General features: G+C 57.8%; 55 protein-coding genes (2 of these 55 running past the window's edge). 24 read left to right on the top strand and 31 right to left on the bottom strand.

Annotated elements, in window-relative coordinates; all coding sequences use genetic code 11:
• Together A6F49_RS10045 and A6F49_RS10040 are read left to right on the top strand one after the other, a co-directional pair.
• Window positions 1–991, top strand: the 3' portion of a protein-coding gene (locus A6F49_RS10045) for a threonine synthase (protein WP_043056779.1). 158 nt of this gene lie to the left of the window's left edge; only the last 991 of its 1,149 coding nucleotides appear in the window; its start codon lies beyond the left edge, outside the window; its stop codon occupies window positions 989–991.
• 100 nt (window positions 992–1,091) lie between these two features.
• A complete protein-coding gene (locus tag A6F49_RS10040; RefSeq protein WP_043056778.1) occupies window positions 1,092–1,496 on the top strand; it encodes a nuclear transport factor 2 family protein in 405 nt (134 codons plus the stop codon).
• A 24-nt stretch (window positions 1,497–1,520) separates the two neighbouring features.
• Here A6F49_RS10040 and A6F49_RS10035 read toward each other — a convergent pair whose 3' ends face one another.
• Window positions 1,521–2,108 carry a TetR/AcrR family transcriptional regulator gene (locus tag A6F49_RS10035; protein WP_043056777.1) on the bottom strand — a complete coding sequence of 196 codons (588 nt, stop codon included), beginning with the start codon at window positions 2,106–2,108 and terminating at the stop codon, window positions 1,521–1,523.
• Window positions 2,109–2,403: 295 nt separating this feature from the next.
• On the opposite strand from A6F49_RS10035, the gene A6F49_RS10030 reads away from it, so the two are divergent.
• Entirely contained in the window at window positions 2,404–2,766 is a 363-nt protein-coding gene (locus A6F49_RS10030; protein WP_043056776.1) for a hypothetical protein, read from the top strand.
• Between the two features lie 29 nt (window positions 2,767–2,795).
• On the opposite strand, the gene A6F49_RS10025 is transcribed toward A6F49_RS10030, so the two are convergent.
• The 7 genes from A6F49_RS10025 to A6F49_RS09995 all read right to left on the bottom strand — a co-directional run bounded on the left by A6F49_RS10025 (window position 2,796) and on the right by A6F49_RS09995 (window position 10,931).
• Entirely contained in the window at window positions 2,796–3,362 is a 567-nt protein-coding gene (locus A6F49_RS10025; protein ID WP_161485802.1) for a cupin domain-containing protein, read from the bottom strand.
• A gap of 97 nt (window positions 3,363–3,459) precedes the next feature.
• A complete protein-coding gene (locus tag A6F49_RS10020; protein ID WP_043056774.1) occupies window positions 3,460–5,259 on the bottom strand; it encodes an ABC-F family ATP-binding cassette domain-containing protein in 1,800 nt (599 codons plus the stop codon).
• Window positions 5,260–5,326: 67 nt separating this feature from the next.
• Window positions 5,327–6,295 (bottom strand): GHMP family kinase ATP-binding protein, encoded by a 969-nt coding sequence (locus A6F49_RS10015; protein ID WP_043056773.1) that lies wholly within the window; start codon window positions 6,293–6,295, stop codon window positions 5,327–5,329.
• Entirely contained in the window at window positions 6,292–7,197 is a 906-nt protein-coding gene (rsmA, locus tag A6F49_RS10010; RefSeq protein WP_043056772.1) for a 16S rRNA (adenine(1518)-N(6)/adenine(1519)-N(6))-dimethyltransferase RsmA, read from the bottom strand. The genes A6F49_RS10015 and rsmA overlap by 4 nt, the downstream gene beginning before the upstream one ends.
• A 105-nt stretch (window positions 7,198–7,302) precedes the next feature.
• Window positions 7,303–8,250, bottom strand: a complete 948-nt coding sequence (locus A6F49_RS18705) for a resuscitation-promoting factor (protein WP_052504663.1) — start codon at window positions 8,248–8,250, stop codon at window positions 7,303–7,305.
• Window positions 8,251–8,414: 164 nt separating this feature from the next.
• A complete protein-coding gene (locus A6F49_RS10000) occupies window positions 8,415–9,374 on the bottom strand; it encodes a TatD family hydrolase (RefSeq protein ID WP_082911721.1) in 960 nt (319 codons plus the stop codon).
• 75 nt (window positions 9,375–9,449) lie between these two features.
• Window positions 9,450–10,931 (bottom strand): NAD-dependent succinate-semialdehyde dehydrogenase, encoded by a 1,482-nt coding sequence (locus A6F49_RS09995; protein WP_043056771.1) that lies wholly within the window; start codon window positions 10,929–10,931, stop codon window positions 9,450–9,452.
• 621 nt (window positions 10,932–11,552) lie between these two features.
• Here A6F49_RS09995 and A6F49_RS09990 point away from each other — a divergent pair.
• Window positions 11,553–12,788 (top strand): ferrochelatase, encoded by a 1,236-nt coding sequence (locus A6F49_RS09990; RefSeq protein ID WP_235604961.1) that lies wholly within the window; start codon window positions 11,553–11,555, stop codon window positions 12,786–12,788.
• Between the two features lie 96 nt (window positions 12,789–12,884).
• Here the strand turns inward: A6F49_RS09990 and rsmI are convergent, their stop codons facing one another.
• Window positions 12,885–13,748: a 16S rRNA (cytidine(1402)-2'-O)-methyltransferase gene (rsmI, locus tag A6F49_RS09985; protein WP_043056769.1), complete on the bottom strand. Its 864-nt coding sequence runs from the start codon at window positions 13,746–13,748 to the stop codon at window positions 12,885–12,887.
• On the opposite strand from rsmI, the gene A6F49_RS09980 reads away from it, so the two are divergent.
• Both A6F49_RS09980 and A6F49_RS09975 read left to right on the top strand, forming a co-directional pair.
• Entirely contained in the window at window positions 13,747–15,417 is a 1,671-nt protein-coding gene (locus A6F49_RS09980) for a dolichyl-phosphate-mannose--protein mannosyltransferase (protein ID WP_235604960.1), read from the top strand. The genes rsmI and A6F49_RS09980 overlap by 2 nt on opposite strands.
• 123 nt (window positions 15,418–15,540) lie before the next feature.
• Entirely contained in the window at window positions 15,541–17,355 is a 1,815-nt protein-coding gene (locus A6F49_RS09975) for an AMP-dependent synthetase/ligase (protein ID WP_043056768.1), read from the top strand.
• Here A6F49_RS09975 and A6F49_RS18600 read toward each other — a convergent pair.
• Together A6F49_RS18600 and A6F49_RS09965 are read right to left on the bottom strand one after the other, a co-directional pair.
• Complete coding sequence (locus A6F49_RS18600; protein ID WP_052504662.1) at window positions 17,352–18,551, bottom strand: TIGR01906 family membrane protein; 1,200 nt, start codon at window positions 18,549–18,551, stop codon at window positions 17,352–17,354. The two genes, A6F49_RS09975 and A6F49_RS18600, sit on opposite strands and share 4 nt — an antisense overlap.
• Before the next feature lie 86 nt (window positions 18,552–18,637).
• Window positions 18,638–19,630, bottom strand: coding sequence for a stage II sporulation protein M (locus A6F49_RS09965; protein WP_043056767.1), 993 nt, complete (start codon window positions 19,628–19,630; stop codon window positions 18,638–18,640).
• A 77-nt stretch (window positions 19,631–19,707) separates the two neighbouring features.
• On the opposite strand from A6F49_RS09965, the gene A6F49_RS09960 reads away from it, so the two are divergent.
• Both A6F49_RS09960 and A6F49_RS09950 read left to right on the top strand, forming a co-directional pair.
• A complete protein-coding gene (locus A6F49_RS09960) occupies window positions 19,708–20,520 on the top strand; it encodes an RDD family protein (protein WP_043056766.1) in 813 nt (270 codons plus the stop codon).
• Between the two features lie 357 nt (window positions 20,521–20,877).
• Window positions 20,878–23,001 (top strand): HNH endonuclease signature motif containing protein, encoded by a 2,124-nt coding sequence (locus tag A6F49_RS09950; RefSeq protein WP_043056764.1) that lies wholly within the window; start codon window positions 20,878–20,880, stop codon window positions 22,999–23,001.
• Between the two features lie 61 nt (window positions 23,002–23,062).
• On the opposite strand, the gene ahcY is transcribed toward A6F49_RS09950, so the two are convergent.
• Both ahcY and A6F49_RS09940 read right to left on the bottom strand, forming a co-directional pair.
• Window positions 23,063–24,604: an adenosylhomocysteinase gene (ahcY, locus tag A6F49_RS09945; protein WP_082911720.1), complete on the bottom strand. Its 1,542-nt coding sequence runs from the start codon at window positions 24,602–24,604 to the stop codon at window positions 23,063–23,065.
• A gap of 74 nt (window positions 24,605–24,678) precedes the next feature.
• Window positions 24,679–25,059 (bottom strand): DUF3499 family protein, encoded by a 381-nt coding sequence (locus tag A6F49_RS09940; protein ID WP_043056763.1) that lies wholly within the window; start codon window positions 25,057–25,059, stop codon window positions 24,679–24,681.
• Between the two features lie 51 nt (window positions 25,060–25,110).
• Here A6F49_RS09940 and A6F49_RS09935 point away from each other — a divergent pair, with 51 nt between their 5' ends.
• Window positions 25,111–25,467 (top strand): hypothetical protein, encoded by a 357-nt coding sequence (locus A6F49_RS09935; protein WP_150119453.1) that lies wholly within the window; start codon window positions 25,111–25,113, stop codon window positions 25,465–25,467.
• Between the two features lie 35 nt (window positions 25,468–25,502).
• Here A6F49_RS09935 and A6F49_RS09930 read toward each other — a convergent pair whose 3' ends face one another.
• From A6F49_RS09930 to A6F49_RS09920, 3 genes are read right to left on the bottom strand one after another with little or no spacing between them, the layout of a single operon-like run.
• Window positions 25,503–27,236 carry a DUF5719 family protein gene (locus tag A6F49_RS09930; RefSeq protein ID WP_067605747.1) on the bottom strand — a complete coding sequence of 578 codons (1,734 nt, stop codon included), beginning with the start codon at window positions 27,234–27,236 and terminating at the stop codon, window positions 25,503–25,505.
• Window positions 27,233–30,664: a glycosyltransferase gene (locus A6F49_RS09925; RefSeq protein ID WP_043057423.1), complete on the bottom strand. Its 3,432-nt coding sequence runs from the start codon at window positions 30,662–30,664 to the stop codon at window positions 27,233–27,235. Before A6F49_RS09925 ends, A6F49_RS09930 begins: the two co-directional genes overlap by 4 nt.
• A gap of 3 nt (window positions 30,665–30,667) precedes the next feature.
• The gene (locus A6F49_RS09920) at window positions 30,668–31,195 is read right to left on the bottom strand and encodes a WhiB family transcriptional regulator (protein ID WP_067605744.1); all 528 of its coding nucleotides are present in this window, start codon (window positions 31,193–31,195) and stop codon (window positions 30,668–30,670) included.
• Between the two features lie 284 nt (window positions 31,196–31,479).
• Here A6F49_RS09920 and A6F49_RS09915 point away from each other — a divergent pair, with 284 nt between their 5' ends.
• The gene (locus A6F49_RS09915) at window positions 31,480–32,157 is read left to right on the top strand and encodes a hypothetical protein (RefSeq protein ID WP_052504776.1); all 678 of its coding nucleotides are present in this window, start codon (window positions 31,480–31,482) and stop codon (window positions 32,155–32,157) included.
• Window positions 32,158–32,169: 12 nt separating this feature from the next.
• Here the strand turns inward: A6F49_RS09915 and A6F49_RS09910 are convergent, their stop codons facing one another.
• Entirely contained in the window at window positions 32,170–32,730 is a 561-nt protein-coding gene (locus A6F49_RS09910; RefSeq protein ID WP_043057424.1) for a GtrA family protein, read from the bottom strand.
• A 179-nt stretch (window positions 32,731–32,909) separates the two neighbouring features.
• On the opposite strand from A6F49_RS09910, the gene A6F49_RS09905 reads away from it, so the two are divergent.
• From A6F49_RS09905 to manA, 4 genes are read left to right on the top strand one after another with little or no spacing between them, the layout of a single operon-like run.
• Window positions 32,910–34,070: a 5-(carboxyamino)imidazole ribonucleotide synthase gene (locus tag A6F49_RS09905; RefSeq protein WP_082911719.1), complete on the top strand. Its 1,161-nt coding sequence runs from the start codon at window positions 32,910–32,912 to the stop codon at window positions 34,068–34,070.
• 10 nt (window positions 34,071–34,080) lie between these two features.
• A complete protein-coding gene (gene purE / locus A6F49_RS09900; protein WP_043057426.1) occupies window positions 34,081–34,617 on the top strand; it encodes a 5-(carboxyamino)imidazole ribonucleotide mutase in 537 nt (178 codons plus the stop codon).
• A gap of 52 nt (window positions 34,618–34,669) precedes the next feature.
• The gene (locus A6F49_RS09895) at window positions 34,670–36,304 is read left to right on the top strand and encodes an LCP family protein (protein ID WP_235604959.1); all 1,635 of its coding nucleotides are present in this window, start codon (window positions 34,670–34,672) and stop codon (window positions 36,302–36,304) included.
• 29 nt (window positions 36,305–36,333) lie between these two features.
• Entirely contained in the window at window positions 36,334–37,524 is a 1,191-nt protein-coding gene (gene manA / locus A6F49_RS09890; RefSeq protein ID WP_043057427.1) for a mannose-6-phosphate isomerase, class I, read from the top strand.
• 36 nt (window positions 37,525–37,560) lie between these two features.
• On the opposite strand, the gene A6F49_RS09885 is transcribed toward manA, so the two are convergent.
• Both A6F49_RS09885 and A6F49_RS09880 read right to left on the bottom strand, forming a co-directional pair.
• Window positions 37,561–38,343, bottom strand: coding sequence for an ABC transporter permease (locus A6F49_RS09885; RefSeq protein ID WP_052504777.1), 783 nt, complete (start codon window positions 38,341–38,343; stop codon window positions 37,561–37,563).
• On the bottom strand, window positions 38,340–39,299 hold the full coding sequence (locus A6F49_RS09880; protein ID WP_043057429.1) for a daunorubicin resistance protein DrrA family ABC transporter ATP-binding protein: 960 nt from the start codon (window positions 39,297–39,299) through the stop codon (window positions 38,340–38,342). The genes A6F49_RS09885 and A6F49_RS09880 overlap by 4 nt, the downstream gene beginning before the upstream one ends.
• A 119-nt stretch (window positions 39,300–39,418) precedes the next feature.
• Here A6F49_RS09880 and A6F49_RS09875 point away from each other — a divergent pair, with 119 nt between their 5' ends.
• Together A6F49_RS09875 and A6F49_RS09870 are read left to right on the top strand one after the other, a co-directional pair.
• On the top strand, window positions 39,419–40,210 hold the full coding sequence (locus tag A6F49_RS09875; RefSeq protein WP_043057430.1) for a TetR/AcrR family transcriptional regulator: 792 nt from the start codon (window positions 39,419–39,421) through the stop codon (window positions 40,208–40,210).
• A gap of 124 nt (window positions 40,211–40,334) precedes the next feature.
• The gene (locus A6F49_RS09870; RefSeq protein ID WP_043057431.1) at window positions 40,335–40,796 is read left to right on the top strand and encodes a hypothetical protein; all 462 of its coding nucleotides are present in this window, start codon (window positions 40,335–40,337) and stop codon (window positions 40,794–40,796) included.
• A gap of 6 nt (window positions 40,797–40,802) precedes the next feature.
• Here A6F49_RS09870 and glpX read toward each other — a convergent pair whose 3' ends face one another.
• Window positions 40,803–41,807 carry a class II fructose-bisphosphatase gene (gene glpX, locus A6F49_RS09865; RefSeq protein ID WP_043057432.1) on the bottom strand — a complete coding sequence of 335 codons (1,005 nt, stop codon included), beginning with the start codon at window positions 41,805–41,807 and terminating at the stop codon, window positions 40,803–40,805.
• A 235-nt stretch (window positions 41,808–42,042) separates the two neighbouring features.
• Between glpX and A6F49_RS09860 the strand changes: the two genes are divergently transcribed.
• The 3 genes from A6F49_RS09860 (at window position 42,043) to A6F49_RS09850 (ending at window position 44,774) form a co-directional block, all read left to right on the top strand.
• Window positions 42,043–42,609 (top strand): DUF4245 family protein, encoded by a 567-nt coding sequence (locus A6F49_RS09860; RefSeq protein WP_150119452.1) that lies wholly within the window; start codon window positions 42,043–42,045, stop codon window positions 42,607–42,609.
• Window positions 42,610–42,663: 54 nt separating this feature from the next.
• A complete protein-coding gene (locus tag A6F49_RS09855; RefSeq protein ID WP_043057433.1) occupies window positions 42,664–43,284 on the top strand; it encodes a carbonic anhydrase in 621 nt (206 codons plus the stop codon).
• 68 nt (window positions 43,285–43,352) lie between these two features.
• The gene (locus tag A6F49_RS09850) at window positions 43,353–44,774 is read left to right on the top strand and encodes a class II fumarate hydratase (protein ID WP_043057434.1); all 1,422 of its coding nucleotides are present in this window, start codon (window positions 43,353–43,355) and stop codon (window positions 44,772–44,774) included.
• A gap of 61 nt (window positions 44,775–44,835) precedes the next feature.
• Here the strand turns inward: A6F49_RS09850 and A6F49_RS09845 are convergent, their stop codons facing one another.
• The 5 genes from A6F49_RS09845 to mca form a co-directional block, all read right to left on the bottom strand.
• The gene (locus A6F49_RS09845) at window positions 44,836–45,969 is read right to left on the bottom strand and encodes an FAD-dependent oxidoreductase (RefSeq protein ID WP_043057435.1); all 1,134 of its coding nucleotides are present in this window, start codon (window positions 45,967–45,969) and stop codon (window positions 44,836–44,838) included.
• Between the two features lie 52 nt (window positions 45,970–46,021).
• The gene (locus A6F49_RS09840) at window positions 46,022–46,543 is read right to left on the bottom strand and encodes a prepilin peptidase (RefSeq protein WP_235604958.1); all 522 of its coding nucleotides are present in this window, start codon (window positions 46,541–46,543) and stop codon (window positions 46,022–46,024) included.
• A gap of 66 nt (window positions 46,544–46,609) precedes the next feature.
• A complete protein-coding gene (locus A6F49_RS09835) occupies window positions 46,610–47,383 on the bottom strand; it encodes an isoprenyl transferase (RefSeq protein ID WP_043057529.1) in 774 nt (257 codons plus the stop codon).
• A 37-nt stretch (window positions 47,384–47,420) separates the two neighbouring features.
• On the bottom strand, window positions 47,421–47,792 hold the full coding sequence (locus A6F49_RS09830) for a hypothetical protein (RefSeq protein ID WP_043057436.1): 372 nt from the start codon (window positions 47,790–47,792) through the stop codon (window positions 47,421–47,423).
• Between the two features lie 7 nt (window positions 47,793–47,799).
• Window positions 47,800–48,762 carry a mycothiol conjugate amidase Mca gene (mca, locus tag A6F49_RS09825; RefSeq protein ID WP_043057437.1) on the bottom strand — a complete coding sequence of 321 codons (963 nt, stop codon included), beginning with the start codon at window positions 48,760–48,762 and terminating at the stop codon, window positions 47,800–47,802.
• Window positions 48,763–48,851: 89 nt separating this feature from the next.
• On the opposite strand from mca, the gene A6F49_RS09820 reads away from it, so the two are divergent.
• From A6F49_RS09820 to A6F49_RS09810, 3 genes are all read left to right on the top strand, one after another.
• Entirely contained in the window at window positions 48,852–49,340 is a 489-nt protein-coding gene (locus A6F49_RS09820; RefSeq protein ID WP_043057438.1) for a DUF4307 domain-containing protein, read from the top strand.
• A gap of 160 nt (window positions 49,341–49,500) precedes the next feature.
• On the top strand, window positions 49,501–49,986 hold the full coding sequence (gene greA / locus A6F49_RS09815; RefSeq protein ID WP_043057439.1) for a transcription elongation factor GreA: 486 nt from the start codon (window positions 49,501–49,503) through the stop codon (window positions 49,984–49,986).
• 120 nt (window positions 49,987–50,106) lie between these two features.
• Window positions 50,107–50,772, top strand: coding sequence for a hypothetical protein (locus tag A6F49_RS09810; protein ID WP_043057440.1), 666 nt, complete (start codon window positions 50,107–50,109; stop codon window positions 50,770–50,772).
• On the opposite strand, the gene ilvA is transcribed toward A6F49_RS09810, so the two are convergent.
• The 3 genes from ilvA to A6F49_RS09795 form a co-directional block, all read right to left on the bottom strand.
• Window positions 50,769–52,025: a threonine ammonia-lyase gene (ilvA, locus tag A6F49_RS09805; RefSeq protein WP_043057441.1), complete on the bottom strand. Its 1,257-nt coding sequence runs from the start codon at window positions 52,023–52,025 to the stop codon at window positions 50,769–50,771. The two genes, A6F49_RS09810 and ilvA, sit on opposite strands and share 4 nt — an antisense overlap.
• A 60-nt stretch (window positions 52,026–52,085) precedes the next feature.
• Entirely contained in the window at window positions 52,086–53,279 is a 1,194-nt protein-coding gene (locus A6F49_RS09800) for an AI-2E family transporter (protein WP_052504779.1), read from the bottom strand.
• Between the two features lie 134 nt (window positions 53,280–53,413).
• Complete coding sequence (locus tag A6F49_RS09795) at window positions 53,414–54,301, bottom strand: Bax inhibitor-1/YccA family protein (protein ID WP_327019962.1); 888 nt, start codon at window positions 54,299–54,301, stop codon at window positions 53,414–53,416.
• A 172-nt stretch (window positions 54,302–54,473) separates the two neighbouring features.
• On the opposite strand from A6F49_RS09795, the gene A6F49_RS09790 reads away from it, so the two are divergent.
• Together A6F49_RS09790 and A6F49_RS09785 are read left to right on the top strand one after the other, a co-directional pair.
• Window positions 54,474–54,815, top strand: coding sequence for a GroES family chaperonin (locus A6F49_RS09790; protein ID WP_456072990.1), 342 nt, complete (start codon window positions 54,474–54,476; stop codon window positions 54,813–54,815).
• A 17-nt stretch (window positions 54,816–54,832) separates the two neighbouring features.
• Window positions 54,833–55,375, top strand: coding sequence for a hypothetical protein (locus A6F49_RS09785; protein WP_043057443.1), 543 nt, complete (start codon window positions 54,833–54,835; stop codon window positions 55,373–55,375).
• A 63-nt stretch (window positions 55,376–55,438) separates the two neighbouring features.
• Here A6F49_RS09785 and A6F49_RS09780 read toward each other — a convergent pair whose 3' ends face one another.
• From A6F49_RS09780 to A6F49_RS09770, 3 genes are all read right to left on the bottom strand, one after another.
• Entirely contained in the window at window positions 55,439–56,302 is an 864-nt protein-coding gene (locus A6F49_RS09780) for a 3-hydroxyacyl-CoA dehydrogenase family protein (RefSeq protein WP_043057444.1), read from the bottom strand.
• A gap of 212 nt (window positions 56,303–56,514) precedes the next feature.
• Entirely contained in the window at window positions 56,515–56,904 is a 390-nt protein-coding gene (locus tag A6F49_RS09775) for an acyl-CoA thioesterase (RefSeq protein WP_043057445.1), read from the bottom strand.
• 116 nt (window positions 56,905–57,020) lie between these two features.
• Window positions 57,021–57,671: the 3' portion of an HTTM domain-containing protein gene (locus tag A6F49_RS09770; protein WP_052504780.1), read on the bottom strand. It continues 357 nt past the right edge of the window; 651 of the gene's 1,008 nt are visible here — the last part of the coding sequence; its start codon lies beyond the right edge, outside the window; its stop codon occupies window positions 57,021–57,023.

Here is a 57,671-nt window from a genome sequence, read left to right as displayed (position 1 = left end):
CGCACTGCCACTAGCCATCAGCAAGCCCATCTCCATCGGTGAAGGCAAAACACCGCTTGTAGCGCATGAATGGCATACTGCTCAGCATCCCTTCTTCAAACTGGACTACCTGAACCCGACCGGTAGCTTCAAGGATCGCGGCACCAGTGTCATGCTGTCGTATTTACGTGACCGAGGGATCACATCCGTGGTGGAAGATAGTTCCGGCAATGGAGGTGCCTCGGTGGCAGGATACGGCGCGGCCGGGGGTTTGAGCGTGAAGATCCTTGCGCCTGCGTCGACCTCTCCGGGCAAGATTGCCCAGGTTCATGCCTTTGGCGCTGAAGTGCAACTGGTCGAGGGCCCTCGGGAAGCATCTCAGGATGAGGCCATTCGTCAAGCCAACAACGACGTGTTTTATGCTAGCCACAATTGGCAAGCTTTCTTTCTTCAGGGAACAAAGACTTTGGCTTACGAGCTTTGGGAGGACCTGGGGTTTCAGGCACCGGATCAAGTCATTGTTCCAGTCGGGGCTGGCAGCAGCTTGTTGGGATGTTGGCTTGGTTTCAGTGAATTACTCGCAGCCCAACAGATCGAGCAGATGCCGCAACTTTTCGCCGCGCAACCTCTGAATTGTTCACCAGTTGACGCGAGCTTCACCGCAAATACGACCCAGCCGGTGCAACGCGAAATACGAGCAACTATTGCTGAAGGCACGTCTATCGCACGTCCGCTGCGCCTAGCCCAGATGGTTGAAGCACTTCGCGACACCAGCGGCGGATCGGTGGCGATCACCGAATCAGAGATCGTCGAAGCACTACAGCAGTTGTGCCGTCGCGGTCTGTTCGTAGAGCCCACCAGTGCTCTTGCCGCGGCTGCCTACACGAAACTGGTTGACCAGGGCACCATCCGCGGCTCGGACCAAACGGTCATACTTTTAAGCGGATCAGGCTTGAAATCAGCGTCCACGATTGCCAGCTTGCTGGCTTCTAGTGGTCATCGAGACATCTGAGACCTTGCCCGAGGTTCCACCAGCAGTGTTACGCTGACATCATCATTGGTGAAGCCCCGTCCATGCCGAGTGATTTACCCCAGCATCGAAAGGACTCGCAATGGAAATCTCAACTCAACCGCCACCACCGTCTGGCCCAGCAGATTTTCAAAAACTCCTGGACGACTGGTCACAGGCAATCGTGGAAAATGATGCTGATAAAATTCGCCACTTCACCACATCTGATTGGCAGCTAGTAGATACCAATGGCATCATTCCACTTGATCGCTTTTTAGAGGTCGTCAAAAGCGGTGACCTGGAACATGATGAAATGACCCACGAGGTGACATCAGTTCAGCACATACATGACGTGGCCATTGTGGTGACGCATGGACGAAATCATGGTCGCTGGCAAGGCAAAGCCTTCTCGGCCGACGAATGGACAACCGAAATTTTTGTATGGCAGGACAATCGCTGGCTGTGCCACCATACGTCGCTGACCCCAAGACAATCGTCGGGTGACTAGTCCAGCATGCAGCATACGCTGGGGTCAGTGGGACTCTTGAAAACAACTGTCAAGTGCGCGAATAACGTGCGGCGCAAACTCGAGATCAGGATCGATTGTTAAACGGTGTAATAACAAGCCATCCATAGTGGCCATGAAGAACGTAGTGGCTTCAACGGGCTGCTTTGCGCCCAGTGCCGCCAAGATTGCGTTGGTCCACTGCTCAAATCCGGAACGGTTTTGCATCAAGGGGGCCAATAATTCTTCATCATGACCGGCCCCGACAAAGAGGATGTATCTAGCTATGGTGCGAAAGCGATACTGGCCGGCCTGCGCCTCGAGCATACCGATAAAAGCCTCGATCGCCTGATCACGTTGTACCACTGGTGCGGCGCTGGCAAAATCAGCCTGCTCCTGCTGCGCGAGATACTGCGTCACTCCCTCAAGCAACGCCCTGCGGGTCCGAAAATAATTTGAGCTAGACCCTCGAGGCAGTCCTGCGGCCTGATCGATTCGAGCGTGGGTCAGGGCACGCAGTCCTTGTTCACCAAGAATCCGTAGGGCAGCATCAAGAACCCGATCTCGAATCGGCTTCTTCGGCGCATCTGCTTGAGAACCGTTGGCCGAACTCATGAATCCTCACAAACTTCTACTACATTTATAGTGTCAGAATACTACATTCGTAGTAAAATTATAGGCACAAATTCACCCTATGTTTGCAGCCCGGAGGCGCGCTGGGAGCCACGAGAAGTTTTTTAATAAAGTCCTCTGACACACAAAACATGTGTCCCTAGCGGAAACGCCAGCGGGTGTAGCCAGAGCCTCGAAGCACGTTACTCAGTTCGAGACACCCGGGAGCAGATCACCTGATACATCCCGCCGAATAATAAGAACCACTCCACACCAGTGGAGAATCCTAGGAGAAGTCATGAATCTTGTGACGATGCCCATCGTGGCAATCCTCGTTGGCCTGTTCGTCCGTTCACGGCTGCTTGGGGCCGTGTTGTATCTGAGCATTCAAGCAATAGTTTTCACGTTTCAAACGCTAGCTGTATTGCTGGCGTGGCGGGCCGGCCAAGGCGTATTCGGTGATGCCACTGAGGCTGGCGTATTCGGTCCAGCACCCACCGGAATTCCGATCGTGTTTTCTGAGACTGAGCTCTGGCTCTATGGTCTCATCAACGTGGTTATCCTGTCCGTGGGCGTGGCACTGACGGTCGGCATTATCAGCCTGCGCGCCAGACGACGCACCCGCACCGAGTCAACGATCACGGCGCAGCCTGCAGTGTAGCTGTCACGTGGTTGCCGGTGGCCCTGTGGTCACCGGCGCCAGGGTCGCTGCAAAGTCGGAGGCCAGTACTGTGCGACTTGTCGACGCTTACCGGCAATGACCGCGACCCACCCAAGGACTGTCATAAGGAATACCCACAGCCACCGCGGCGGTCCCGCGATTTGGTAAGCACCCCGCTCACTGATGAGTGCTAAGGCCAGCAGATCGCGGGGACGTCCGCTGCGGGTCACGCCTTGATCTGCAGCCAGGCCGAAGGTCGCGCGGATGCCTCGTTCAGCAAAATCTGCCGGCGCAGCAGTAATAACCACCACGGTCTCTTCGTGACCGGTGTTGGCAGGGAAATGAAATTCCTTAGTCACCGTGAACTGCTGCCCCGGCCCCAATTGCCGTAGATGCCGATCCACGGTCAGATCCAGTGTGCCTGCCATGACTTCGAATTTTTCCCATCCGGGATGTCTGTGCTCAACGACGGCTCGGCCACCAACGGGAAAGGTCACTTCCACGCTGACCGAATTTGTTGCTGCATCACGATGAAGAAATCGCAGGCGCTCACCGGTGACGGGGTTATGAATTTCTTCCCACTCAGTAACACGCATTGGTCCTCGATTCAGGAGCAACATGTAGCAGTGACGGGCTCCTATGGTCACTGCAATGTCAGTCTACGCCTCGCAGAACCGCGCTGAGCTGCTTGAATCAGTCGAGCTGTTCGGAGAGTTCCAGCCAGCGCTCTTCTAGTTCTTCGACCTCGTCTTCGGCCTCACGTAGCTCGTCACCATAGCGTTGCAATCCCGTGTAATCACTTTGATCATGTTCAACAAGACTGTGTTGCAGCCCTTCGATAACACCGGAGAGTTTTCCCAACCGACGCTCAATGGAACCGACCTCTTTTTGAACAGCTTTACGCTCTGCACCCGTCAACTTCGAGGTCGATGATGTGCCGTTGGCCTGCTCAGTGTTCCTGACGTTAGCGTTACGCTCCGCTTGTCGTTCCTGGGCCTGGCGCAGCTGCAGGTACTCGTCTACTCCCCCGGGCACATGTCGCAGGGTGCCATGAAGAATCGCGTATTGCTGATCGGTCACCCGCTCCAATAAGTAGCGGTCGTGGGAAACCACGATGAGCGTGCCAGGCCAGGAATCTAACAGGTCCTCCATCGCCGTGAGCATGTCCGAATCGACGTCGTTGGTCGGCTCGTCTAGGACAATCACGTTCGGTTCACGAAGCAATAGCATCAGTAATTGCAGACGACGTTTCTGGCCACCGGAAAGGTCGTCCACCCGGGCAGACAGATGCTCCCTGCGGAATCCCAGCCGTTCCAGCAGCTGAGCCGGCGTGTGCTCTTTGCCATCAATGGTGAAACTTGCTTTCGTTTGAGCCAGAACCTCTCGAACCCGGTCAGACCCGATCTTTTCCAGCTGCGAGAACTGCTGGTCCAGCATCCCGACCTGCACAGTCTTGCCGTGCTTAACGCGCCCAGCTGTGGGTTCTAGATCCCCGGTCACTAAGCTCAACAAAGTGGATTTGCCGGCTCCGTTGGCCCCCAGAATTCCAGTTCGCTCCCCCGGAGCAATCCGCCAGGTGACATTGCGCAGAACCTCGCGTTCGCCAAAGCTGACGCCAGCATTTTCAATATCGACAACATCTTTGCCTAAGCGAGCCACGGCTAGGCGTTTCAGCTCAATCGAGTTTCGCACCGGTGGCACGTCTTCGATGAGTTGGTTGGCGGCATCAATTCTAAACTTGGGTTTGGCCGTTCGGGCTGGTGCCCCGCGACGCAACCAGGCGAGTTCTTTGCGCAGCAGGTTTTGCCGTTTCGCTTCAGCAGCCGCGGCCATCCGGTCACGCTCAACGCGCTGCAACACATAGGCCGCGTAACCACCCTCGAACTGGTCGACAATACCGTCGTGAACTTCCCACGTTTCGGTACATACTTCGTCCAAGAACCAACGGTCGTGCGTGATGACGAGCAGTCCGCCAGCATTTTTCTGCCAGCGCCGGTTCAGGTGCTCGGCCAGCCAGGCGATACCTTCCACGTCTAAATGGTTCGTGGGTTCGTCCAGTGCCAGAATGTCCCAGTCCCCGATCAGCAATCGGGCAAGGGCCACTCGACGACGCTGTCCCCCAGACAGGGATCCAACCTGCGCCGTCCAATCTAAATCGGCAACGAGTCCGGTGATGATGTCTCGGGTCTTGGGATCCCCGGCCCATTCATGTTCGGCCAGATCACCCACGATGGCTTGCCCCACGGTCAATGATGTATCAACGGCGTCGGACTGGTCCAACATGCCGATGGTGGTATCGCTGCGCACGGTCACTTGACCGGCGTCGGGTTCAAGTTTGCCCACAAGGAGTTTCATGAGCGTGGACTTACCATCACCGTTGCGGCCAACAATGCCAACGCGGTCGCCTGCGGAGACCCCAAGGGTCACGGAATCTAGGACTTGTTGGGTCGGGTATTCAAAGTGGAGGGCTTCTGCCCCTAAAAGATGCACCATATCGTTATCAATAATAGTTGACTCGCGCTAGTGCTTAGACGTGCTTCGTTCTGGGCACGAAGAATCGCTACAGCAGGTGGGCACCTGCGACCGGGCCGTATTCGGCAACCGCGGAGATCTCCATGTGTTCTTCGAAGCGTTCGGCAAGCTCTATGGCTTGTGCCATATCTTGGGCCATGAACACCAACGAGGCGCCAGCCCCGATGGTCTGAGCTGCCAGGGCACCTTCGTTCATACCGGCGGTCAACCAGTCGTTATGCTCCGGCAGGATGCTGACTAAGGCACTTTGAAAATCATTGTGCATCATCAGCGCTACTTGTTCGGCTTCGCCGTGAGTGACAGCGTGCAGCAGTTTCGAATCAAATTCCAGGTTGCTTCGATCATGAGCATCGGACTGGGCCTGTCGGATCATGGTGACTTTTTGGAACATCTCTTGGGGTTCGATATCCACGGCGGCTGGCACAATCACCATGGCAAGTTCCCGCTGTACCAGCAGTGGGGTCTGTAATTGCTCATCGGCACTGTGGTGCGTGATCAACGCTCCACCGGTGAGCGCTTCGGCCACGCCGGCACCGATCCGGTTGCCCAGCCGTATCAGGTCCTCGCGAGCCATGGAGGCATGCCACAATCGCGCAAGCGCGACTAACACGGCTGCGGTACTTGCAGCACGGCCGCCGAGGTGTGTTGCAAAGGGAATGTTCTTCTGGATGGTAATATCCAGTCCCGAGATTTCTCGGGGTCGCTGCAGGCGGGTACGTAGCTCGTCGATAGCGCGAAAGATCTGGGCCATATCCTGTTGGGGAATATCACCGTAGTCGATGAGATTTTCGAACCCGTCTTCAAAGCTGATAAAGATTTCTTTATCTTTGCGGGCCTCAACGACGGCGACGTCGTACCGTGAGATCGCCAGTTGCAGGTGTGCAACAGCCACTTCATCGAAAGAATTTGGAGTACCGACTGTTGTGGCGATCGCTACCATGGCTGGCGCTTGGGCGGAGACCACAAAGCGGGATTCGAAGGCAGCGTGCGCACTCATCGTGTATCCCTGAGCTGTTTTTGTTCGGCAATGCGAGAGAACTGTTCAATATCCAGCACCTCGCCGCGTGCCTTGGGGTCCACGTCTGCTGCCACCAAGAGTTCTTCGGCTGCGGTACCCGAACCAGCCCAGGTGCTCAGTGCAGCACGCAGTGTCTTGCGTCGTTGGGCAAAGGCCCTATCGATGACTTCAAAGACCTGGGCTCGAGTCGCCGCGGTGGCAGGTGGTTTTCGAGCGGTGAACTGCACCAGCCCCGAGGTGATGCGTGGCGCGGGCCAGAAGACTTTGGTGCCAACCGTGCCGGCATAGGTTGCCTGCGCGTACCAGGCCATTTTCACCGAAGGGACACCGTAGATTTTGCTGCCTGGTTGGGCGGTGAGTCGCTCGGCGACCTCTTGTTGAACCATGACAAGACCGTGTTGGATGCTGGGCAGCTCTGCCAAGAGATGCAGCATGACCGGTACGGCCACATTATAGGGAAGGTTCGCCACAATCGCGGTGGGAGGTCCGTCGGCTGCTTGGGGTGCGGCATCCACAATGTCGGCAGCACTGATGCGCATAGCATCGCCCTCGATCACAGTCAGCCTGTCCGCGGAGCCGGGCCGGTATTCTTCAACGGTGGTGGCAAGTCGTGCTGCAACCGGTGGATCAATTTCGACGGCGGTAACCGCCTGAGCCGCATCTATCAGCCCCAGGGTGAGCGACCCAAGCCCGGGGCCGACTTCTAAGACGTGCTCGGTGGACTTCACATGGGCGGCATCCACGATTCTGCGGATCGTATTTGGGTCGATCACATAGTTTTGACCCAGCGTTTTGGTGGGTCGAAGATCGAGGATATCGGCAAGTTTGCGGATATCAGCGCCGGACAATAATGGTTGATCTGTTGAAGTCACAGAGTCCATCTTAGTCTGCTCTGCCGGATACGGGCCGGGTTAATCACTTCGGGGCGGAACCCACCTGGTGGATTCCGCCCCGACGTTCTATGCGGTTATATGATGCTGTGCGGTTTAGCGCAGTCCCAGCGATGCTGAGCATGCGGGCCACTGGCCCCAGCCGGACTGTGCTTGCAGCTTGGAGGCAATTTCGATCTGCTGTTCACGAGTTGCTTTATCTGCGGTTGGAGCGTATTTCTGGCCGCCCATAGCGTTCCAAGTTGGACCTGAGAACTGAACACCACCGTAGTAGCCGTTGCCGGTGTTGATCGACCAGTTACCACCGGATTCACACTGGGCCAAGCGATCCCAAACAGAACCGCTTGGTACTGCTGGAGCTGAAGCGCCGGTATTACCACCTGAAGATTCGGAGGAATCCGAAGAAGCTTCTGGTTCTGGTTCCTTGGTTCCGCGCAAAACAACCTCGTTGGTTGGTTCCTTGGTGACTTCACGGCTGATCTCAGTCTTTTCGACTTCTTCACCGTTTTCGGTCACGATTTCGTAGGTAACATTCGCGGTACCGTTGACACCTTCGGTATCAGTTTTGGTTTTGCCTTTTTCGAGGCTGTCGTCGTTCTTCGTAGTGGTTTCGAATTCGACAGCTTCTTCCTCGGTAACCTCAGTCTTTTCGACAATGGTCACGGTAATGGCAGTGTCGTCGTTGATGTTCTGGTCAAGTTTTGGCGAAACCTTATCGTCTTCACCAAGTTCAACGCCGGCCTTGTTCAGAACATCCTGAACGGTACCGCCGGTGGTGAGGACTTCTTTGGTTTCATCAGCCACGGTGATCTCGACTACCTGTGGCAGCGCGATCTGATCGATGCGCAGCGGGGTGATCGAAGAGACACGCTCGATATTCAGTGGCTGGTCAGTTTGCTGTTCTACGTTCTCGGCGTTGGCAGTCGCGCCTTTATCGGCGTTGGCCTGGGTGATGACGAACGCCGCCAGGCCTCCTACTACCAGCACTAGAGCTGCAACCTGAGCAATGATCTTGGTCAGGGTGCCACGGAAAATGCTTGACATAGAGAAAATCCAAAAGTGTTGTAGTTCCGACGTCGTGGTGTTTTTACCCACGCGTCGATGACATCGTCCACGACTATAACGGAAAGATAACAAAGATTACAAATCGATAACGAAGCTTTGTTGATCATTTCATCCGACTACAACATGTGCATGATGCATTTCACCTAGTCAATTTGGAATTTTCCGTAGACGCGTTCCGTGTTTTGGAAAATAACATTGCCGAGATCTTCGACGGTTTGATTACGAGTTTCAGCCAATTGATACAGCGTGTATGGCACCAGGTATGGAGCGTTGGGTCGCCCCCGGTGCGGGTGGGGTGTCAGGAACGGCGAGTCGGTTTCCACCAGCAATAATTCGGGACGCATGACTTGTGCGGCCCGGCGAGCCGATTCGTTGTTTTTGAATGTCACAACACCAGAAAAAGAGGCGTACCAGCCATGCTCGTTCAGGATCGCGGCCATGTGTTCGTCACCAGAGTAGGAGTGAAACACAACGTGTTCGGGCAGCTGATCTACGGAGAGCAGTGTGTCGATGACGTCGTCGTGGGCTTCACGGTCGTGAATTTGTAATGCCAGTCCGAGTTCAACGGCCATTTCGATGTGTCGCTTGAAAGCATATTTTTGAATGTCCCAGTTAGCTTCGCCCTCGGTGCGGTAATAATCCAGGCCGGTCTCCCCGATGCACACGATAGCTGGGTGATCAGCTAATTCGCGGATGGTATCGATGGCTTGGTCCAGGACGCCGTCTTCGGCGAGTTTGACCGTGTCATTGGGGTGGATAGCCAGCGCGCCACGCAGCCGTGGCTCCTGTTCGATGGCTTCGATCGTGTACCGAGCGGATTCCAGATCGGTGGCAACTTGGATCGCTCCCACCACATTGACGGTTGCTGCCGCATCCATAACTTCGGTTGGAGTCGGCTGCACCAGACCATCACGAAAGTCGATGTGGGCGTGATTATCCACGACCGGGACCGGGGAAGCTGGAGGCGCTGGCGGATAGACCAGTTTGCGCTTCTTGCCGGTGTATTCATCGGTTGCTGCGCGTACCGGCCCATCGGCGTCATGCGTGATGGTTTCGTCCGGGAGATACTGCGGCGGTGTTTGGAGTCCTGCTGAAGTGGTCATGGGTTTAGCTTAACGGGGTCCGCCCCGCCGAGCAGAATCTCGACGGGGCGGACAATACCTAAATGGTAATACTTTTTAGGCTTGGGTGTGTGGGTTTGGCATACCGATGTACTGCACGGTGGTGTACTCGGCGATACCTTCGGCGCCACCTTCACGGCCCAGACCGGACTGCTTGACGCCACCAAATGGTGCCGACGCGTTGGAGATGACTCCGACGTTGTATCCGATCAGACCGAATTCGATCTGGTCAGCAACGCGGATCGCACGGTTGTGGTTTTCGGTGAACAGGTATGCGGCCAGACCGTATTGCTGGGCGTTTGCCAGGCGGATGGCATGGGCTTCGTCGCTAAATTTGACGACGGGAGCCACTGGGCCAAAGATTTCCTGGGTCAGGATTGGTGAATCTTCCAGAACCGACAGGATGGTTGGTTCGTAGAAGTACCCGTCGCCCTCGACCTTCTTACCACCGGTCACAACTTCTGCGCCGGCTTCGACAGCTTCGGTGACCAGACCGTGAACATCTTCGCGAGCTTTTTCGTCAATGATTGGGCCAATGTTGACGCCAGCTTCGGTACCGCGGCCGACTGTGCGGGCGCGCATGGCTTCGGCAAATTTCTCTTGGAAGGCATCGGCAATGTCTTCGTGAACCAGGATGCGGTTGGCTGCGGTGCAGGCTTCACCCATGTTGCGCAGTTTGGCATCCATAGCACCCTGAACGGCTTTGTCCAGGTCGGCGTCTTCGAACACGATCAGTGGTGCGTTGCCACCTAGCTCCATCGAGGTGCGCAGCACGTTCTGTGCGGCGGCTTCCATCAGGCGCACGCCCACCGGGGTCGAACCGGTAAACGAGAGTTTGCGCAAACGGGAGTCTTCCATCAGCGGACCGGAGATCGCCGATGCAGAAGAACCGGAGACGACGTTCAGCACACCTGCTGGCAGACCGGCGTCGATCATGGCCTGAGCAAAGTACTGGGAGGTCAGTGGGGTCAGCTGAGCTGGTTTCAGCACCATGGTGGAACCAGATGCAACAGCTGGTCCGACTTTACGAGTCGCCATGGCCAACGGGAAGTTCCACGGGGTGACCAGCAGGGATGGTCCGACTGGTTTGTGACGGACAATCGCGGTCAGGTTGTTTTCTGGGGTGTTGAAGTACCGGCCGTAGTGGCGCACGGTTTCTTCGGAGAACCAGCGCAGGAATTCGGCACCGTAGGTGACTTCACCGCGGGCTTCAGCCAGTGGTTTACCCATTTCCAGGGTCATCAGGAGCGCAAAGTCATCGGCGCGTTCCATGACAATGTCGAAGGCACGGCGCAAGATTTCGGCGCGTTCGCGAGGTGCAGTCAGGGCCCATTCGGCCTGGGCTTCATCAGCTGCGGTCAGTGCTTTGAGTGCGTCTTCGGAGTTACCATCCTGAATCCGCAGCAGTTCTTTACCGGTTGCTGGGTCATAGACCGGCAGGGTTTTGCCCGAAGAGGCTTCTACCCATTCGCCGTTGATGAGCAGGCCGGTGGGAACGCGCTGTAGCAGTTCTTGTTCTTGTTGTGCGGTGACAGTCACGGATTACCTTCTTTCGATCTGTCGGACGGGCGCTGACCGCAAAAGCGTCGTCAGGCACCGAGAAGTTCAACTCGCCAATTAATCTAACACGCAGATATCACTGGGACCGCTAACGCCATCACACGACGTAAGTTAGCGACTCCAGGCAGCATACAATACCCCTGTGGGTATGTGCAGGGGTCATGGAGTCCATTCGGGAAAGGTATAGCCGGTGCAGCTGAGAGCCTTAGCGCAGTAGGGACATGCGCCGAAGAAAGAAGATGGTGGCCACCGCGATCACCACACCGCTTCGATCCGCACCAGCAACAACCGTGGTGCCCAAATTTCAGGTATGCCCCATGTACTCACCTCAACCTGCCTCACTCAGCAGGGCTATCCCGAATTCTCTCCTCCGCGCCCATCTGACGTCGCCGAGGGTGAGTTTGTTCACTGTTCATCGAACAGCCGAAGGATCCCGGTGACCCAAATGGCATTGCGGCAGGCCCGATGGCTAAACTGAAAAGACAAATCGGACCGACAGGTCCATGAGATTGTCACTTGCAAACACCTTGAAGACTTCATAAAAACCCTGGCTGGCGATCTGCCGAGATCGTTTTGATGCCCAACTCTCAGGAGGCCTGCGTGACCGAATGGTCTAAACCTCAACCCTCACCCCGCGTCGTTGTGCAAGCTGGTGCATGTGTACCAGCTGCCACACCAGAAGCCGCGTCCGGCGATAAATGGGTTGAAGTTCCTACCGAATTCGATGCCATCATGCTGTCGTCATATGGTGGCCCCAATGGTCAAGACGACGTCATCCCGTTTTTGCGCAATGTCACCATGGGCCGCAATATTCCGGATGAACGACTCGAAGAAGTCGCCGTGCACTACCGCGAAGCCGGCGGCGTCAGCCCGATTAACGAACAGAACCTGGCGCTGAAGGCTGCGATCGAAGAAGAACTTAAGGCCCGCAACATCGATTTGCCGGTGTATTTTGGCAACCGCAACTGGGACCCGTACTTCACCGAAGCCGTTTCCAAGGCCCACGAAGAAAACAAGGTCGAAGGTCGCCCAACCAAAATCTTCGCGCTGGTGACCTCCGCATACTCGGCCTACTCCTCGTGCCGCCAATACCGCGAAGACTTCGCGGATGCTCTGGATGCCCTGGATCTGTGGGACGACGTCCAAATCGACTCCTCGCGCACCTTCTTTGACCACCCTGGCTTTGTGAACCCATTTATCGAAGGCACTCTGAAGGCCGTTGCCGAACTGGTCGACGAACACCCAGATCTGGATCTTGCCAATGACGTCGAAGTGCTATTCTCCGCACACTCGATTCCGATCAAAGACAATGCGCAGTCGGGTGAGCCCGATGAGCACGACTACCCAGAGCTCGGCGCCTATAAGGCCCAGCACCTGGCCGTTGGTGGCCTGGTCATGGACGCGGTCAAAGAAAAATACAGCATCGATGTTCCCTGGGAACTGGTCTATCAGTCTGAATCCGGTCCAGCCCACATTCCATGGCTAGAACCAGACATCAATGACTACTTAGAAGGTCTCAAGGGCAAACGCAAAGCAGTCATCGTCGTGCCAGCCACCTTCCTATCCGACCACATGGAAGTCTGGTGGGACCTGGATATTGAAGCCAAGGAAACCGCTGACGAACAGGGTCTGGCCTATAAGCGCGTCGCGACCCCGGGTACCCACCCAGAGTTTGTCGCCGCAATGGTGGATCTGGTTGAAGAGCGCCTCAACGGTACTCCAGCCGCTGAGCGCAAGGCGCTGACCAAATACGGTCCGGGCTATGACGTCTGCCGTGCCGGCTGCTGCCAGGGCTCCGGCCCGCTGCGCGCCGCAACCGGTGGTCTGCTGCCATAACCTGAAGAATTATTGGGCCGGTGGTGCTCGTGAGAAAATCTTCCTGATTTTTCTCACGAGGACCACCGGTCTTGTTTTCCCTATAGCTGTTGCGACCTAACGGTCTGCCAGCACGGCGTTATACAGTTCGCGCGCCGAGTGCCCGGTATCCTGACCAACCTGTCGAGTCGCAGCTTTCAATCGTTCGCCGCCCTCTACCAGCGCACGCACCTGGGCCAGTGCCTCGTCAAAAGTTGCCTGAGCTGCAGCAGGTGCCGGCCCGACGACAATGACAATCTCACCTTTCAACGTCTTGGACTCGGCCCAGTCAATCAGCTCGGTGAGCGTGCCGCGCGCAATCTCTTCGTGCAGCTTGGTCAACTCGCGCGCCACTGCAGCCTGCCGCTGAAGGCCAAATGCCTGGGCCATCGCCTTCAGTGTTTCGGCGGTGCGATGCGGGGATTCATAAAAGATCAGGGTGCGGGTCTCGGCTGCGAGCGCAGCCAGCGCCTTAGCCTTCTCCCCTGCCTTGCGCGGGATAAACCCTTCAAACGCAAACCGATCAGTCGGCAGCCCGGACAATACCAGTGCGGTCATGGCAGCCGATGCGCCGGGGGCTACGGTCACGTCCACGCTCGCGGCAATGGCTTCCTGGGTCAAACGATACCCCGGATCAGAAATCGCCGGCATCCCAGCCTCGGGCACAAACACCACATTCTTTCCCTGACGCACCGCCTCGATCAGTCCCTTGGACGACTCTGCCTCATTATGTTCATGATGCGACACGACCGTGCCAGAAAACTGCACCCCGGCAGCATGCAACAACTTGTGCAGCGACCGGGTATCTTCGGCGGCAATAATATCGGCCTGGTGCAACACAGCTTTGACCCGGTCGGTTAGATCCCCCAAATTCCCGATCGGCGTTGCCGCCAAGGTCAAGGCGGCGGTGGTGGTTTCGGTGTGTCTACGGGGTGCGTCCATGATCCCATTATCACGCCACATCACCGGTAGCATGGCCTGTGTGTCAACAACGCAACAACGCACCCCCAATGACTGGCTACAAACGGCTTCCGAGGCCTTCTCGCTGGCAGGTCTCAAGGCTCGGCTGTTGTACCCGACGTTCCATCTTGGCCGCACCGGCTGGATCATCGCCGCCATCCTCACCGTCGCCGCAGGCCTGTTGCGTTTCTGGAACCTCAGCCACCCCAACGAGCTGATCTTCGACGAAACCTACTACGTCAAAGACGCGTACTCGCTGTGGCATTTTGGCTATGAGCGCTCCTGGGATGACGACGTCGACGACGCCTTTATTGCCGGTCAAGCCCAACCCAGCCACGACGCCGCCTACGTGGTGCACCCCCCTGCTGGTAAATGGCTCATCGGCGTCGGGATGGCACTGTTTGGTTACGACAGCGCCTTTGGCTGGCGCTTCACCGCAGCCCTTGCCGGAACCCTATCGGTGTTGTTGACCTTCATGTTGGCCGCTAAACTTTTCCGCTCCCTCTTTCTTGCATCCGTCGCGGGCCTGCTACTGACCATTGAGGGCCACCACATTGTGATGTCCCGTACCGCCCTATTAGACATTTTCTTGATGCTGTTTGTACTGGCAGCATTCTGTGCCCTGGTCGCCGATAGAACATGGGGACGACGACGCCTAGTCACCGAACTGGCCGCCCGCTATCGACGCTTCACCGCCGCCGATGCCACCGATCATGACCGCACCCAGTGGCATAAGGCCGCTACCTATGGCCCCTGGCTGGGAGTGCGACCCTGGCGTATCGCCGCCGGTGTGCTGCTAGGCATTGCGGTTTCCATTAAACTTTCCGGGCTGGCTTTCGTCGCGGCCTTTGGTCTGCTCACCGTCTGGTGGGATGCCACCGCACGCCGCAGCGCCGGTGTGCGCCGCTGGCTGCCCGGCGCCGTCGTGTTGGATGGCCTGTGGGCGTTCGTCTGTATGGTCGGCGTCGGCGCGGTCACCTACGTGGCAACCTGGGCGGGCTGGCTGAGTTCATCCGGCGGCTACTACCGCAACTGGGCTGCCGGCCAGTCCATTCCACTGCCCGACTGGTTGGCCTCACTGATTCACTATCATGTCCAATCCACAACCTTCCACACCGGACTAGACAGTTCCCACAACTACGCCTCATCCGCCTGGATCTGGCCCTTTGCTGGACGCCCCGTCTCCTTTTACTACCGCACCGAGAACGTCCAATGCGCCGCCGACGAGTGCTCAGCCGCGATCCTGGATCTCCCCAATCCCCTGATCTGGTGGACCGGACTGGTAGCCATCGTCATCATCGTTGTGCGCTGGCTACTCATCCGCGACTGGCGCGCCGGTGCCATCCTGGCCGTCTATGCGGCAGGACAACTCATCTGGGTGTTATGGCCAGCCCGAACCATGTTCTTCTTCTACACCGTGGCCTATGTGCCGTTTCTCATCCTGGCGATCACGTACGTGGCCGGGTTGTGGCTGGCACGCACCACACCGTTAGGTACCGGTTTTGCCTCACGGCGCGTCGCCGTCGTCGGCATCAGTCTCTTCGTTCTGGCCGCCCTGGCCCTGAGCGCATACTTCATGCCAATCTGGACGGGCGAACCGCTGCCCGTCCACCAATGGCGGGCGCGCATGTGGTTCCAATCCTGGATCTAATCCTGACCGCCGGTTGAGCGCTGTTGTGACACCGGCGGCGACGTGGTCACTCACGTCATGACAGTACCGTGACCATGGCGGTAGACTTGGTCGCGGCAATTTCACCACCAGAAAGCAGGCCCCGTGCACGTTTCAGCCCCCTACATCACACGGCTCGATTCACAATCTAACCTGACCGACCTGGTCATTGAGCAGCTCGGGGCGCAGCCGGCCAGAGTGGTGTATGCGGTGCAAACCACCAACGACGTCGAACACCTGGCCTGGCGCGAGGTCACCGCATTCGATTTCCTAGACCAGGTGCACAAGGTCGCCAAGGGCCTGATCGCCTCGGGCATCAAACCCGGCGATATGGTGGCCGTCATGTCCGCCACCAGTTACCCCTGGGCGGTCATTGATCAGGCGTTGTGGTTTGCCGGGGCCATCTCGGTGCCCATCTACGAGACCTCCTCGCCATCACAAATCGCCCACATTCTCACCGACTCCGGGGCCGGGCAGGTTTTTGTTGCAGGGTCCACACCTGGGCGGGCGGTGGCCCGTGCCCTCCAGACCACTGAAGGCTTGGAGACCGTCCAGCAGTGTGAGCTCTCCGAAGACGGCTTAGACAAATTGGCTACGGCCGGCGTTGAGATTTCCGACGACGACCTAGAAGCCGCCCGCACGGTGGCGACCATGGATTCCACGGCAACCGTGGTCTACACGTCCGGCACCACCGGGCCACCCAAGGGTGCCAAAATTTCGCATCGCAACCTGGCCGAGGGTGCGGTCAATATTGTGCCCTGGGCCCAAGACATCGTGTTGAACCACCCGACCCCGCGGCTGTTGATGTTCCTGCCCCTGGCCCACATTCTGGCCCGCGCCGTCCAATACTTCGCACTCGTGTCGGGCATTCAGATCGCCCACACCTCAGACACCGCTAATGTCACCACGATCATGCAAGCGTATAAGCCCACCTGGTTACTCGTGGTTCCCCGGGTACTCGAAAAAGCCTATACCGCCGTTCTGGCCCGGGCCGAGGATGCCACGGGCTTGCGCAAGAGCCTGCTGACCGATGCGATCGATGTGGCCGAGCAGTGGTCGCGCGCCCGCCAAGCCGGTCAAATGCCCGTGGGGCTGCGCATCAAACACGCCCTGTACGACCGCGTGGTCTACGCCAAGATCCGCGCCGTATTTGGTGGCCAAGCCAAGGGTGCGGTGTCCGGGGCCAGCCCACTGAATGAAAAACTCGCCCACCTATTCACCGGAATGGGTCTCGAGATTTTTGAGGGTTACGGCCTGACCGAATCCACCGCACCGGCATCGGTCAACGTGCCAGGACACGTACGGCTTGGCTCGGTTGGCAAATTGGTGCCCGGTATGGAGGCCAAGCTGGCGCCGTCGGGTGAACTGCTGCTGCGCGGAGTGGTCGTCTCCCCCGGGTATCTGTCTGAGGCGGCCAATGCCGACTCGTACGACGACGAAGGCTGGTTTGCCACCGGCGACCTGGCCGAAATCGATGACGACGGGTTCATTTTTATTACCGGGCGTTCTAAGGACCTGCTGGTCACCGCGGGCGGCAAGAACGTTTCCCCGGGACCGCTAGAAGAGGTCATTACCACGTGTCCGATTGTGGGCCACGCCGTCGTCGTGGGGGAAAATAAACCGTTTGTGGGTGTACTGATTTCGCTGGATTCCGAACAGCTGGCCCAGTGGGCGGCCCGGCGCGGCAAGGTCGGGCTGACGTTGGAGCACGCGCGCAACGATGAGGATGTGCACGCCGAGATTCAAAGCTACATCGACCTGGCGAATCAGAGCGTGTCGCAGGCCGAATCCGTGCGCAAGATGGTCATTTTGCCCACCGAACTCTCACAAGAAACCGGGCACGTGACCCCGTCTGAGAAGCTGCGTCGTGCCTCGGTGATCAAGGACTTTGACGGCGCGATGACCGAACTCTACGGCTAGCGCACTTCCGGCTGGGTTGCTGTCGGCGCCCGGCCGGTGACCTGGGATTCCAGGAATCGCTGGGCGCGTTCGCGGTTGTGGCGGCGACGCGCGGTCGGGGCGGTGCACACCAGGATGACGATCATGGTGACCAGAGTTAGCCCGGCGACCCCGGCTGCGGCATCCACCCAGAATTGGCCCGGGTAGAGGCGAATCAGCGAGTCTGAGGTGGCAAAGGTCCAGGTCCCATCGGCAAAGAAGATTTGATGGAACCCGGCGAAAAATGCTTGCCAGCCGAAGGCCGCGACCACGGCCAGTACGATCATGACCGCCGTGAACCACACGGCCCCGGCAAATAGCGACCGGGCGATGCCACCCTTGCGCATGCGGTAGAGCATGATCATGGCGACGACGCACACCACCGCGGCGACGAGCCCGGCGATCATGGTGACTAGCATGACCTGTTTGACATCGGCCATGTGGCCGACCTCGGCCTGAGTGAACACCGGGTTGCCATTGGCAAAACTCAGATCGCCCAGATAGGCCGGCGGTGCGAAGTTGAAGAGGTAGTCCAGGCCGTAGGAGCCCAGTGTCAGGCGTTGATCGGTTTCCAAGCCGAACTGATCGGCGGGGAATCCGGGGCGATGGTATTCAAACCACAAAAACAACGGTGAGGCCACCAACCGGATCATCGCAATCAGGATGACCACCGGGGCCAGAATGGCCAGCACCACCTGCATGACCCGGGCCAGGGTTGGTGAGCCCACGGCCGCGCGATCACGAGCTTTCGCCCGAGCGGCCGCGGCATCTTCGAATGAGTCTTCTAAGGGTTCCGTGGGCATGGCACCACCACGGGTTGCCGCATGCGATCCAGCCGCCGCTGCGATCGGTGGCGGTGGTGGCATAATACGCGTTGCCGGTTCTTGTGCCTCGTGGGCCGGGTCGGCTTGCTGCTCGGCTGCAGGCTCGGCTGCGGGCTCGACTGCAGGTTCGGCGTCGGGTTTCTTGCGCGGTCCAATTCCCACTGCCGCGGCAGTTTGCAGCGCATCGCCATCAGGATCAACCCGGCGACGTTTTCTACGCGTGGAGGCAATGGGCTCGGCCGGGCGAATCTGTTCCTCGGGGGTTGGGTGCGCCAAACTGGGCGCTTCTGGGTCGCGAACCTCATGACCGCCGTCGTCGGAGAATTCCCGGTGGTCTTTGGATTGCTTCGACATTGCCCACACCTTTCCATCACGCTTTATCGTTAGCCTACGATGTTGGCCACGGCGAAGGGAGTTTCTGGCGGCGCGTTGCGCAGACTTTAGGCCGTGACCAGCTGGCGTCCGCCGTCGTAATCTTCTAGATCAGCATCCGCATTGGCGGCGGCCGCTCGCGAACCCAGAATCCAGGTATAGGCCCAGTAGCCGGCCAGTACGAGTGCGCCGATGGTTATTTTGGCCCAGGTGGGCAGGTTGGACGGCGTCACCACGCCTTCAACCAGCCCCGAGATCAGTAACACGCCAACCAGCCCGACCCCCACGAGAATCAGCTGGCGGCCCCAGTAGGCCAGCGACTGCAGGCGCGTGGCTCGCCCCGGAGCAACCCAGGCCCAAAACACGCGCAGCCCCGCAGCGCCGGCAATGAAAATAGCGGTCAGTTCCATGAGGCCGTGGGGTGTGATGAACGCGAAGAAAGTGCCCAGTTCGTCGTATTTGTGCATCAAGGCCGCCGAAATGCCTAACCCCTGGGCGTTAACCCACAGGACGTAGGGCACAAAGAATCCGGTAATCCCGAAGGCCACTTCCTGCAGGGCAATCCAGGCGTTATTGACCCACACCAACGTGGTGAATGACGACGCCGGATTCTCCGAGTAGTAATCCACAAAGTCTTCTTCAACGTAGGCAATTTGGGATTCCGCGGGCATCATGGCATCAAACATTTCCGGATTATTGCCGTACCAGAAACCATAGGCCAGGGCCAGTGCGATAAAGGCCGCCCCCAGGACGATGGTCAACCAGCGAATTTGGTACAGCGCATACGGGAGTTTGACGGCGAAGAAGTTCTTGATTCCTGCAACGGGTGATCCGGTTGCCGAAGTAAGCTTGGCGCGGGCTCGAGCGATCAGCAGCGACAGCCGGTTCGCATAGACGCCGTCGGGATCTTGCGCCTGGACGATGGATAAGTGCGTGGATACTCGCTCATAGAGTTCCACCAGTTCGTCAATCTCTTGGGCGTTGAGTCGCCCGACCTTGGCCAGCTGATGGAGTCGCTGCCAGTCATCACGGTGCGTTGCTGCATAGGCTTCAAGATCCACGAGCCCCACACTACTAGGCTTGGGTGTGGGACACCTACCCAAACCCACATGAAGACTAAACTCAGAACCGAAACGCTATGAAAGTTGGGCCGTACGTGCATAAATACACCATTACCGGCGAAGCCGTTGTGCTCAACCTGCGCGCCGCAAACTTTATGCCGCGCTTGGGTGCCGCATTCATTGATGCGATCATCTACACCGTGGCCTGGATTTTCATGCTCATCGGGTTAGGGCGGTACACCTCGATCTACGCCATGGATATCGCCGCAAGCCAGGCCGTGATGATTCTGGCGGCCATTACGCTGATGTTTCTCATCCCGCTGTTGGTGGAGGGCCTGTCGAGGGGACGTTCGATCGGCAAGTTGATCTTTGGCTTGCGGGTTGTGCGTGACGACGGCGGGACCATCCGGTGGCGCCACGCCTTTATTCGGTGTCTCACCGGGGTCTTTGAACTGTGGATGACGGGCGGTTCCGTGGCGATCATCGCGTCGCTATTTAATCGTCAGTCCAAACGCCTCGGAGACATGATGGCCGGCACCTTTGTCATTATGGCCCGTGTACCTCGACCAGCTACAGAACTGCCTGGCCTGCCGGCTGCGATGCAGCAATGGGCACAGGTCGCCGATGTTGGCCGCATCCCGACCGGATTGGCAGGCCAAGCCAATGCGTTGATCCGTAATGTCTCCACCATGAACCCGGCTGCCCTTGCCTCGATGGCAGCGACACTGACCGAGCAGATGCGGCACTATGTCACGCCTGGTCCCCCAGCTGGTGTCGACCCGTTGATCTTTCTCATCGGGGTCATGGCAGAACGGCGCAATCGCGATCATGCAGTCTTGCAGCAGCGTCGTGAACGCCGCGAGCGCGATCAACAATACTTACGTAACTAACACCGCACGCTCCTGCACGCAGTCCCCGGGCCACCATGATTCGGCCCGGGGATTTTTTATGTCCCAGCACTCGTGCCAACCATCAATCCGATGGATGCAACCGTGTCGCCAGCATTGTGGATAACTTTCAGAGTAAATGCTCTTGATCCACAGTAATCCAAACACGCTCATCATGAACCAATAGGATGTGATACATACACGTAAAAATCGACTTAAAATTTTCAAAAACTTCATAAAAGAACATCATTTTCCTTGTTTCTTGGAGTCCAACGCGATAAAATAGGGCTAATAACTTCTTCTCCTCGATCACACAGCAACTGCGAATCTTCGAACTTCTGGTAGTGAAAGGACACGGTTATGGATATCCCAAAGATCCTTCCCGATTTGGGTTCACCCGTGTCCACCCGTCTGTTGAATCTAGATGAGTTTGACGATGCTTCTCTTGGCGAGTTCATGCACGCAGCCACCGTGCTCATGCAGGTTGCTTCGCAGCGTATGGCTGACCCAGCGACGTACAACGAAATCCCAACCTACAGTGATGCTGCTGGCAGTGATTGGTCGGGATTCCACGGTGCATCAGTGCCTACTGCCAGCCCATCTGCTAATGGCACCACCACAGCTACGGCAGAGAAAGCTGAACCATCTGAACGCAATCTCGACGAAGAGGTTGCTGCGCCGATTGAACCAGAGAATTATTGCGATTCCCTGCCAGCCCTGGGCAATATGCTCTGCCAGCTCTCCAGGTTCCATGCCAGCGCAATGACGCAGTATTCACGCTATCTCGAAGCATCCATGTCCGATCAACGGCGCTATCTCGGCACGCCACGCAAGACGAATGACTTTCGTGATGTCGCGGATTATTTGACTAGCACGATGCGAATTTCTCGTCATGAGGCACGAAAAATTATCAAGCGGGGCAAGTACTTCGCCCACCGTCCTGGGCTGCACCCCGAAGCACCAGATGCCAAACCTGCATTCGAAAAGCTTGCCGAGTCCCTGGCATCCGGTGATCTCCCCGTAGACAATGCTGATAAACTGATCGATTTTGATGAGGAACTGATCAAGTATTCGCAGAGAACAAAGCAGCCGTTAGAGCGCAAAGACCAAGTGTTAGAAGTCTTTGAACCCGTGATGGTTGAGACCGCAGCATCAACGACGCCTGATGAATTATCGAAGGTCAAGAAACGCTGGCTAGAAGAAATGGTGCACTGGATCTGTCCTGACGGGCCGTCACCATCCAGAGCATTCGCCAAAGAAGCAGACAATGCTCTGAAATATCGAGATCAAGCGGATGGCAGTGCTATTTTCTCCATGCACGCCACTCCTGCGGTCAGTGCCAGCTTCAAGAATTGGATGCTCCAGCAATTAGATTTTGCGGGGTCTCCAGTGCTCATCTCAGACGAAGCTCTGACACTGCTGGATTTTCTCACGACGGATACGGACGACACAGCCACAGATAATGATGTGACCACGGCCTCGGACGACACCCACCCGGAGGCCGAAGAGTCGTCACACCCAAAGTCCAGCGAATCTTCGCAGCTAGGACCTGATGCGGTCCCATCAGAGAGCGACGCTGACGAAGACGATCAAAAGCTCACGATCCCGAGTGCTTGGCTTGGTTCGATGACCACCTGGGACACCTCCCCTGATCCAGCACAAGTCGTCGCTGAGTCAGCTGATGGCACACCGCTTACTGCCAGAGACATGAATCTGATTGAGAAACTGACCACTGGGCAAAAGATGGGCAGTATCCTATTGAGCCATATGCTAACCCTGTTGAGCATGGATCCAACCGAATTTGGTGGAAAGAAGGCCCATGGCATTTCCGCTCAACTCATGGTGGTCCAGGATATTGAAACGGCCTACCATACCCTTGGCTTCGGTTCGATTCCCAAAGCAGCTCGAAGACCCTCTGGTCCCGACGGCTATCTTCCGCCGGTGATCAAACGTCCCAACCCAGATGATCCAGACGAACCAGAGTGTCTGGATAATCCGTATCAGTACAGCCAACACGTTCCACCGGATCCTACTGCGGATGATGAGCCTATCCCGTGGACGCCCTATCAGTCTGAAGCGGTGAACATTGGTCCCATCCATCCGGATGATGTGGAGAGCCTGTTGTGCAACGCAACGATCACCGGACAAATCTGGAATGGACCCGACCAAGTCTTACAACAGAAGCGAGCCCAACGGCTACACACCACAGCTCAACGACGTGCCATCCTGGCCCGAGATAAAGGATGTCAGGCGCCCGGCTGCCCAGTCCCAGGAGTATATTGCGACATCCACCACATTAAGGCTTGGGCAAACGGTGGGCCAACGGACGAAGACAACGGCATCGCCTTATGTCCATTCCATCATGATGCACTGCACCAAGGCCGGTGGATTATTCGAAAGCACAATGGGCTCACCTTCTTCCAACCGGCCCGATGGATTGATCCGGCCCAACCATTACTCCGCAACGCCTACTGGAACACGTAGATTAAACACGTACTGCCACAGCTATCTCATGGATACCTGTGGCAGTACGATCAAACGAAACCTAGTAGCGGTAGTGCTCCGGCTTATATGGTCCAGCCACATCTACACCCAAGTATTCAGCCTGAGTTTTGTTCAGCTCGGTCAAGCGAACACCCAACGAATCCAAGTGCAAGCGGGCAACCTGCTCATCAAGTAGCTTGGGCAACACATGCACACCGATCTCGTAGGTCTTGCCAGTAATTGAGCCAGCGCCACCTTCAGCATTGAACAGCTCAATCTGAGCCATCACCTGGTTAGTAAACGACGCAGACATGACAAACGATGGGTGGCCCGTGGCGTTCCCAAGGTTCAACAGACGACCTTCGGACAGCACAATGATCGAGCGCTCGTTTTCAGCACCCTTATCGAAGACCCACTCATGAACCTGAGGTTTGATCTCAACCTTCTCGACACCAGGAATCTGTGCCAGACCGGCCATATCGATCTCATTGTCGAAGTGACCAACGTTGCCAACGATGGCCTTATCTTTCATGGCCAGCATGTGCTCGGCCATGATGATGTCACGACCACCGGTGGTGGTGATGAAGATATCTGCGGTCGCTACGACGTCCTCAAGACGAGCTACCTGGTAACCATCCATAGCGGCCTGCAGGGCGATGATTGGGTCAATTTCTGTGACAATAACGCGGGCACCCTGGCCACGGAATGCATCGGCAGCACCTTTACCGACGTCACCATAGCCGGCGACGACGGCGGTCTTACCGCCCAGCAGTACGTCTGTACCGCGCATGATGCCATCGGGCAGCGAGTGGCGGATACCGTATTTGTTATCGAACTTCGATTTGGTGACCGCGTCGTTGACGTTGATGGCTGGGAATAACAGTTCGCCGTTTTCAAACATCTGGTTCAGACGTAGCACGCCGGTGGTGGTTTCTTCAGTGACCCCACGCAGGTTCTTAGCAATGCGGGTCCAGCGCTGGTTGTCGGTTTCCAGTGACTTGCGCAGGGTTGCCAGAATGACCTTATATTCTTCGGCGTCGTCTTCGCTGGTCGCAGGGACCATGCCCACGCCTTCAAATTCAGCACCCTTGTGAACTAACAGGGTGGCGTCGCCGCCGTCGTCGAGAATCATATTCGCGCCAAGCGTTGGGTCCTCTTTGGCACCTGGCCACAGGAAGATCTGTTCGGCGGCCCACCAGTACTGCTCAAGGGTTTCATTCTTCCAGGCGAAGACGGGTACACCAGTTGGTTTTTCGGCGGTGCCGTCGCCCACGACGATCGCGGCGGCGGCTTCGTCCTGGGTGGAGAAAATATTGCACGAGGCCCAGCGAATCTCGGCGCCCAAGTGTGCCAGCGTTTCGATGAGCACGGCGGTTTGGACGGTCATGTGCAACGAACCGGCAATGCGTGCGCCCTTCAGGGGCTGGGAGTCCCCGTACTGTTCACGCAGTGCCATCAGGCCTGGCATTTCATGTTCGGCAAGGCGGATCTGATGGCGTCCAACTTCGTGCAAAGAAATGTCGCGAATCGCGAAGTCGAAGTCGGCGCCTGGGACGGTCGATTTATTCGAAAAAGCCGGGTCAACGGCGGGCGGAGGAGTCATGGCAGTTAACACTACTGCCTCGTTGTGTAACCACCAGTTGCGGTGCAACGGGGCGTCACATAATTCGGCTGAATTTACTCGGGGCGGATCAGGCGCAAACCGACGTGTTGTTCGGGTAGCGGACTAGGTCGTGTTGGTGCCACGGAGCGGTCGACCGGCTGGATGGTCCCGGAGCTGGCCTCGGCGGGGGCTTCTGGGCTTTCGGGTGCAGACACGGCATTGGCCACGGCGAGCAGATCGTCGTCGTCAGTCAAGTTTTCGGTCAGTTGCAGAAATTCCCAGCCCACCGGAGCGGTAAATTGGTGAGCGTGTTTGGCACACAGGTCATGGGCGTGCGGTTCGGCACGCTGTGACATGGGACCCAACACGACGGTCGAATCAGCATAGTTAAAGGTCAGCGTTGCTGCAGCTGAATTTGAGCAAGCGGTTTTGGTGCAAAGTCGTTGAGTTCCCACAGCGGTTCAGTCTATCCTACGGGTTGTCCTGGCGGTTGTTAGTCTTGGGGTGTGGCTAGATTCTTTTCGCGTGATCGGCATGGGCGGCGACCGCTGCCGACGGACCGGTTTGAGCATGCCTTAGGCATTGCGCACCGGTGGTTTTTGGACCGGGTGGGTGAGGTTGCCGTTATCCAGTATGTGACCGCCCCGGCCGATATGGACTGGTGGCGCAAGGACGACTCGGCCCCGTTGATCACCGGTGGGATTGGGGCATCTGGCCAGGTCGCGCTAACGCTGCACCGCAAATTCATTGAGCTGAAATACCCCGAGGACGGGCTGTTGCCCGAGCGACTCTATGAACTGTTGATCACAGAGTGGGCGGCACTGACGGGCAAGACGGTGTCCGAGGTGGATCCAGAATTCTAGGGCACGCGGTTGCGCGTGAGATTGCCTGTGGTGGTTTAGTATCCCAGGCGTACCGGCAGCCCGGAACCGGTGGCGGTTACGGTGTTGACGGGCATCGCGGAGATGCCGGCGTCCGAAGTGGTGACCACACCGGCATGCACGGAACTGGAACCGGTTTCTATCAGGTATGCGGTGGCGGCGTCATCGGTGACGGTTACCGCGGAGTTCGCCGCAATTTCTTGCTCACGGGTTTCGCCCACGTCTCCGTCGGCGTTGATCGGGGTGACATTCACCGTGGCATCGGCGTCCGAGGACAAGACCAGCTGCGATGCTGGGCTACCCAGTGCTGGCAGCGCGACCATGGTTTCCCCGCGGATGGGTCGGGTGGCCGACTGGTAGGCGGTGTCGACTGCGGCGGTGTTGCCGGTGGCGTCGTCATTATCTGCTGCCGGGTTGAAGGCCAGCGAGGTGGCCGAGGCCAGAATATTGGCATCCGATTCAATGGCGACCGCATAGGTGCCGGGTTCGACCCCGGTCAGATCCACGGTCGTGGTGGCGCCGGGGGCCAATTCCACGGCCGAGGCTTCGGCTGGGATATCCACCGGACCATCGGGGCCGCGCAGGCTAATGGTGGCCGAGGCGGCGGCACCGGTTGAGGCGATATGTAACTGCGGGGTTTGGCCGTCGAGTCCGGAGCCCTCGGAGATGGCAGCGGCGTCGTCGTCAATGACAATGCCGGGGACGACGACATTGGTGCCGGTCGCGGCCGGTTGCAGAGTGTCGACGCCGGCCGGGACGATGCCGTCGAGGCGGTGCTGCTGGATGCTCGCGGCGACCGGGCCGCCGGAGGTGGAGACTTCAATGGCCACGGATTCTTGGCGCGGGGCAAGACCAGCGACCAGCATAGAGGTGGTCTGGCCCGGGGCCAAGACGATGCCCGAGGCACCCGATGCCTCAATGCGTCCTGCGTCGCCGAAGACGGCCAGATCCACGGTCGAGTTGGTGGCCGAGGGGTTGGTGATGGACAATACTGCGGTGGTGCCGGTGGTGGTGATCGCCCCGGTGAGCCAGTGTTGGTGGGCTGCCGGGGTGCAGGCGCCGGTGGTCATGCCGGCCAGGTCGCCGTCGGTTGCAGCATATTGTGCGGTGGCGGCGGCGAGTCCGGGGTTGCCGCCCACGGGCTCTACGGCCAAGGCAACGGGTTGGCCATCCTGGGATGGATCGGTGATCGCATCGTAGTGGGCTAGTTGTCGCACAGTGCCATCGGTGGCTGCGGTGGCCGGTGGGCCCTGTTGCAGCTCTTCGTCCAGGGGCTCGGTGATGTCTTGGGCGGAGCCGGGGCCGTCGGTGCCGGGGGTGGCCGCGAAGTAGGAGATGCCCGGGATGTTGCCGGCCAAATCGGAGCCGGCGGTGACCGTCAGTGCGGTGGCCGCATCCGAGGACAGCGGTGAAAAGTCGAGGTCTTCATTGGAGCCGGCACCTTCGGGCAGCGCAGGGGCCCCTGGGCACACACCGACCACCGGGGTGGCGGGTAGCTCGGCGGCGCGAGCGGCGGTATCCATGGCGGGCGGGGTGGGTGACCACAGGCTGCCGGCCACGGTGATTGCCGAAACTGCGGCGGCGGTGCCCAGGCCCAGGACGGCGGCGGTGCGCTTGGATAAGCTGGTGCGTTCCAGCCGACGCAGGGCAGCTTCGCGACGACGCGCCCGGTCGGTCGAGCCGGTATCGGGTGCCGGTTCGGGGGGTTCAACGGCGGGTTTTGGGGCCGGTGTATTGTGCTCGTTGGTCATGCACCCTCCCTGGGTCGACGACGCGCTGGCGTGGGGATGCCCAGCAGCAGGGCCACAATGCCCACGATGCCCGGGATCAGCCACAGCCATTTGCCGGCGGTGGGCGCGTATTCCATGGTCAGGTTGCCACCGGAGGCGGGCAGTTCAAAGGCTTGGACCCAGTCGGGTTCCGTGGTGGTTGCGGTGAGTTCTTGACCGTCCACATAGGCCCGGAATCCGGGGTTGGCGCGCTCGGCGACCACCAGGGTGCGCCCCTCGGGTCCATCGGGCAGCTCAACGTCAATGGAGCCGTTAGGATTCGAGGCCGCAATCGCCACGGTCCGGTCATCTTCCACGATCCGAGCCCGGGCGGTGGCCGTACCGCGCGGCGCGGTAGCGCCGTCGGCGGTGAGCACATCGACACCCAGTGCCTCGTCACCTGAGACGTCGTCGGGCACAACGCGCCACAGCCAGCCGGCCTGGGAATGTCCCACTGCGGCAAGTCCGGGTGCGGCGTCAATGCCGGCGGCCAGGGTGGTTTCGGTTCCCGATGGGTCAGTCAGCACCACATAGCCGGCGCCCAGTGCATCTAGGATCGGGCGCGGGTCAGTGTCAGCACCCGAGGTCAGTTGTGCGGCCCCGGTGCGCAGCGCATTATCGGCGTCGTCGGCACCCGCGGCTTGCGGGGCGAACAGTCCCCCGGTGACCGAACGGGTGGTCCAGGTGCCGGTCATGTCATCCAGCATGGTGCCTTCACCCGAGATCAGGTGGGTGCGGATGCCCTCGGTGGTCCGGGTGATCACCAGCGTGCGGGTTTGCAGCTCCGATAGGGCCGCATCCACCGCGGTGGCGGGCAGGGAGCGTTGCACGACGCCGGTAACGGTTGGCGTTCCGGTGACGTGGTCGTGCCCGGCGGCGGTGGTGTCGACTTGCTCATCGGTTGCGGCTTCAGCGGCGGCAACACCGCGCTGGTCTTGGGCTTCGGCCCGCGCCTGGGCCAGGGTTTCGCCGGGGACCACGCGCGGGGTCAGCCACAGGCCGGCGGCGATCATGCCGGTCAGCACAAGGATCGTGGTTGCGGTGCGGGCGGGCCAGCCGGCGCGCAGGCGAATGTTCTGGGCCGTGGTGTACCGCTGGGATTTGGCAACGGTCAGGTAGTTGACGCCAATGATGGCCGCCACCAACAGGCCCATCCAGGTCAGGGAGACCGCCGGAATGGTGGACAGCGCGACGGGGACACCGGTTTGATCAATCGCGAAAATCATGCCCGCGCTCAGCGTGCCCACTGCCAGTCCGACGACGGCGGTCAGTGCCGCCGTGCGGGCAAGTCCTCCACCGCGGCCCGGCGCAGTCACCCCGATAAGCGCTATGAGCAACAGGGGCACGGCAAGAATGCCCACCGCAATACCCGTCCAGGGCAAGGTGGGGCTCAGGGCGTCGAGCCACGGCAGCTCAGCCAGCCCGGCGTCCAGCGCGGTATGGTGCGGCAGGCCCAGCAGGAGTTGCCAGGTTGGGGCCGGATCGTATCCGGCGGGTGCACCGGGGTCGGCGAAGATGGCGCGCAGATCCAACCGGTGGGTCACGATGGCCGGCAGCAGCGAGGTTAGCGCCAGCAGCGGGGTCCACCACAGGGTTTTGATGGTCGGCCGCAGCACAACAAAAATCGCGATGATGCCCAGGGTCAGCGGAATGAACATGACCGGGGCAACCGCGGTGATTACCGTCAGCAGGATCGCAACCCAGGCGGCGGCGGTTAGCGAGGTGGTTGCGGTGCCGTCGCGCAGTTTGCGGCCCAACCGGACCGGACGCGGTTTAGCGTCGTCACGCATGGCACGCAACAGTTTGATGTCATCGGGTTGATATCCAATGGCTTTGAGTAGGGCCAGCACGAACCAGGGCAGCACCAAGTGGGCGACGACGCCGCCGAGGCGGCCTTCGGACAGTGCGGTCAAAAAGGCGGGGGCGCCGGCCCAGATCAGGCCTGCGGCAAAACGAATATAGCGGCCAGAGGTGACAGCGCCGGCTAGCGTCCAGGCGCCCAGTGCTGCCAGTGGCAAAGCCAAGATCCACAGCCACACGGTGACGCTCGAGGCGTTTGTGGACAACCCAAACAACGTCAGCAGCCAACCGAAGGGGCCGTCGTAGCCGGGTGCGCCAGCACCGGTGAGGCTCCAGCCGCTGGCGGCTTTGGCTACCAGCACTCCCAGGTCGCCGGTCACCGGTAGCAAGTTCCCGCCGGCTAGCGCAGGAACGCCCAGCAGGTGGCGAAGCCCCAACAGTGCAACGGCACCCAATACGATGGTCAGGGTGACAGCCCCGGTCCCGACCCAGCTGCGATCGGGGGTGGCCAGTTCGTCAAAATCGTCGTGGCCGCCGGTCGCCTCTTGGGGTGCGGCGGAGACACCCGTACCGTCGCCGATCACACGGTCAGGTTCAGAGATTTCCAATACGGAGCGTCGGTAGTCGCGCACTCGAGCTCGTGAGGGGCGCAGTTCATCGACAGCGTCGAAGGGTCGTGTACGGGTTGCTTTGGCGTCGCTTCGGGATGCCAGCAGTGGAGCCACGCGCCCCAGGGTGCGGAAAATGCCGGAGGCTTGGGCGAATCCGGTGGCCGGGTCTTTCACCAATAGCCCGACGGCGATCCGGTAGATTGCTGCCAGAATCCCCCACAGCCAGCCGCCGATCATGGCCAGCACACCGGCGTGCTTGAGGCGCAGCCAGCGGGCCGCCGCCCACCGGTCGGCAATGCTTTGGGTCTCGGGCTGGTCCTCGTGTTGGACCTCGGCTGCGGGCACCACCGCCACGCGGTGGCCGGCCAGTCGGGCACGCCAACACAAATCAACGGCTTGCACGGAGTGTGGGGTGTGCGGGTCGAAACCATCCAGGGCCTCGAAGACGTCGGTGCGCACCAGCATCGCGGGCAGTGAGACGGCAAACGTATCTGTGCGGTGGTCGTATTGGCCCTGGTCGAGTTCACCGGGTTCGATCATCGACAACACGTCACCGTTGTGGGCAACGGTCAGTCCGACGTCGATCAACTGGCGGTCCACCAGCTGCTTCGCCCCGGCGATCGTAACCGACGGCGAGATTTCTACGGCCTGCAGTTGTTTGGCCAGGGCATCTTCGGATACCACGGTGTTTTCGGTAAGAAACCACAACCACGATTGGACGCCGGCGCGTTGGGCATCGGCTTGGGAGGTTTCCAACACCTCTGCCAGTTGCTCGGACAGGGAGGTTTCCGGGTTGTACACGATGTGGTGGTGGGCCACCCCGGCGGCGTCCATGAGCCTGTTGAGGTTCTCTAACACCGCGGGCTCCACGGTGGAGCCGGTGACCACCACCGCGGTATCTAAACCAACCGACCCGAGCAGGGCCGAGGTGAAAACTTCGGTGGTAGCGTTTGCGGGATCTTCTAAGAGGAATATCCCGGTGACGTGGTATTTAGCCAAGAGTTACGAAGACTTCTTCCTTAAACGACGGCGTTCACGTTCCGACATGCCGCCCCAGATACCGAAGCGTTCATCATTGGATAACGCATACTCCAGGCACTGCTGTTTGACCGGGCACGCACCGCACACTTTTTTCGCATCGCGGGTCGAACCGCCCTTTTCCGGGAAGAATGCTTCCGGGTCGGTCTGGGCGCACAGTGCATCGGCCTGCCAGGCCAGCTGGCCGTCGTCGGCGGTGTCACCAAAACCGGGCAGCGTCTGCCACAGGTCAACGGTTTCAACTTCAAACGGCGCGGGGGGGCCGGGATGCAATGCGGTCACCGTGGCATCGGAGGTCTCCTCCGAGACAATTTCGGTGATGGCATCATGGGCCGCAAGATATGCGGTGGCTCGTTCATCCAGTGGTGTCAGGTCTTGACCGGCGCTGGGATCGACAGGATCCACGAACCAGTCGACAGGAACATCTCGGCCATTACGAGTGACGGATGGGCTCTCAACGCGGGCACGCTCCGCCCGTTGTGCATTGTCCATTGGTTCCTTTCGCGCACTACCACCAGGGCATAGCTTAGCTGCCCTACAGCATGGGTTACGTTTTATTTGTGCTGGTCGTTGTGGTGTGAATGGTCAAATCTACTGGTCCTAATTACACCGGTGTAACTCAACTTTAGTCAAGCCCACAGCTGACGCAATCCCGGTCCTGCCAGGAATTTCACAGACATTATTTGGCCCCGGTTCACCTGCACGTCGTCATGATATGCACCCTAGCGCCCGGAGTTCGTAGCCTAGAGAGCACCATCGTCGTCATAAAGGACATCATGATTTCCCTGCGCTCGTTTTCCCCGACCGACCCCCTACAGCCCGGCGCCGATCTGATCGGACACCTGGCGGCCTCACCGCAACCCGCCATCATCCACTACACGGCCGAAGGCCGCACCGAGCTTTCCGGTCGAGTCGCTATCAACTGGGCAACCAAAACGACCCACCTGATCGACTCCTACGGTATCGCCTCACCGGATGCCATGGTGGTTGATGTCCCAGTCACCTGGCGATCGGTTGTGCTGACACTCGGGGTTGCCTGGTGTGATGTGACCTGCAGCAATGACGCCGACGACGCCGCTGGAGTGCTCACGGATCGCCCCGAAGATTACGAAACCACCCCCGGCGAGATCTTCGTCACACACCGCGAAGAGGTTGATCCCGCGTTGATCAATCTCGACGACGAGGTCCTGTCCCACGCCGATCAAGCCCTGCTGCCGGTTGCCGACGTGATCGGCAATGCGCTGGTTGACGCCCCGGCCCCGACTGAAGTTCAGACGCATGCTGCAGGGGTGATTATCCGCGCCACGGATACTCGGCTGAGCCCGGCACTGTGGTCAGTCATGGTTGATGCCTGGCGACGCAGCACGCCGGTCGTACTGGTGGACGACGCGGTGATGGATCAGCTGCAGCGCATCATAGAAACCGAGCGCCTCGGAGCGCCCGTGCAGCGTTAGCGCACCGGCAGGTTAGGTACCGGTTTGTTCGCGAGGTTCCTCGTCAGTCTCGGAATCTGTTGCGGCTTCGACACTCGGGATCGCGCCGGTGAGAATGTCGCTGTCGTGTACGGTTGCCGGATCGGCTTCAACGGCTTCGGTAAAGACCCACAGCCGGTAAGAGATGAACCGAAAAATTGTGGCGAAGGCCAGCCCGATCACGTTGCCAAACAGCACCATGCCCCCGGCCGAACTGATCCCCAGGAAGTATTTGGCGATGAACACAAAGCCCGCCTGAATGCCAGCCCCGATGCCGTTCATAACCAAAAACAACACGAGCTCACGCACCGCATTGGACTGGCGCCGATTCCGGAAAGTCCAGTACCGGTTAGCAACCCAGGAAAACGCGGTGGCCACCGCGGTGGCCACGATCTTGGCTTTAACGGCGGAATCTTCCATCGGGCCGGTAATGAGCCACAAAAAAATCCCGGTGTCGATGAAAAAGCCAATGCCACCAACGACGCCGAATTTCGCGACTTCACGCCACAGCAATTTGACGAGCGCGACGATGCGATCTGTGATGTTCCGCAACATCGGTCCTTTCATAGCGGGCGTGTTTTTATCGTAGACACTCTAGCCTGTACGACTGAAAGAATGCTTCAACCTCAACGGTCGTTGTGGAGGGCAGGCACAAGCGCCGCACGTCAGGTGGGCTTCGTGTCGTGAGCCACCCAGCAGTCACGGGCGCGAAAAATCCAAGCTACTGTAGAAGGGTGACTTTTCCAACTGTAGGTGTAGTAGGCGGCGGCCAGTTAGCCCGGATGATGGCTCCGGTCGCGATCAATCTTGGTATTAAACTCCATGTGCTGGCCGAGGCTGACGACGTATCAGCCACCACGGCCGCGACGTATACGGTCGGTGATTACACCGATTACGACACGCTGGCAGCATTTGCTGCCACCGTCGACGTCGTCACATTTGACCACGAACACGTGCCCACTCAGCACTTACACCGCCTCCAAGACGCCGGGGTGAAACTCGCTCCGGGCCCGGATGCGCTGGTCTATGCCCAGGACAAGTTGGCCATGCGCCGCAAGATGGCCGAACTTGGGCTGCCACAGCCCGACTGGCGCGCCGTCACCACCCTGGATGAACTGCTCACTGCTGGGGATGAGATTGGCTGGCCGGTCGTGTTGAAGACCCCACGCGGCGGCTATGACGGCAAGGGTGTGTGGGTGCTGGATTCAGCCGAAGACGCTCGTGCCGCCAATGTCTGGTTCAACGGCGACCACGCCGCGCTGCTAGTCGAAGCCAAGGTCGATTTCCGCTCTGAACTGTCTGCGCAGATTGCCCGGTCCACCACCGGTGAAACCAAAACCTACCCGGTGGTGGAAACCATCCAGACCGACGGTGTGGCCGACATTGTCAAAGCTCCGGCCCCGGAATTGGACGACACGACCGCCAATGCGGCACGCCAGGCAGCCGAAACCATCGCCAATGGCGTGGGTGTCACCGGCATGCTGGCCGTTGAGCTGTTCCACACCCCGGATATTGCCCCGGGATTCATGATTAATGAACTGGCCATGCGCCCGCACAACACCGGGCACTGGACCCAAGACGGCGCTGTCACCAGCCAGTTTGAACAACACCTGCGCGCCGTGCTCGGCCTGCCGCTGGGTGCCACCGATCCGATCGTAAAGTACACGGTCATGAAAAATTACTTGGGTGCCGACAACCACGACCTCTACGGCGCATTTGGCTTGGCCATGGCCAAGTATCCGGCTGCCAAAATCCACGCCTACGGCAAATCCGTGCGACCCGGTCGTAAAATTGGACACGTCAATGTCTTGGCCACCGACGGCGACCTCGACGCGGCTCTTGCGGCAGCGATCGATGCGGCAGAAATTATTCGGCACGGCACAACCGATTACTAAGGAGTTTTCCATGACAGCATCGCAAAACACTGTGCGCGTGGGCGTGGTCATGGGCTCGGACTCTGACTGGCCCGTCATGCAAGCGGCCTCCGAAGCCCTGGATGAATTTGGCATCGCTCACGAGGTGCGAGTCGTTTCGGCACACCGCATGCCCCACGAAATGATCGAATACGGCTCCACGGCTGCCGAACGCGGCCTATCGGTGATTATCGCCGGCGCCGGCGGTGCCGCACATCTTCCCGGTATGCTCGCTTCGACCACCGAACTGCCCGTGATCGGCGTGCCCGTCAAACTCAAAGCACTTGATGGTCTGGATTCCTTGCTGTCGATCGTCCAAATGCCCGCCGGTGTGCCCGTGGCCACCGTGTCGATCAACGGTGCCCGCAACGCCGGATTGCTCGCGGTGAAAATCTTGGCCGCAAATACCGACGACGACGCACAACGGCTGCGTGACCAGCTGAAATCCTTTGCCGCCGACCTCAATGCCCAAGCACAAGCTAAGGGTGCGAATCTGAAGGCTCAACTCGACTCGCCCCAGACCCGCTAGACTGGCTGATTCGGTTTCCGATTCCCTTCCCCTAAACACCAATCGAGCAGCAGTGACGAACTCTTCGACTACGCGCAGCACATCCGAGCGGCAGATTCGCTTAGAACTCAACCAGCGACTCCGCCAGCTCGAATACGGTGGTGCCGGTAAAGACCCGCTCAAAAACGCCGGGCACGGCACCTTCGGTCAGCGCACGACCCGCGGACTGCTGCTGGTTGCCCTGACCACATTGGTCCCCGGCGGTGCACAGTCCGTGACCGGGAATCACCGGTTAGGGCGCATCGGACTCGCCGTCACCGTTATCAACTGGACGCTGATTGTCCTGACCATCCTCGGGCTGGTCTTTGCCCGGGACTTCACCCTGTCGCTGGCCTTCAACCCGTTCATCCAATCCATCGGGATCTTCTACCTGGCGGCCCTTGCCGTTGGATGGTTCATCCTGTGGTTGGATACCGCACGCATCATCCAATTCGTCAAACTGAAATCCGGTGCTCGCACACTGGTGGCCGCCCTGCTGGTTGCCGCCACCCTGCTGACCTCGGGTCTCACGGCATACGGGGCCTTTTTGCTCAATGCCTCGACGTCGTCGTTGGGATCAATCTTTGGGTCCGGGCCGGCCGTGGAAGAATCTGATGGCCGCTACAACGTCTTGATCATGGGCGCCGACGCCGGCGAAGGCCGCGAGGGGCTGCGCCCCGATTCGATCTCGATGGCCTCAATTAACGCCGATACCGGCAAAATCTTCTTATTCTCGATTCCGCGAAATTTCCAGAACGCGCCATTCGCCTCGGATTCCCCCCTGTGGGGTGTCTACCCCGAAGGCTATAGCTGCGGGGATAACTGCATTATCAACGCCTTGTACACCGACGTCACGAACAACTACGCCGACTTGTACCCCAACGCGCAGGACCCCGGTGCCGAAGCAATGATGGATGCCGTATCGGGCATTCTCGATTTGGATGTCACCGGCTACGTGATGATCGACATGGCCGGGTTTAGTGAACTGATCGATGCGATGGGTGGAGTCACCGTGACCACCGGTGGTTGGACCCCCTACCGCGGGGTGCGCCCCGATGGGCAGTGGGGCAACGCCTGGTGGGAACCCGGCACCCACACATTTGGTGGCGACGACGCGCTCGGCTTTGCCCGGTCACGCAAATGGTCTTCTGACTATTCGCGTATTCGACGCCAGCAGTGCGTTCAACAAGCCATGCTGTCGCAATTCGATGTGCCAACCCTGCTGACCCGCTTTGAGTCAATTCTCAGCGCCGGGGAGCAGATGGTCGAAACCTCAATCCCACAGTCCCAGGTGGGCAGCTTCTTGAACCTCGGTGCCAAATCACAGCGCCACGATATGGAACGGCTGACCATCGGGGCACCGGACTTCGGAGATCAAGGCGAACAATTTTCGACCTACCCCGACTTCGATGAAGTCCACGCTCGCGTGCACGAGATGCTGGCTGCCGACGGTACCCCACCCTCCGGTGCGCACATCATGCAACCAACGCTGGGACTGTATCTGCTCGAGGCAACCAATAACGACCCCACCGCCGACTGGGAACCGGTGCCAACACAGCCTGACGGCAGCGAAATTACCAAAGAATACCTGCAGTGGGCCGAAGATACCGGACAAACCAACTTGCTGACGCACGCCGCAGAAACTAACCACCAGTGTAATCCGGGCTAAGATCATCACAGAGAAGAAAGGCCAAACATTTGACCACTTTTCACCCGTCCGGTGTTCAACACGCGCTCTACCCGCTCACGGCTCCCATCAAGGATTACGCCTGGGGCTCCACAACCCTGCTGTCCGAACTCACAGCAGCGCCCGCCTCGGATACCCCGCAGGCCGAAATGTGGTTCGGTACCCACCCGACCACACCCACGCTGCTTGCGGACGGCACTGCTCTGGCACAACTGGTGGATCTGCCCTACCTGGTCAAACTCTTGGCCGCAGCCCAGCCCCTGTCGATTCAGGCGCACCCAACCATTGAACACGCCGAAGCCGGATTCGCCGCTGAAAACGCCGCCGGAATTGAACTGTCCGATCCACGACGCACCTACCGGGACGCCAACCATAAACCAGAAATGCTCGTCGCCCTGAGTGACTTCACCGCGATGACCGGCTTCCGCGATCCAGACTTCGCAGCCGAAACCTTTGACCAGATTGCCCAGATGGTCGACGACGCCGAGCTGACCAGCCTGCTGATAGCCATGGCCAAGCGCTTGCGTGCCGGTGAGCTCATGGCCGTATTTGGTCAACTCGTGAATCCTGACGGGCCATTCTGGCAACCCGATGGCTTCACCGCCGAGATCTTTGACGCAGTCCAGCGCAGCGGGACCGAAGACCAGTACTTGGTCAATGCGCTTGAAGCCGCCACCATTCACCCGAATGATCCCGGCGCCCTGGTGGCTCTGTTAATGAATCTGATCACCCTGGCCCCCGGTGAGGCACTGTTCATCCCCTCGGGGACCATTCACGCCTATGTTGCCGGTCTGGGACTGGAGGTCATGGCGACCTCCGATAATGTCATCCGCGGTGGCCTCACCGTCAAACACGTGGACGTGGCTGAACTGGGCAAAGTCGTAGATTTTACCCCCGGTGCTCCCCCCATCATCACCCCCAGCGTGCGCACCATCGACGATGTATTGGTCACCCGGTTTACTCCCCCGGTGGAAGACTTCGCACTGACCCGCTATGATCTGCCGGCAGGTTCCAGCCTCACGGTGACCGCCACAACTCCGCGCATTGCCGTTGGCACCAGCGGCACCGGCATGCTGACTTCAGGGCGGGATCAAGCCGTAGTGTCACCAGGATCTGGAATTTATATCCCTGGCGATGTCCACAGCTTGGATCTCAGTGCCCAGGACGACGACGTCACCATCTTTGTCGCCAGCCGGCCCTAACCGATTGGCCGTAACCCAGCACAGAAATTAGCCGGTTTAGCGGCGCAGTCTACGGTATGTCCGAGCCGATAACGGCAGGAAAATCGCCACCAACACGGCCGGCCATGCCATGGCCATCACCACGGCGTGATCGGCCAATATGCCATCGGTGACCCCGGTCGGGTTGCCAAAGAGGTCACGTGCCGCCGTTGCTGTTGCCGAAATCGGATTGACCTCGGCAATCGCCCCGAGCCAGGATGGCATAAATTCTGGGGCGACGAAAACGTTGGACAAAAATCCAACGGGCCAGACCAGCACCTGCACGGCAACGGTAGCACCATCGTTTCGGCCAAGGGTCAGTCCCAGAAATACACCGATCCATAACACCGCAAACCGCAGCCACAACAAGAGGATCACGGCCCCGAGGATACTCAGCGGTGTGGCATCAATGCGCCATCCCAACGCGAGACCACCCAGGATCAGAATCACTAGCTCAACGCCCGACGTCGTCATATCGGCACCCACGCGGCCCGTGGCTACTGAGGCATCGCCAATGGGCATCGACCGAAATCGATCGGTGATACCTTTCTTGGCATCTGAGGCCATGGCCATCATGGTGGACTCCACACCGAACATCATGGCCAGCGCCATCATGCCAGGCAAGAGAAAAGCAATGTAGTCTCCTCCGCCGGGCAGCTGAATTGAACCGCCGAAAATCAGCGCGAACATCAGCAGCAACATGATCGTGAATAGCAGATTGAAAATCGGAATCCACGGTTGTCTCACCCAGTGTGCTAGGTCTCGCAGGGTCAAAATCCACCCGGCTCTGATGCTATTCATGCTGTCTCCTGTTCCGTGAGTGTCAGAAATACCTCGTTGAGGGTTGGACGACGCAGGGTCAAATCATCCGGGATGATCCCGGCGGCATCAAGACGTCGGACCGCTGCAATCAGGTCCGCAGACCCGTGGGGTGCTTCAAAAGTCACCGTGTGTGCATCATGATCAATCTCAGGGGTTGGACCCTGGTCGGTGGTGAACAATGCTGACAGCTGCTCCCGGGTAACCGATTGGGGAAGGTTCACTTCGACACGATCGCCCCCGCGCTGCGTCTTGAGTTCTGCCGGAGTGCCCTGGGCAATCACCGTGCCGGCCTTCATAATCGAAATGCGATCGGCCAGCTGGTCAGCCTCCTCCAAGTACTGGGTCGTCAGCAGCACGGTGGTGCCCCGCTCGGCAATCTCGGTAATGAGCTGCCAGACGTCGGTTCGCCCGCGAGGATCCAATCCTGTGGTGGGCTCATCGAGGAATAACACCTGGGGATCCAGAATGAGCCCAGCGGCAATATCCAGTCGGCGGCGCATCCCACCCGAGTACGCGCCAACTGGCCGATGTGCATGCTCTACAAGACCGAAATGGTCGAGTAATTCCTCGGCCCGGTCGATCGCAGCCTGCTTCGATAGCCCAAAGAGCCGGCCAAACATGACAAGGTTCTGACGCCCGCCAAGAATTTCATCGACTGCCGCGTCCTGGCCTATGAGTCCAATTCGACGGCGTACCTCAACTCCGTGACGGACGTCGATGCCAGCGACCTCGGCGGTACCGCTATCTGGTCTTACCAGCGTGGTGAGCACGTTGACGGCCGTAGATTTACCGGCCCCATTTGGGCCCAGTAGGCCATGGATATTCCCGGAGACAACGTCGAGACTGAAATCCTCCAGAGCTTGTACAGTGCCGTATTGCTTACCTATCGACCGAGCCCGAATCGCGAAGTCGTCGGCTTGATATTCAGGTCGCATAGCAACCCTCCAGAACTTATTACAGTGTACGAAGTTAATGTGGAAATTCGTTAAGTGTACACCGTACGAAGTTGTTTGCCAAGAGGATTGGGAGCTTCAGAACCAAGTAGAGTGATCGCATGACTTCTGATGACCGCTCGCACCCCCAGCCCCCTGAGACTGATCGCGTACTACATCTGCTGTGGCGCCATGAACTCGGGACGCAGAAAGGTGCGCGCGGTCCACGGAAAAAGCGCAGTCTGGATGAAATCATTGCCGCGGCCATCGAGACTGCCAACCACGAGGACTTGGAGCAGTTTTCGATGCGCAAGGTTGCCGATCGTCTCGGCATGTCAGTCATGTCGCTCTACACCTATGTTCCGGGGCGCTCAGAACTCATCGCGCTGATGGTTGATGAAGTCATCGGGCGCACCGGGTTACCACAGCTTCAGGGTTCACTGCGGGATCGATTGCGAACGATCTCGCAGCTGCTATGGGATGAATATCATCGCTACCCGTGGCTGCTTGCAGCACAAAGTCACAGACCATGGATCGGGCCGAATATTTCAGCACGATATGAGTGGGAGCTCGAAGCTCTCGAGGACGCGGGCTTGGACGACATCAGCATGGATCACGCGGTGGCTCTGATCGAATCGCATACAGCGGCCAGCGCTTCCAATGGCATCCTGGCCAGCAAGCTCATCGCAAGTTCCGGTATCTCAGATGTGGAGTGGTGGAACAATAACGCGCCGGTACTAGAAGAAGTCATGCCTGCTGGACGGTTTCCCATCTCGAGTCGTGTCGGATCTGCCGTGGGCAATCATTACCAGTCCATCACCAGTCACGAGGCCGTCTACCGGTTTGGGCTTGAGATCATTCTGGATGGCCTCGAGGCGCATGTTTCCTCAAAAGACCCAAAGTCAGCGGAATAGAGCGGTGGGTGTGAGCAGCTTCATGGCCAGCCGGCGATGAAGATCATCGCGACACGCTTGACTGGATTTCCCTACCAGTTAACCTAAGAGTTAACAGCCGTTTCATAACAAAATAGGGGAATCATTGCACAACATTTTTGACTCTGGGCTGAGTCCAACAACACTTCGTGCCGCACTTGTCGCCACGATTTCTGCCATCTGTGTGATGGCCTTGGGTTTCGCTCCGATTCCCCAGCTGTGGTACTTTCTGGCCGGCGGTGTGCTCATCATGATCGTCGCATTAGTCACCGGGCCAAAGTTCACGGATGTTTCGGTTGAGCTACCACCCGCATTGATGACCATCGTTCCAGCCTTGCTGGCAGTGGTCTTTCGTGGCACTTCGCTAATCTGGGCCATCGTGCCTGTCCTAGCATTCGTCGTGGCAGCAGCTGCCTGGATGCTGGTGACGAATCGTTACACCGAAACCACAGTTGAACAACCAGTGGAATCAGAAGCCACAGACCGGGTGCTTGAAGATGAACTGGCACCAAAACGGGAAGGAAAAACCGCGGTTACCAACGACGAATCGTCGGCAACCGCGGCATAGAACGTTTTAGTTCTCTTTCTTCCATTTCGCAGGACGGTGCTCGGCCTCAATGGTCCGCACCGTCCCGGTCTGACCGCGCATCACGATCGACTGGGTCTCAATCCGATTTGAGAAGTATCGGGTACCGCGCAACAGGTCACCATCGGTAATGCCGGTCGCAGCGAAGTAGCAGTTTTCAGTGGATACCAGATCATTGGTAGTCAAAATGGCGTCCAAGTCGTGTCCGGCGTCGAGTGCTTTCTGACGTTCTTCATCATCGACCGGGGCGAGACGACCCTGGATCATCCCGCCGGTGGCCTTGATGGCACACGCCGTAATGATGCCTTCTGGAGTACCACCGGTCCCCAGCAGAATATCGACGTCGGTGTTGTGGCGTGCTGCAGCAATACCGCCGGCAACATCGCCGTCCATAATGAATTTCACACGCGCGCCAGCCTCGCGGATTTCTTTGACCAGACCTTCGTGGCGTGGACGGTCCAGCACGCACACATTGAGCTGGGAGACTTTCTTATCCAGGGCTTTGGAGAGCAGCAACAGGTTTTGTTTGACGGGCAGACGCAGGTCAACCAGATCGGCAGCTTCTGGACCGACCACCATTTTTTCCATGTAGAACACATTGGAAGCGTCATACATCGAACCACGTTCGGCCACCGCCATCACGGACAGGGCGTTGTTGTAGCCCATCGCCGTCAGGGTGGTGCCATCGATCGGGTCCACGGCCACATCGACCTTCGGGCCCAGGCCGTCACCAACGCGTTCACCGTTGTACAGCATTGGGGCTTGGTCTTTTTCGCCTTCACCGATGACTACGGTGCCGTCCATGTGCACGGTGTGCAGGAATGCGCGCATTGCGTCGACGGCGGCGCCGTCGGCAATGTTCTTTTCACCAAAGCCAACCCACTCAGAAGCAGCAATTGCCGCAGCTTCGGTCACTCGGACCAGTTCCATAGCCAGGTTGCGGTCTTGAGTACCGGCACCTTCCATTTGCTGGGCCGAAGCTTTATTCGTCATGTACGTACTCCCAAAAACTTGGTGGGTCAGAGAAAAAATTTCGTTCCTAGTCTATCTGAATGTCACCTCAGCCAGGTTTGGTGGCACAATAGGGACGTAGAGTTTTAAGTTCTTGTGTTGTTGCAAAGGAAAAAACATCACTACCAATCACGACCGCCTCGACACCACCGAGGTTGAGCCTCGACCCGACGAACCGGCACCAAAGCCAAAACTGACCAAGTCGCAGAGCGAGCGGATGAGCCAAACTGCCAAGGCCATGACGTATTCGGTCTTGGCGACCTTGGCGATTGTGCTCGCGTTTATGGCGTTGAATCCACAGTCCAATAACGAATTTGATCCGGGCGTGGATGTCGCTGCGGCCCAATCGGAAGTTGCTAATGTGGCGGCCTTTACCCCGGTCACGATCAATGCACCCGACATTTGGCGTGCCAATTATGCACGCTGGAATTCAGGTGCTCTGGACGAGGTACCGGCCTGGAACGTCGGATTTTTGACCGAAGACGAGGAATTCTTCGGGGTTTCCCAGACCGCGAATGCAACCGATGGCTGGGTCCGGGACAAGATCAAGCCCGCCGGGGATTCCACGATGGTGACCATTGCCAACCACGATGTCGAGCGCTGGATTGGACGCGATGAGCACATCTATTTGGTCGCTGAGTTCGATCAACCCGCAGCAACCAACGATGACCGTCCGGCTGATTCAATCGAACCAACGGATACGATGACACTGATCATCTCCGGTTCGATGGAAGAAGAAACTCTGCATCAACTGGCCGCTGAACTGATTAACCAGTACCGCTAAAAGCACCACCGACACCGCGCACTACCCCAGTGTGTGCTCAACCGAAGGAGCCCCGTGCCAACAACGCTGACACCCCAACAAGCGTGGGAACAACTCAAAGCCGGCAACCGACGGTTCGTGGATGGGACGGTTGACCATCCGCACCAGGATGCCGGATGGCGCGCGTCACTGGAGAACTCACAAAGCCCGCACGCGGTCATCTTTGGCTGTTCTGACTCACGCCTTGCCGCGGAGATTATTTTTGACGTCGGGCTGGGCGACGTTTTTGTTATTCGTACTGCTGGCCAGGTCATCGACGATGCTGTCCTGGGCTCACTACAGTTCGCAATTGAAGAAATCGATGTTCCCTTGATCATCATTCTGGGACACGACAACTGCGGTGCCGTTACCGCTGCGGTCGAGGCCGTGCAAACCGCGGTCATGCCAAAAAGTTTTATGCGTTCCCTTGTGGAACGCATCATGCCATCAGTGATGGCAGCACGGTCCAAGGGCGTCACCGATGTCAATGGCACCGTGGAGGAACACACGGACCAAACCGTTCACCGGGTTGTGGATACTTCCTATGCGGTCGCACAAGCCGTCAAAGAGGGCCGCACCGCTGTTATGGGAGTAACATATTCGCTGTCCGATGGCTCCGTGAAAATCGGTGATATTTTAGGTCCGGTAAATCCCTGACCTCGTGGCTTGCGCTCAAGCCGAACATCAATAACCCCGGGGGCATTCCCCCACCTAGGATGAGGATTATGACAACGAAGTCTAATGATCAGCAATTCCGTATCGAACACGACACCATGGGTGAAGTCCAAGTGCCGCTCAATGCACTGTATTCGGCCCAAACCCAACGAGCAGTAGAAAACTTCCCGATTTCAGGTCAGGGTCTGGAACCCACGCACATCCACGCACTGGGCATGGTCAAAAAAGCCTGTGCCGTTGCGAACAACGAGCTGGGCGTCATCACCGATGAACAAGCAAAAGCCATCACCAACGCTGCTGATGAGATTATTGCTGGTAACCACGATGACCAGTTCCCTATCGACGTCTTCCAGACCGGTTCGGGGACCTCTTCGAATATGAACACCAACGAGGTCATTGCCAACCTGGCAAACCGAGCGTTGGAAGCTGCCGGTTCGGACACCACGGTGCACCCGAATGACCACGTCAACGCCTCACAGTCCTCCAACGATGTGTTCCCAACTTCGGTCCACGTTGCGGTAACCAATGCGCTGATCAATAACCTCAAACCAGCCCTGGCATACCTGGCCGAATCACTTGAGCGCAAGGCCGAAGAATTCGCCCACGTTGTCAAAGCTGGTCGTACCCACCTCATGGACGCCACCCCGGTCACCATGGGCCAGGAATTCGGTGGCTATGCCGCTCAGGTTCGCTACGGCATTGAACGCATCGATTCCTCCCTGCCACGTGTCGCAGAAGTCCCACTGGGCGGGACCGCCGTGGGTACTGGCATCAACACTCCGTTGGGCTTCTCCGAGCGTGTCATCGAGGTCCTGGCCGAGGAAACTGGCCTGCCGATCACCGAAGCACGCGACCACTTCGAAGCCCAGGCCAACCGCGACGGCCTGGTCGAGGCCTCCGGCCAGCTGCGCAACATTGCCTACTCCCTGCTGAAGATCAACAACGACCTGCGCTGGATGGGTTCGGGACCAAACACCGGTCTGGGCGAACTGTTCATCCCAGATCTGCAACCAGGGTCTTCGATCATGCCAGGTAAGGTCAACCCTGTCATCGTTGAAGCCGTCTCTATGGTGTGCGCCCAGGTCATTGGTAACGACACCACCGTGTCGCTGTCTTCAACCAACGGTGCCTTCGAGCTCAACGTCGGTATCCCGGTCATGGCCTCCAACCTGTTGGAATCCATCCGACTGCTGGCCAACTCCTCCCGGGTGATGGCAGACAAGATGATCAACGGTCTAGAAGCCAACGTCGAACGCGCCGCATTCCTGGCGGGTGCTTCCCCTTCGATTGTGACCCCGCTGAACAAAATCATCGGGTACGAAGCTGCCGCAGAAATCGCCAAGCACTCGGTTGCCCAAAAGATCACCGTTCGTGAAGCCACCATCGCACTAGGCTACGTTGAACGCGGTGAGATCACCGAAGCTCAGCTGGATGAAGCACTTGATCCAATGTCGATGACTCGCCCAAGCTAGTCTCAAACCTTTTATGACGTCGTCCCCGCCCCAGTGCGGGGACGACGTGTTTAACGCCTATTCAAGGCGCCGGCGGGACCCAACGGTGCAGCTGTTGCGTCAGTGGACCGATCAATTGCGGCGGCGTCAGTCGCATACCGACATTCCGGAGCCTCACCACCGCAGGACCCGTTGCTTGAGCAACCTTGGCCATCAGCCGAGACTGCCGCCACAGATTCGTGGTGCGAGGTTGCCGCAGCGATGCATAACGTCTCAGTGCGGTCTCTAGGTCGTGCGGTGACGTTTGACTCAGCAGGATAGCCAACGTGACAGCATCCTCGATCCCTTGGCCTGCGCCTTGCCCCAAATTTGGCAGCATCGCGTGCGCGGCATCGCCGATCAGTACGGTGCGACCATGGGTGAATGTGCGCAGCGGTTTAGCTAAGTCGTAAACGTCATGGCGAATGACATCTTGTGGCGCAGTTGCTGCAATGCAGTCTGGGATTGGGGCATGCCATCCGGCAAAGGACTCGTTAACCGCCCGGTACTCGTCGTCGAACGACATACCTGCCGGTTGGGTGCGGGTACCAAACCAGTACAGGCGATCTCTGGGCAGTGGTACGAAACCAAAGATTTGCCCACTGCCCCAGGTTTCAGCCGCTGCCCCACCGATATCGACCGCCGTGCTCGTGACCCCACGCCACGCGGTATATCCCGAATACTGGATGCCAGTGTCTAATCCCAAGCGCTGTCGACTGTGGCTGCGCAGCCCGTCGGCGACGACGACAAGATCAAAGGTCTCGGTTGTGGTTCCCAGCGTGATCTGCGGTGACCCATCGGCAGCAACGACGGCGTCGGTGCCAGTCTGCACAGTATTGGGTTCTAGACTGTGCATCAGTGTCTCGTGCAGCGTGACGCGGTGAACGCTGTGGAGCTGTCCGATGGTTGCTTGCGGCATACTGGTCAGCCAGGTTCCATCGGGTATCCGCTGACCGGCCCGGAGGTTCGCGAGTGCATTATTCGAGATACGCCGAATCCGCTCACCCAACCCGATCGCATCAAGTGCAGCAAATGCGTTACCAAATAACGTCAGCCCCGCGCCATCGACGTTGGGTTCGCAACGGCGTTCGTAGACGGTCACGTTATAGCCTTGGCGCTGGAGGCCAAAGGCTGTGACCAGACCGGCAATTCCGGCGCCGATGATTCCAATGCGCACCGCGGACTCCTTCGCGCCAAGACGATATTGTTGGTAGTTTAGCGGCAACTTCTTACATAAGCAGGATCAGCAGACAGCCCACGAGCATGGCCGGTCCGAAGGCAAGCCGAGTGGATTTGCTAGCTCCGCGAAACAAGACGAGGAACACAGCTTGCGCTCCCCCGATCAGAAAGGCCAGCACAAAGCCTGCGATCAATGCGTCAATGCCAAGAAAGCCGGTGTAGAGTCCCAACCCTGCGGCCAGTTTTACATCACCCATACCGATGCCCGCTCGGGTAACCACATGCAGGATAAACATTGCCATGCAGTAGGCCACCGCGCCGAGGAGTGTAGGGAGCGCCCGGCCGAGTAGTAATGAATCACTGCTGGCTGTCAATGTGCTGGTCAGCAGCAAGGCCGTCGCGCCGATGGCTAGGGTCCCAGTCAGCGCGTTCGGGAGGCGGTGTTCGCGCACGTCAATGACGAACAGGAACACCCCACATACAGCAAACCAGGCCAGAGCCGCGAACAGACAGATGAGAGGAAACAGCTCGGGAGAGGTTCGGGCCAGTTCTTGAGCCAACAAATCGATCACGTCAGCAACCTTAGCTAACGTGGGCGTTGAGCAGGAGTGTCCAGGCTCTGGTGTGGATAACCTGGACTAGGAGCCGTAACGACGATTACGGGTTGCGTAATCGCGTAATGCCCGCACAAAATCCACCCGACGGAATGCCGGCCAGAGGGCTTCACAGAAATAGAATTCAGAATACGCCGACTGCCACATCAAAAATCCAGACAAGCGTTGTTCCCCCGAGGTCCGAATGACCAGGTCTGGATCCGGCTGACCTCGAGTATAGAGCCGGTCGGAAATGGCATCGACATCGAGGCTCTCGATGGCCTGATCGAGGGTATAGCCAGCGTGGGCAGCATCGGTGAGATACGACTTGGTTGCATCCACAATTTCCTCGCGCCCGCCGTAGCCGATGGCAACATTGACGTGAACACCTTGGTGGTGTCTGGTCGCTGCTGCTGTTTCGCTCAGAAGCTCCGCAAGATCGGGGGGCAGAATACTCAAGTCTCCCACCGGATGAACTTTTAATTGGGTGCCATCGGCTAATCCGGCGCCCAATTGGCGCAGCGCATTAGCGATAATACGGATCAGCGGTTCCAGCTCAGCCTTTTCGCGGTTGAGGTTTTCGGTAGACAGCATATACAGCGTGACCACCGGAATGTTGAATTCTGCTACCCAGTGCAAGAATTCGTGAATTTTTTCGGCACCAACTTGATGCCCGTGGGCAGTGGAGGCACCCGTTTGTTTTGCCCATCGACGATTTCCGTCCAGCACGACGCCAATGTGGTTTGGCAGCTGGTCGGAATGCAAACTGCGAGCCAGACGTCGTTCGTAAAAACGGTAGACGACATCAGGGACTCGCAGCGTCCGATGTGGAGATAATCCCATGCGCTATGACAACCTAGTCTTGACGCCCAGAGTCAGGCTCTTGGGCTTCCAGAGTTGGCATATCCAAGTAGCCAGGATACTTCTTGCGCAGAATGTCGGTCTGGCTGTGTCCGACTTCGTCAATCTCGGAGCGTTCGCGATCTTCTGGGGATAGGTGTGGCTGGTTCCGCTCCACGAGCATGTCTTCGGCCGTTGTAGAGCGCAGTTTCACGCGGCGGATCTGACGGATCATAATGCGGAACACAACGATGGCCGCCAGTACGAATGCGAAAGTGGCCAGGAAACCGAGAATGCCTGGAGTGACGTCTTCTTCACGCAGGCCTTCACGCAGCGTTGGGTCTTCAAGGCCGGCGATGACGACGTTGGTATAAATCGAATAGAGCATGGTGTTCTCAGTCTAGCGGGGTGTCTCGGAGCCCGGCGAATAAATCGTCTTCGGGCAAGCTGGTGGAAACTTTAGAATCGATCAATACGTAATCTTCCCAAGGCCACTGCTCGCGCAAGATTTCATTTGGCGTAAAGAAGAATGCGCCGTGGGTGTCGACTTGTGAGCGGTGAGCTCGCAGCGCCGCGTCTCGGTATTCCAGGAATTTCGCAGCATTGAGTTGCGTGGTGACCTTATGGTTGGTGATACGCCAGGCGTCTGGATCATCTTCTCCGGCCTCGACCCGGTCGTACCATTCAATGCGATCGGCATAGGGTGATTCTTGTCCGCTATCGATCAAAGCACGATGGACAGCGCGGAACTTATCCGGGTTGAACGCTTTATCGTAATAGAGCTTAGAAATCTCCCAGGGCTCCCCTGTTCCCGGATAGGCCTCGGGATCACCGGATTTTTCATACGCTTCCATCGAGATAGCGTGTGTGCGTAAATGATCCGGGTGCGGGTAGCCCCCGATTTCGTCGTAAGTCACCAACACGTGAGGTTTGAACTCACGAATTAGACGGATCAGTGGCGCGGTGGCATCTGCTAGAGCAATGTCAGCGAAACAACCGGGTTCCAAGTGAGCCATCGGGTCATCACCTTCTGGGAAGCCCGAGTCCCGGAAGCCTAACCAGCGGTGCTCAATGTCAAGGATCTTTGCTGCATCAGCCATCTCTTGATACCGGACCGCCGCGATATCGCGCTCCACGCGAATCGACTCTCCGTAATGTGGGTTATTCAGGTCCCCCATCGCACCATCGGTCGCTGTAGCCACCATGACGCGCGCGCCGGCATGGACATAGGCGGCCATCATGGCTGCACCTTTGGAAGCCTCGTCATCAGGATGAGCATGCACGGCAAGCAGCCGCAATCCAGTTGAATCGGGCAGACCCGGATCTAAGATGTCTGGCAGCTGCGGATCGGATGACATGACGTGGACTCCTTGCATACGTGATTTGTGGCGCTGACGGCGGACACAATTCGAACCGAGGTATCGGCTGTATTAGGCTAAAGCTCGATATGACTGCGAACTCGAATCGGGCGGCACCTTCTGCCGACAATAGTGTAGCGACCAGGTATGGCGACACCAAAGGGTTTCGCCTTTCTAAAAAATCAGGCCGTGTCATTGCCATTATCGCCCTCATTGCAGCTATCGCGGTGACCTTCTGGTTCGCTTTTTCTTCCAGCTCAAGAATGTTGGCCTTTAAGAGCGTGGGGTATTCAATTACAGATGAAACCCAGGCATGGGTGGAGTTTGAAGTCACCAAGGAACCCGAAGCGACCGTGGCCTGTGCGGTGCGAGTTCTGTCTGAAACTGCAGCGGTTGCTGGTTACCGCACGGTGGTCATCGGTCCAGATGAGAATCCAGATGCAGCCGGCAAAGATCTGACCAAATACTATGACACCTCGCTGCGCACCGATCATCTTGGTGCATCAGGTGAGGTCGACACCTGTTGGTACGTAGAAGACGAAGAAGCCCCAAACATTTCAAACTTCCGCGATTACTAATCAGGACGAAAAGCACCGTTAGCGCTCTTCAACACTTGATTCTCCAAATCGTTTCGGTGGTATGATTACTCCGGTATATTCCAGAACTGTCGCCCCGTCTGCACATATATGGTGCCGCGGGGCTTTTAGTTTGATGAATGAGACAAGTAAGGAGGCCGGTATGGCCAATAGTGGCACACCTTGGTTGACCCAAGAAGCGTACGACCGGTTGAAAAACGAACTCGATCACATCTCGGGCCCCTACCGCCAAGAGATCGTAGATCGCATTGAAGCTGCCCGCGACGAAGGCGACCTCAAGGAAAATGCCGGCTATCACGCAGCTCGCGAGGAACAGTCCAAGAATGAAGGACGTATCCAAGAGCTCAAAGCCCTGCTGGAAAACGCTGAGGTCGGCGAATCAGCAGCTGACGACGGCATCGTCAAACCGGGCATGCTGGTCGAGTGCAAACTCGCTGGCAACACGATGAAATTCGTCCTGGGTTCTCGAGAAATCGCCGAAGGCGCTGGTGTGGACGTCTATTCTGTGGCTTCTCCGCTGGGCTCAGCAATCGAAGGGCACAAAGCGGGAGACACTGTCTCCTATAAAGCTCCCAACGGCAAAGATATCGAGGTCGAATTGATCTCTGTCGTACCGTATAACGGCTAAGGCCCAAAGTGCTGAACCGTTCGAGTTCAGAACTCAATACACGTCACTACAGGTGGTTTCCGATATTTTGGAGACCACCTGTGGTGCATTAAAAACCCGTTTTGGTGTTAGCCTGGGATTGTGTTGAATATCGAAAAATTCCTGCTGCTCACCGCTCCCCATCGGTCACAGATTACCGAGGTTGAATCGTTGTTTGTGACTGCGCGAACGGCCTTGGTGCTCCTGGAGTTTGAACGCACCGATACAGTGCAGTTTGTGGCCTCCGATGCTACAAAGGCTTGGGATCTGGCCAACCCGCTCATTCGGGTCGATGACTCACATACCCCGGATGCCGTTGGACTCAACAATGTTTTCTCCAACCTGGCAAAATTTCACAACAAGCGTGTTTCCAGCGCCCTGGGCAATAAGAAGCTCGACCCTGTAAAAGGCATGGAAAAAGAATTTGCCCGACAAGGCATCTTGACTGGGGCCCCTGGTGACTACCGATTGGTTGCCACCGACGCATTAGAACGCGTCCAGGATGATCTTGGGCTGGCATTGCGTGGTCAACGCACGGTCGGCCACCAAGATCGTATCCTGTTAGAAGTGATTGAGGCGATCAACGCTTCGAGGCTTCTCCTGGGTTCCCAACGTCCGGGCTGGTCGATGACCGAGTTCACTCAGCACGTCCATGAATATCCTTCGGGACATCCCGTCGTTGAACAGTTGGTCAAGTCGACCTCGACCATGACCGGGCTGATGGAAAAATCAAAGATGGCTGCCCTGTCGCAGCGATCTGCAGCTTAGTGCTGCACCATCGCCTCATACCCGGCTTCACGCAGCGCTTCGAGCACCTGCTCGGAGTGTTCGCGTCCGCGGATTTCCATATCGATCGTGATGTGTACCCCGCCCATCGTCAATCCGGCACCCACGCGTGAGTGATCCACGCGAGTTACATTGGCATCATTTTCTGCAATGATGCGCGAAATGGTCTGCAGCTCACCGGGACGGTCACGCAGTGGGATCTTGACGGTCAAGAAGCGGCCAGCCGATGCCAAACCAACCTGAATGACCTTCAGCATCAGCATTGGGTCAATATTTCCGCCGGACAGCACGGCAACGATAGATTCGGATTCAATGCCGACTTCCTTGAGCTTGCCAGTCATCAGTGCGGCAACCGGTGCTGCACCTGCTGGTTCGACCACCATCTTGGAGCGCTCCAGCAAGAAGACGATGGCCGCTGCAATCTCATCGTCGGTAACCGTGACAACTTCATCGCATAGCTCTTTGATGACAGAAAACGGCACATCGCCCGGCCGGCCCACAGCGATACCATCGGCGATCGTGGCAACATTGTCCAGCGTAACCGGCTTACCAGCCACCAGCGACGGCGGGTAAGCCGCTGCTTTTTCTGCTTGCACACCAATCACATTGATATGACGACCTTGACGACGAGCATGTTCTTTGATCGCAATGGCCACGCCTGCCAAGAGACCACCGCCACCGATACTCATGATCACTGTGTCAACGTCGGGCTGCTGTTCGAGAATTTCCAGCCCCAACGTGCCCTGTCCAGCGACAACATGTGGGTTATCGTACGGGTGAACGAAGGTCGCTCCGGTTTCTTCTGCATAGCGTGCAGCCAGCTCCAGAGCTTCGTTCACGTTATTCCCAGCCAGCACGACTGTTGCGCCGTGGTCTTGGGTGGCCTGGACCTTTGGCAGTGCGGCACCCAGAGGCATGTAGATACGAGCATTAATGCCAAGCTTCGATGCTGCAAGCGCCACACCCTGGGCGTGGTTACCGGCTGAAGCGGCAACAACACCCTTGGCTTTTTGTTCGTCGGTCAATGACGCCATATGCACATAGGCGCCGCGGACTTTAAACGACCCGGCACGTTGCAAGTTTTCGCATTTCAGGTGCACCGTAGAACCAGTAATTCGCCCCAGCGCACGCGAGTGATCCATCGATGTTTCTGTGATGATGTCTTTGAGGGTCTCGCGGGCTGCTTCAATATCTTCATATCGAACGGCTGAGGCACCGGTTTCAGTAGTTTGCAACTATTTCTCCTGCACAACGGTTGTCGTCTGGTGATCCGCCCTGATGGACGTTCGGTGGTTTTAGTTTGCGGGTTCAGGTGATGGGCTGGCTGTCTGCTGAGGCTCTGGATCAGGATCGTCCAGCCAAGGTTTTCTTGATAGGTATTTTATAAATTCATTGATAAACGCCAGGATCGGGACCGCAAAGACCGCGCCCACAAGCCCTAGTGTGGCAATACCTGCTGAGACAGCCAAGAAGACGGCCAGCGGGTGAAGGTTCACTGCCTTGCCCATGACCAGCGGCTGCAGGACATTGGATTCGATCTGCTGGACGGCGAGCACCACCAACAACATCAACAGGGCATTAATCCAGTCGTTAGCTACCAGTGCCAACAGCACGGCAACGGCACCGGTTAGCACCGCCCCAACAATCGGAATGAAAGAGCCAAGAAAGACCAGCACGCCCAGTGGCATGGCCAGCGGTACTCCAAGAATCCAGGCGCCTAGCCCGATGCCTAGGGCATCAACAAAGGCCACGAAAATCTGCACTCGCACATAGGAACCAAGTGCTCCCCAGCCGGCATAACCAGCACCATCGACTGCCCGGCGATGGATGCGCGGCACGAAGTTCAACAAGAAGCCCCAGATCTTGGGGCCGTCTTTCAGGAAGAAAATCAGTGCAAATAGCGCCATGACAATGCCGGCACCGATGTTGGTTGCTGTTGAGCCGAACCCTAGGGCACCGGATAAGATCGCACCCGAGTTGGCCTGCAATGTGGAGCCCAGATCATTGAGCAACTCTTGATAGTTCAGGGCATCAAAAGAGATACCCCAAGACTCAATCAGCGCAATGAAGTCACGGATACCCGCCGACACCGAGGCTTGCATCGTGACGAAGCCCGCAGCTAGCTGTTGGCCAGCCAATGTCAGCAGTGCGACAACGACCAATACGAGCGCCAATGTCAGGGTCAATGAGGATAGCACCGGCGGAAATTTGAGCTTAAGTAAAAGGCGGTGGGCTGGTTGTAAGAGTGTGGCCAGCAACGCTGCAATCAGGAGGGGGATGACAAGCAGCGACACGTGCGACAGCAGCCAAATGGCTCCCGCACTCATCGTGATGATAAGCAACACGCGCCAGGACCAGGCCGCAGCCACCACGATCCCATAGGGCACATCGGCGGCGAGTTTTTCTTGTACGCGCGCTGACATGGAGGTTTGTAGCTCAGATCGCTCGGCCGGGGTGTCTCCCGCCGACGACGTTGATGAGGTCGTCACACATTCTCCTTATGTACAGCTGCTTGTCTAGCGTAGTCGGTCACATGAGGTTTTGGCGTTATATTCCCTCAGAATACGACGGTGGCCGGACCAAAAGGTCCGGCCATCGTCGCTAAAAGCTAAAGGGTTTTAGCTTAGTCTTGGTTGAAAATCGCCAGGATACGCAGGATCTCGACGTACAGCCAGATCATGGTTGCTGCCAGACCAAATGCTGCGGTCCAGGAGTATCGCTCTGGAGCACCGGCACGGACGCCTTCTTCAATCGAAGTGAAGTCCATGACCAGCGAGTAGGAGGCCAGCAGTACAGCCAATACACCAATGGCAATACCCAGCCAGCCGGAGCGCAGACCAAAGGCACCATCAACAGCGCCGGTGATCATCAGCACGAAGTTGACCAGGCTAAAGACCAGGTAACCGACCATGGCGATCAGTACAATGCGGGTCATCTTTGGAGTAGCGCGAACCTTACCGGAACGGTAAAGAGCGAGTACGACGACGAAGACCGACAGAGTTGCTAGCACGGCTTGGAAGGCCACACCTGGCCAGCGCATGTCGAACATTGCCGACAAACCACCCAGGAAGACACCCTCGGCTGCCGCGTAAACGGAGATCAGGACCGGTGACGGTTCGCGTTTGAACGCATTGATCAGACCGGTCACCAGGCCAACCACGACTGCACCGAAGTACAGGATCGGGTTTTGCATTGGGCTAGCAACGGTCCAACCGACAATTGCACCAATGGCAATCAGGCCGAACACTAGGCTGGAGCGGTTGATAACCGAAGCGTAGGTCATCCGGCCGGTATCAGCAGCGGTAGCTGATGGCTGCTGGTACATATTGGCCAGCTGATCCGGGCTCATATTTGCTTGTGGAGCAGCGTATGGGTTCGCACCTACACCTGCCTGACCTGCGTAGCCATATGGCTGCTGCGTCTGACCCTGCTGGTAACCAGCATGTTGCTCCTGTTTTGCACGTTGCACAGGAGCTTGAAAAGCTTTCGATCGAAATACGGGGTTGGGCATGCCCATCCTTTCTCATGTTCCCACCGACAAACAATCACTCAGTGGGCATATCACATCGAAGTCAAGCCTAACGGCACAAGGACCGTATTGCACGCTGTGACAGTGAATTTTGCCAAAAATTCATATTGCGCATCCCTACTTATTAGGTCAAAAGACCCCGTAAGCTGGTGGCGTGACTACTCACGAATCATCCGCACAGACACAGCTACCCGTCCGCATGCTCCATGACCGCATTCTTGTCGAACCAGACGAGGGGACCAAAGAACGTCGCTCAGCATCGGGCATTGTCATTCCCGCAACCGCCGCCATGGGCAAACGTCTGGCCTGGGCTAAAGTCGTCGCCGTGGGTCCTTCAGTCCGCCAGGTCAAACTCGAAGACACCATTCTGTATGATCCCGAGGACCGTCACGAAGTAGAAATCGATGCGACGACATACGTGCTTGTTCGGGAACGTGACCTTCACGCCGTGTCTGACCCACACGGCAGCCAAACATCCCAAGGCATGTATCTGTAACAAAAGAGGTTGTTACCATGACGAATCATCCCAACTCAGACTCTGAGAATCCTCGTGAGCACGACGACGATTCGTCTTCTGAATCCGCTACTCCTCCCCCGCCGCCTGAAGACACGCAGGACGACGACGTCGGGCTGGCCACCGAGATGCTCTTCTCCGGGACCCAACGCGAGCAGCTCCGCAACGCACCGGACTACGAAACCTTCGAGACCGGTGTGCTGTCCTTCGACGACGAAGAGCTCTATCAAGATGTCGACCCACCGGAGGACGAAGCAGACGAAGCGCACACAGAACTGAACATCACCTCAGATCAGTCACATGCGCGCGACGCCGCCCAAGCTACTGCAGCGAAAAACGCGCACGCTCCGTCGGCGCCGGACCAGCAGTCGTTCGGGAACTATCAGGCGCAGTCATTTGACCCGCACCAGCAGTACACCCCAAAAACGGGCACCACGAATGAGCCATTTGCCCTAGCCATGTTCATTATTCTGACCTTGGCCGCGCTCGGGATTTTCGGCGCTCTGCTCTGGCTCATCTACCGTCTGGTTACTGGCGCATAAAGACAAAGGCTTCGCCACCAGAACGCTTGGTTCCTGTGGCGAAGCCTCTAAAGTCACGAGCGCTTATTTGCTGTAGTTGTAAAAACCTTTACCGGTCTTACGACCGAGCTTTCCTTGTTCAACCAGCTTCGAGAGCGTCGGGCTGACTTCTGGCACCAGATGGTCGTTGCCTTCTTGAGCAGCAAGCTGTTGGATACCCAGGTTGATATCTACACCCACGAGATCCATCAGAGTGAACGGTCCCATGGGGTGGCTGAGGCCTTCTTTAATTGCGGTATCGATGTCTTCGACCGATGCGTAGCCTTCTTCATATAGGTGTAGGGCTTCACCCACGATAGCCATGAGAATACGATTCACGATAAAACCGAAGATCTCTTTCTCGATATGCACCGGAGTCTTGCCCAGTGCTTTAGAAAGTTCCATTGCGCGATCTATGGCGGTTTGAGCGGTGTGGTCACCACCGACCACCTCAACCAGTGTCATTTGAAGTACCGGGTTGAAGAAGTGCACATTGCACACGCGTTCCGGGTGTTTCAATCCGTCAGCAAGCTTAGACGACACGATCGATGAGGAGTTTGACGCTAGAATAGTTTCTGGAGCCGCAATCTCGTCCAACTCGGCGAATAGTTTCTGTTTGATCCCTAGGTCTTCGATGATCGCTTCGATGACAAAGGAAGAGTTCTTTACTGCAGTGTCACGATCAACGGTAAAGGTGAGGTTCTGAAAACCTGCCTCCACAGCTTCCTGGCTGACTCGTTGCCGTTCGATCATGCGCGTGGTGGATTTGGTGAGCTGCTCGCGTGCGTTGTCGAGGAAGCGCTGCTCAACGTCTACAAGATAGGTCTGGAAACCGCTCATGGCTGCAACGAAGGCGATTTCTCGCCCCATCGTGCCACCACCGATCACTGTGATTGCAGATTCTTTCATAAAACTACTTTCCTAAGTTCTTCAATTCGATACCTCGACAGATCATTCTATGAATCGATTCTGAACACAACATCTCAGAAGCTGAAGGATAACTGACAGACCACGATGCCTGTTGTAGCCACTCGGCTCCCATCCGATTCATCTGACTAGTAAGGTCTCCAACCTGAAAGGTCGGTAGTACATCCGTATGAGTGGTGAGATTACGACTCCTTTTAGGCTTCCTGGTGTTCTTCCAAGAATGCTCGGGGCTCCTCCGGGATGGCTGCCGGGCGGTTGTCGATACCAACATAGATATATACCACGCGGGACTCTGCAGCTAACTGGCTATCTTGAAGTGCTCTCTCGTGCAGCACAAAGGAGCTATTGCCGATCTTTTCGACCGATATTTCAACCTCGACTGCAGGGACTAACACCAGTTCCCTATGGAAAGTCACCGTATATTCTTTGATCATTAGCGGGAGGGGATTAGCTGCTTTGGGATCCGAGAACTTTTCTATGAACTCGGACCGGGCCTCTTGGAACCAAGCCGGTAGCACGGTGTTGTGGACGTGTCCTGCTGGCCCAAGGTCATCGATCCGTGGACGAATCGTAGCAGTAATCATGGTGTTCCTTTTGTGATGGTGTTGGGGCGCTCTTCCCCGGCACAGCGTATATCGGTTTCATGGTGATCTACGCCAGAAGGCGATCAGTGTCACTAAGAGATTGTGCAGGCTCGAACTTACATCGTCGTTGGTTCTTTCATCACGTTGGACTTCAGGTGGGCCATCCAACTTCTAACCTTTTGACGGCCGGAGTCTATCGTCGGGTTGGACTGCAGGAATGCTTCGGTTCTGGTCCATGTTTTGTCCCGAATGAACAGCATATCCAGCGCGATCATCGCCAGGGAGAAGGGCCATAGGCCAAGCAGTACGCCGATACCAAGGTGCATGAAGATCAGGCTGATGAGCGCGAAGATCCTGGTTGGGCGCCACAGGATGAGTACGACGAATAGGGTTTGAATCCACAGTGCGGCAAAGGTAGCGATGTAGATGACCAGATTCGATTGCCACAGCAGTTCGTTGATCGCCGGATAGAGCATGAAGTTGTCGATGCGTAGGGCGTAGAAGAGTGCGGATCCGTTGAGCCAGTCGTCGCCGATGATTTTCCAGATGCCGGAAGTGGTGTAAACGACGATGATTTGGAAACAGCACAGGATGAGGCCGGTGTTGTGTGCGGAGTTAGAAATGTGGGTGGGCACGAGATGGCGCCGGGACTTGGTGGTGCGTCGGCGTCGTCGGGCATCAAGAGAGTAGTGTTCGCTGAGGTTTGTGAAGACCATGAACAGCAGCGTGATGCGTATAAGAGTATCGCCGCCGTTGAGCATGAAGTT

Source organism: Enteractinococcus helveticum, assembly GCF_001657475.1.
Classification (GTDB): domain Bacteria; phylum Actinomycetota; class Actinomycetes; order Actinomycetales; family Micrococcaceae; genus Yaniella; species Yaniella helvetica.
This window is presented reverse-complemented; position numbering and strand designations above follow the sequence as displayed.

Coding starts and splice junctions, on each gene's coding strand:
- A6F49_RS09875 (WP_043057430.1), top strand. CDS start 39,419: ATGACTTCTGATGACCGCTCGCACCCCCAGCCCCCTGAGACTGATCGC.
- A6F49_RS09830 (WP_043057436.1), bottom strand. CDS start 47,792: ATGCTCTATTCGATTTATACCAACGTCGTCATCGCCGGCCTTGAAGAC.
- A6F49_RS09780 (WP_043057444.1), bottom strand. CDS start 56,302: ATGAAAGAATCTGCAATCACAGTGATCGGTGGTGGCACGATGGGGCGA.
- ahcY (WP_082911720.1), bottom strand. CDS start 24,604: ATGACTCCTCCGCCCGCCGTTGACCCGGCTTTTTCGAATAAATCGACC.
- A6F49_RS09930 (WP_067605747.1), bottom strand. CDS start 27,236: ATGACCAACGAGCACAATACACCGGCCCCAAAACCCGCCGTTGAACCC.
- A6F49_RS09795 (WP_327019962.1), bottom strand. CDS start 54,301: ATGCCCAACCCCGTATTTCGATCGAAAGCTTTTCAAGCTCCTGTGCAA.
- A6F49_RS09980 (WP_235604960.1), top strand. CDS start 13,747: ATGATCCCATTATCACGCCACATCACCGGTAGCATGGCCTGTGTGTCA.
- A6F49_RS18705 (WP_052504663.1), bottom strand. CDS start 8,250: ATGTCAAGCATTTTCCGTGGCACCCTGACCAAGATCATTGCTCAGGTT.
- A6F49_RS09910 (WP_043057424.1), bottom strand. CDS start 32,730: ATGTTGCGGAACATCACAGATCGCATCGTCGCGCTCGTCAAATTGCTG.
- A6F49_RS10040 (WP_043056778.1), top strand. CDS start 1,092: ATGGAAATCTCAACTCAACCGCCACCACCGTCTGGCCCAGCAGATTTT.
- A6F49_RS10025 (WP_161485802.1), bottom strand. CDS start 3,362: ATGCGTGTTACTGAGTGGGAAGAAATTCATAACCCCGTCACCGGTGAG.
- A6F49_RS09850 (WP_043057434.1), top strand. CDS start 43,353: ATGACAACGAAGTCTAATGATCAGCAATTCCGTATCGAACACGACACC.
- glpX (WP_043057432.1), bottom strand. CDS start 41,807: ATGACGAATAAAGCTTCGGCCCAGCAAATGGAAGGTGCCGGTACTCAA.
- A6F49_RS10030 (WP_043056776.1), top strand. CDS start 2,404: ATGAATCTTGTGACGATGCCCATCGTGGCAATCCTCGTTGGCCTGTTC.
- mca (WP_043057437.1), bottom strand. CDS start 48,762: ATGTCATCCGATCCGCAGCTGCCAGACATCTTAGATCCGGGTCTGCCC.
- A6F49_RS18600 (WP_052504662.1), bottom strand. CDS start 18,551: ATGTCGAAGCAATCCAAAGACCACCGGGAATTCTCCGACGACGGCGGT.
- A6F49_RS09775 (WP_043057445.1), bottom strand. CDS start 56,904: ATGATTACTGCTACGATTCGTCCACGGATCGATGACCTTGGGCCAGCA.
- A6F49_RS09885 (WP_052504777.1), bottom strand. CDS start 38,343: ATGAATAGCATCAGAGCCGGGTGGATTTTGACCCTGCGAGACCTAGCA.
- A6F49_RS09785 (WP_043057443.1), top strand. CDS start 54,833: ATGACGAATCATCCCAACTCAGACTCTGAGAATCCTCGTGAGCACGAC.
- purE (WP_043057426.1), top strand. CDS start 34,081: ATGACAGCATCGCAAAACACTGTGCGCGTGGGCGTGGTCATGGGCTCG.
- rsmA (WP_043056772.1), bottom strand. CDS start 7,197: ATGGACTCTGTGACTTCAACAGATCAACCATTATTGTCCGGCGCTGAT.
- A6F49_RS10035 (WP_043056777.1), bottom strand. CDS start 2,108: ATGAGTTCGGCCAACGGTTCTCAAGCAGATGCGCCGAAGAAGCCGATT.
- A6F49_RS09960 (WP_043056766.1), top strand. CDS start 19,708: ATGAAAGTTGGGCCGTACGTGCATAAATACACCATTACCGGCGAAGCC.
- A6F49_RS10020 (WP_043056774.1), bottom strand. CDS start 5,259: ATGGTGCATCTTTTAGGGGCAGAAGCCCTCCACTTTGAATACCCGACC.
- A6F49_RS10015 (WP_043056773.1), bottom strand. CDS start 6,295: ATGAGTGCGCACGCTGCCTTCGAATCCCGCTTTGTGGTCTCCGCCCAA.
- greA (WP_043057439.1), top strand. CDS start 49,501: ATGGCCAATAGTGGCACACCTTGGTTGACCCAAGAAGCGTACGACCGG.
- A6F49_RS09820 (WP_043057438.1), top strand. CDS start 48,852: ATGACTGCGAACTCGAATCGGGCGGCACCTTCTGCCGACAATAGTGTA.
- A6F49_RS09860 (WP_150119452.1), top strand. CDS start 42,043: ATGAGCCAAACTGCCAAGGCCATGACGTATTCGGTCTTGGCGACCTTG.
- A6F49_RS09920 (WP_067605744.1), bottom strand. CDS start 31,195: ATGGACAATGCACAACGGGCGGAGCGTGCCCGCGTTGAGAGCCCATCC.
- A6F49_RS09880 (WP_043057429.1), bottom strand. CDS start 39,299: ATGCGACCTGAATATCAAGCCGACGACTTCGCGATTCGGGCTCGGTCG.
- A6F49_RS09915 (WP_052504776.1), top strand. CDS start 31,480: ATGATTTCCCTGCGCTCGTTTTCCCCGACCGACCCCCTACAGCCCGGC.
- rsmI (WP_043056769.1), bottom strand. CDS start 13,748: ATGGACGCACCCCGTAGACACACCGAAACCACCACCGCCGCCTTGACC.
- A6F49_RS09950 (WP_043056764.1), top strand. CDS start 20,878: ATGGATATCCCAAAGATCCTTCCCGATTTGGGTTCACCCGTGTCCACC.
- A6F49_RS10000 (WP_082911721.1), bottom strand. CDS start 9,374: ATGACCACTTCAGCAGGACTCCAAACACCGCCGCAGTATCTCCCGGAC.